Here is a 57,671-nt window from a genome sequence, read left to right as displayed (position 1 = left end):
TCCATTAAACCTACACTGGCGCCTTCTTTTGCAAATGCAAGGGCAAGATTGGCTGCAACAGTACTTTTACCCACGCCACCTTTACCACTTACCACCGCAATAATGTTTTTAACGCCCGGCAAAAGTTGCTGCGCATCTTTACGGTTGGTTGTTGTATTAGATGTAAAGTCTACCTGCACATTCGCCTCTTTGCTTACAAGAATCTTTACAGCATTGATACAAGCCGTTTTCATCATGTCTTTTACAGGGCATGCAGGTGTGGTAAGTACTATGGTAAATGATACATTGTTGCCATCTATTTTTATGTCTTTTATCATGTTCAGCGTCACCAGATCTTTACCAAGATCGGGCTCCTGAACGTTACTCAGCGCTTTCAGAATGTCCTGTTCAGTCATCGCACATAATTTTGTTAAAAAGGAATATTTTGCAGCAAAATTAGTTGGCAAAGGGGTTATTTTGTTTTGAATGAGGGAAAGCCTTTAAAAACTTTTTCTTTTAATCAATTGCTGCATGAAGCGACTTCTACAATATTTTACTATTGCCTTTTCTATTCTTTCAACTTTCAATGCTGCCGCGCAGGACCGCAATGCACAGGATTCTGTAATACAGTTGTATGGCGTGGTTATGACGGCCGATAGCCTGCGGGCAATTGAATCTGCCAGTGTTATTGTAGAGAATAAAGGTCGCGGTACGCTAACCAATTACCAGGGCGTATTTTCAATTGTTGTGCTCAAAGGCGATAATATCCGTTTTTCCTGCGTGGGCTTCAAGGATAAGATCATCAGCATCCCCGATAACCTGGAAGGCAATCAGTACAGCGTAATACAGCTAATGGTGAGTGATACAGCCTATTTGCCTGCTACCATATTAAAACCGAGACCCACCAGGGCACAGTTTGAACGCGACTTTGTAAATGTGGAAGTACCTGCCGACCAGATTGAGATAGCAAGAAAAAATACCGATGATGCCACCCGAAGGGCACTTATAGCTGCCTTACCTGCAGATGGCCGCGAGGCAGTAAATGCCAACATACGCAGGCAATCGCAAAGGTTGTATTACCAGGGTCAGCAGCAACCTATTAACCTCCTAAACCCGTTTGCATGGGCTGAGTTCATAGAAGCCTGGAAACGGGGTGATTTTAAAAAGAAAGATTAAGCCTGCCTTTTATTTACCTGTAACAGGATTTAAATGAATTGTTGCGCCGGCAACAGGTCAATATGGCATCGCCTGTTGTGTCACTCACTTGTGCGTTCCACTTTTATAGCAACTGTAGTACGCGGTGCAAATCCCCCATAATTAATCGTAAGGCGTAAGCCATTGATGTAGCAGACCACTTATTCAGCGTTGCTGCTGGTGCCGGCCGTTTGGGCATTATAGTAAGGTGTTTTTACATCATGGTAAAACAGGAAGGTCCAGTTTTCCTCCCGCCCGGTTTGCCACCACTGCTGGCGTAATTCCATACACTTTTTACCGTCGTAGTCGTATTTGGCTATAAATTTATTTTTCATCTGTTGCAGTTGCGGTGCATCATCACCACCAAAAAAGATAGTTTCATTTTTTTCTTTTATCCAGTACACCTGGTGGTAAGGGCTGTGGCCCCCGGTAATGTGGTAAGAGATATATTCATCAATGGTTCCATCTCCGTCCAGGAACACTACATTTTGCCCGTATTGCAGCATCGAAATTTCCTCAGCCATGTAAGATGGAAAACCGGTCTCCATTGCAAACTCCATCTCTTTCTTTTGTACGTAATATGTGGCTTTGGGAAAAGAGAGTTGATAGTTACCAAGCTTGTCTTTCACACTCACGCCACCGGCATGGTCTTTATGCAGGTGTGTCATCAATACTTTGGTAATACTTTCCGGGGCTATGTTGGCGGCTTTAAGATTTGCATACAACTGCAACGTGCCATTCCTGGAAAAGCCAAGCCCCGTGTCCAGCAGCAGTACATCTTTCGATGTAACAACAACAAATGGCTGTACTTCTACCAGCAGGCTTCCAACTGGTCTTTGCTGCAGTTCGTCGTTATCCAGGTCGAATGGTACAAAGATTTTTGTTTTATCTATGGTGAAGACACCTTCTGACAGCGGGATTATTTGCATCTTCAAAAGTATATTGCTTATGTTATTGCTGTAATAAAAAAGGCTGCTAATTTTTAGCAGCCTTTATATCTAAGTATTTTTTTATTTAAAACGCTTCTTAAAATTCTGGTTCCTGTTATTTCCGTTTCCGCCACCTCCGCGGCTATCACGGTTATCCCGGCCACCCGGACTTCTGCCACCACCGCCGCGGTTATCCCTGTCTCTGTCGCGATCTCTTCCACCCATGTTTCTGCCGCCATTATTGTTGCGCCCATTGCTCATGTAGCTTTGCTGCCTTCCACCACGATCTCTGTCGTTGCTGCGTGCACTGCCTCTTCCATAATCATCGCGCTCAAAATTCTGGTTGCGGTGTTTTATGTAAGGTGTATTGCTGAATTCCAGCTCGCCACCTGTTATAGCATTCAATTCCGAACGGATATTGTCATCATGCACCAGTTCTTTATGCCAGTTGCTGTAAGAGAGTTTCATGTAGTATGCAATGGCATGCGCAAAACCAGCTTTCTTTTCAGCATTGTCTTCCTTCAGCGCCTTATCAATTACCAGCTCAAGGTTTTTTCCCAGGTGGGAATATTTTGGATAACGTTTTGGATAAGGCAATGGAGCCGGCTTGGCCTTATACGTTGCTTTTTCTGGAATTGGGTATGGGCTGTCAACTTTCAGTTTAAAGTCGCTCATAAAAAAGAGATGATCCCATAGCTTATGCCTGAAATCTTCTACATTTTTCAGGTGTGGGTTTAAGAATCCCATCAGTTCGATCACTACCTGTGCCTGTTGCTGGCGTTTTTTGGGGTCTTCAATAGTTAATACGTAATCAACCATATTCTGAATATGCCTGCCGTATTCACGCATCACCATGTGGCTTCTCGACGTGTTATATTCCATAAATGTCTTTTGCAAGTTTGAATGAAAACAAATGTAATTAATGGTTTCTCTTGTGTAGAAGTGTTGTATGACTGCGGCCGTTGGTAATGTATCGTAACCGTTTTCGTCATTCCCTGCCTAAGCCGGTTAAGTGGCTTGCATATCACCCGGCAGGACTTCAGGGTCTCCAAGCGTAACATGCCAAAGGTAATGGCAATATTTGTAATTATGATTAAACAAAGCTTTAAAACTCATATTTCTCCGCAAATAAATTCACCGATCTGCGATCAAAAAGTCACAGGTTATAAGAAAACAAAAAACCTGCCCTTTTCAAAGGCAGGTTTTTTCGCAGCATTTAAGCCATTATTTAGGCGTACTGAAATTTTTGAGTAACTCGTCTTTACTTACCACTTTTACTTTTGAACTATCTTTCAATTGCTTGCTTACCACATCGTATGGTGCTGTTACCACTTCATCTCCGGCATTTATACCATTTACAATCTGTATGTAGTTTATATCCTGTATATCTGTCTTCACAGGTTTCTTTCTCACTATGCCGTCTTTTTGTACAATAAATACTACCTCTTCCACATCATCGTCGGCAGCTGCTGATTCAGTTTTGTCTTCGTCTTTCTTCTCTTCCACTTTTTTACCCTCGTTTTTATCCCTGGTCGTTACAGCATTTAACGGAATGGTAAGTACGTTCCTGTTGGTCTTTGTCTGAATATCTGCACTGGCGCTCATGTTAGGCCGGAAAGGGAAAGGCTGTCCTTTTACAATAAGGTCTTTATAGCTATCCTGCATGAGCCTTATATGAACCTGGTAATTTGTAACCTGTGTAGAGCTCGATAAAGAAGAAGCTGTACCAGACAAACCGGTAGACGGGTTTGCAATTTTATATACAATTCCTTTGAACTTACGATTGTTGAAGGCATCTATTTCTACCAGGGCTGTATCGCCGAGTTTTACTTTAGGAATATCGTTTTCACCTACATCAACCTGCACTTCAATGCTTGCGAGGTCTGCAATACGCATCATTTCGGTACCAACGTTAAAGCTGTTGCCCGCAACGCGTTCGCCTTTTTTTACACTCAGCAGGCTTATAACGCCATCCATTGGTGCAACGATTGTTGTTCTGCTAACATCTTTCTGTGCCCTGGTAAGGCTTGCAGATGCGCTTTGTACATTGGCCTGGTTTGCCTTTATACCCGCTTTTGCGGCTTCGAAGTTTGCTTTTGCAGAAAGCCATGCCTGTTGTGCCTGCTCAAATTCAGAAGCGGAGATTACTTTCTGGTCCAGCAATGTTTTTTGTCTTTTGTATGCAGCTTCCGTCTGGTCAAGTGTGGCCTGTAATGCACCAAGCTGGGCACTGGAGTTGGCCACCTGCGCCTGTGATTGAGACACCACGGCTGCAGCCTGGTCTCTTTGAGAAGCATATATGTCTCCATATATTTTGGCAAGTACCTGCCCTTTCTTTACGGTATCTCCCTCAATTACATTCAACTCTACAATTTCTCCTGCAATGTCCGGGCTAACCTTTACTTCCACCTCCGGAAATACTTTGCCACTGGCAGTTACGATTTCTGTAATGTTCCTGATCGTTGCTTTTTCTGCAGTTACTTTAGTGCCTTCATCATTACCACCCAGTACGCCTGCCTTGCTTAAACCGATCAGTGCAACGACAAGTATTACGAGAATAATAATGATCCATTTTAGTTTCTTGCTCATATGGAAATGTACTTGTTTTGGTATTATAATTTTATTCCCTGGCCTTTATAGAATTCCAGCACTTTCATTTTAAAAACATAATCGTACTGGTTAGCCACCTGCTGCAGTTTGGCACGTTGCAGGTTGTTCTGGTTTGTTAAAAGGTCTATCGTAGAAAGTAAACCAACTTCATAGCGTTTGCTGGCAAAATCGTATGCCTTTTGCGCGGCTGCCACACTCTTCAAACCGGCATTGTATTTTTGTAATGATGCCATTGCATTTGCATAAGCATTATAAATATTTGACTGCAGTGTCTGGTTGCTCTGGTCACGCTGAAGTTCAAGGTTTTTCAGATCCAGTTTAGAACGCTGGTAAGCCAGCCTGTAGTTACCATTATTAAAGATGGGTACAGTAATACCAAGACCCACGCTCTGGTTAAAGTTATTATCAAGTTGTTTTAAAAATTTTGTTTTGGTATACAAGGGGCTGTAATTTGGTACTACAACACCGTAGTCCACGCCTCCAACATTTACCTTGCCTATGGTATCATTGCGTAAGTTATAACCGGCAATACCAAAATTCTGGTTATTGTACGTAGTACCCAAAGAGTAAAATCCGCTAAAGGAAGGGTACATCAGCGCCCTGTTTGATTTAATCGTTTTCTCTGCACTTTTTATTCGCAGTTCATTTACTTTCTGCTGTGGCTGCGTGGTTAGTGCCAGCTGGTAAACATAGTCAGGCTGTAATTCTGCAAGTGGTTCCAGCGGAATTGTTTCAACTGCAGGCGTAGCAACATCAAATGGCGCCGCCATATCAATATTTAAAAGCGCTTTCAGGTAAAGTACATTTTGTTCAAATGTTGTTCGTGATGTAATCAGGTTAGCGCTGTCTGTTGCAAGCTGAGATTCCAGCTCCGCAAGGTTCAGCTCAGGCAATGAACCTGCATCCACTTTTTTCTTCGTTACGTCGTACTGTGCTTTTGTTTGCGCTATCTGTACCTGGTTGATTTTTATCTGCTCATTGGCGGCTAAAACATTGAGATAGTAAGATGCCACATTTAAAGCCACATCATTAGCGGCACGCTCTATGTCTTTCAGCGCTGCCTGCGCATTAAAGTTGGCAGCGTCCTGCGCGTATTTTAACCTGCCAAAATTAAACAACTGTATTCCGCCCTGTACCTGGTATTGGTTAAAGAAGAAATTGGTAGTGGTAAACTGGTTGGTTGTAGGGTCAATGGAGCGACCAAACTGCTCACCCACATTGGCACTGAAAGATGCTGTGGGCCAGCGGTTGAGTTTAGATTGTTCAAGCTGTAAAGCAGCTATTCTTGCCTGCACATCGGCTTGTTTTACGGAGATGTTGTTGGTCATGGCGTAGTCTACCAGCCGCCTGAGGTCCCATTTCTCCTGTGCAAATAATGATACGGGAACTGCCGCAAGCAGTAACCCAATTACTCTTTTTAGCATATAACAAATGTAAATGAAAGCTTTTTTTTATGCTGTTTACTTTTCGATGAGCGGAAACTTTGGCTGTTTATTGGGTTGCTGATTATTCCATTGTTTCAATCGCAGCAAAGCCTTTTTCAAGATCTGCAATAATATAGGCTGCATTTTCCAACCCGCAATACAGGCGCAGCATCCTGTGTTCGGGCGCAGCAGCCATAAACTGCTCCCGTTTTATTCCTGCACAGCGTGGAATAATCAAAGACTCATGGCCTCCCCAGCTTACTGCCATCAAAATATGCTTCAATGCATTACAGAAAGCCTCTATTGTTTCGATCTTTTTGGCTGTTATGATAAACGTAAGCAGGCCACAGGCTCCCTGCATCTGGCTTTTAGCCAATGCATATTGTGGAAAGTTCTCATCGAAAGGAAAGATCACTTTTTCAATACGGGGGTGCGCCTGCAACCAGCCCAATACCTTGCCCGTTGTTTCAGTAACTTTTTCCAGTCTTAGTGGTAATGTTCTCAACCCACGTATAAGCAGCCAGGCATTGAAGGGTTGTATGCCGCTTCCAATATTCAGGTATTCACTGTTAAATATTTTTGTAAGCATTTGTTTACTGCCGCATAAAACGCCTGCAACCACGTCGCTGTGGCCGCCAATATATTTGGTTGCAGATTGCAATACAAGATCTATCCCGAATGCTATTGGTCTCTGATACAATGGCGTACAATAACTGTTATCGCAAATGGTAACAATATTGTGTTGCTTTGCCAGCGTAGCCACTGCCTGCAGATCCTGCAACTCATAAGTCCAGCTATTGGGCGATTCGAGATAATACACGGTAGTATTTTCTTTAGTAGCTGCTACAAAGTTTGCAATGTCTGTTCCATCGATGTATGTTACTGAAACATTGAAACGCACCAGGATCTCATCGAACATTTTTTTTGCCCACGTATACGGGTTGCGCACACTTACAATATGATCTCCGCTTTTTACATTGGCCAGCACAGCGGCAAATATGGCGGCTGCGCCGCTGTTAAAAACAAGACAGTCTTCTGCGCCATCCAGTGCAGCAAGTTTTTTTCTTAATATGTCCACAGTTGGGTTCAGGCCGCGGCTATACAACCATGTGCCGTATTCGTCTTCAAAACTTTTTCTAAGCGCGTCTACCGTACTAAACGCAAAATTGCTTGTTTGTACAATTGGCGGTGTTACCGCACGAAAGTAATCGTTGCGCTCTTCTGCGTATTCATTAATGATGTACGATATATCCATTGGCTCCATAAAAAGCATTGTTAGCCGTAAATGTAGTTATTGGGTTTGAATAATTTATATGCCGGCATTTGTACTTTGTGGCATCACCTGTTGTGTCACTCACTTGTACGTTCCGCAAATTGGGCAACTGTGGCGATGCTGCCTGTCAGCCACACCGGTCTTACGGTACGCCGTCTGACTGCTTAAAAGTAAAGCCATCAATCTCAACGCAGGCTACAAAACAGTAAGTGTTGGAGTGCGAAGGCAGCCAATGCCGCATAAAGAACAGGAAGCACAAGAGTGCGACGCAACCAAAGCATTATAGATAAACTACAGCCGGGTACATACATGTATTGTTGCAAAAAAATGCCCCACATTTTTGTGGGGCATTGCGATATATGTATAGTTGTTGTTTTAGATCTTTTTGATACGTCCACTGCCGGAAATATGCGAATTCAACGAAGGTGAACCGGAATAATAAATTGCGCCGCTGCCACTGATATGCGCCTCCAGATTTTTTGCTGCATTCAGTTTCATGTTGCCACTGCCACTTATGCGTGCTGTTGCCGACTGGCAGGGTGCATTCAGGCAATCAATACTTCCGCTGCCGCTTTGATGGATTTCCAGCTGGCCTTCGATGTTTCCTTTTAGTTGCATAGATCCGCTGCCGCTCATGCTAATGTCAGAAGCTTTGAAAGAGGCAAAGGATAAAGACAATTTTCCCGAGCCAGACATGTTGAAGCTGGTATTGCCATTGCTTTCAAAGTTTCCGCTGCCGCTCACCGTGCCGCTGCCTGCCTGTGCAATACCATCAATGGTTGTCATGCTTACCTGTATTGTAAGTTTGAGTGTCGGATTGATATTGTTCAGGTCTTTGACCTTGATCTTAAGTGTGCCATCTTTTACAGTTGTCTCTATGTAGGGCAGCAGGTTTTCATCTCCGTCAATAGTGAGGTTGGTGCTGTTGCCATAGCGTATTGTTACATTCATCGGTCCGCCTACAGACAGCCTCGTAAAATTGCCTGCCGGTCTTGTTTCGGTATTATGAATGCCATTGCCTTTAATGGTTTTGCCAATTGCAAAACTGTTAAGCGATATAGCCAGCAAAGCAAAAACAATTAACCTTTTCATCTTTCAAAATTTTTATTGGTGTTGGAATGTTTGTTATACGCACCATGCGTGGCTTATGTTACAGCAGTCTACAGAAATTTTTATCGCGTAAAAAAGCACTAAAGCGAACAGTTTTTGTATCGGAAGCGAACACGTTTTGCATAGGCCGGCTTTACGTGATAAAACTGCTTATAACGCTCATCCCTGTTATTTAACCGTTCATCAGCGTATTAGTGCCTTTTGCTGTGCGCTTAACAATTTTTAACGGCTTTCGTCATGCCGTTTGCCAAAGTATAAGCAAACGATCAAATCATGAAAAAGATACAATTTCTAATACCGGTCCTTATTATAGCAGCAGCATTTTTGATAAGCTTTACCGCAAAAAACATGCACCTGAAAGCGGCACCTGTTGAAAAGAATATTGCGTTCGCCTTTTACAAGGAAAGCGATTATGCTGCTGACGTTTACAGGAATACGCTTGCCAGTGTACATATCAAGATTGAAAAAGTGAGCAAGGGCAGGCGCTCGGTTGTGTTCCAAAAAACTTTTGATGCTATTACCGTGAAAGATTATCCTTCTTTGCAGGAAGCTGTTGCGCAAACCGTGAAGATATCTAACGTGTTCGACGCTCGGGAGCACATCGAGGTTTCGTATATATTAACGTACAACTCTGCAGGCAGCGAACTCCAGATGCAGAGCGGTTTTGTGGTAAAAGGCAGTGGCACAGAAAAACTTTATATAGGCATTTAAAACAACAACTCAACATATAAGATTTGAATGTGTAGCGGGCGAAAGGGGAGACATTGTCTTCCCTTTCTTGTTGAATAATGGTCAATAATCCGTTTGTATGTTTTTATCAAAGGGCACTTTGAGCATCGAGCCTATGTTGTTGTTTCGGCCTTCCAATACATCCAGGCCATAACGGATATCTTTCATTGGGGTGTTGTTGTAAGTACCGAAAAGCCTGTCCCAGAAAGAAAAGATATTGCTGTAGTTACTGTCTGTCTGAGGGCGCATGTAATGATGATGTATGCGATGCATATTGGGCGTTACAAATACCACGCGCAGCATATTATCGAGCCACATTGGCATATGAATATTCGCATGGTTAAATTGCGAGAGTACAACACTTACACTCTGGTACATCATTACCAGCCATATGGGTGCACCACTTAGCCATACGGCCGCAATAGTAAACACTGCGCGGAAAACGCTTTCACCGGGATGGTGACGGTTAGCGGTGGTTGTATCTACATAAATGTCTGCATGATGCACCATGTGAAACTTCCACAGCCATTTTATTTTATGTTCAAGCAGGTGTATAATGTATGCACCAATTAAATCGAGCAGCAGCAGGCCAAGGATCATTTCCAGCCATACAGGAAGGCTGATCCATTGTAATATGCCGAAGTTATTTTGTACCACCCAATCGCTGGAAAGTACAATGAGTATTGCGAAAACAAAGTTTACAGCAATGGTTGTTGCAGTAAAGAAAAAATTAACGCCTGCATGTTTCCATTTGTTGTAGCCAAACCTGAACAACGGGATACCGCTTTCCAGTAGCCAGAAGAGTGTAATACCACCCGCAAGTATCAGTGCCCTGTGTAGTGATGAAATATTTTGAAAGTAAGTAATGAGCGCATTCATGCAACACGAAACGTTTGATGGAAGTTAGAAAATTTATGCTGAGTAAATGATAATTATTTATCAGTTTGTGCTACGTCATTCGCTTATCTTTCCTTAATTATCAAAAGCTGCTCATATGAAAAGACAAGTCTTTCTCTCATCATGCATTTGTTTACTGGCATTGGCAGGTGTTGCGCAAACTTACCGGCCTGACTGGCAAAGCCTTGATACCAGGCCCGTTCCCGAATGGTACAGGAACAGCAAGTTCGGCATATTTATACATTGGGGTGTATATGCAGTGCCTGGTTTTACAACGAAAGGAAACTATTCTGAGTGGTACCAGCACCAGATGGAAAGTGGTGATACCGCTGTTATAAAATATCATCAAACAAATTATGGTAATAACAGCTATTACACTTTTGCAGATCATTTTACGGCAGATCTTTTTAATCCCGATGAGTGGGCAAAATTATTTGAAGCATCAGGTGCAAAATATATTGTCCTTACATCCAAACACCACGATGGCTATGCACTCTGGCCGAGCAAAGAAGCTACAAGAGATTGGGGTTTTCCCTGGAATGCTGCAGAAACAGCACCCCACAGAGATCTGCTGGGCGATCTTTTCGCGGCAGTCAGGAAGACCTCTGTTCATCCCGGTATGTATTTTTCATTATACGAGTGGTATAACCCTTTATGGAAGAAAGACCATGCGGAATATGCTACGAAACACATGTGGCCGCAAATGCTCGATCTTATCAACAACTACAAACCAGATGTATTCTGGACCGATGGCGAGTGGGATGAATCAGACACCCTGTGGCAATCCACCAAATTCCTTGCGTGGTTATACAATGAAAGCCCGGTAAAAAATTCAGTGGTTACATTCGATCGCTGGGGTCGTGGTATACGGTTTAAACATGGCCAGGTATTTACGCCAGAGTACCAGCCCGAGCTGGATTTTGAAAATCATTATTTCGAAGAGAACCGAGGCATGGGCTTTTCTTATGGCTACAACCGTAATGAAGATGCATGGGATTATAATTCCACGCAGTCACTGGTATTACAACTGGTAGATAAAGTAAGCCGCGGCGGTAACTTCCTGCTCGATGTTGGCCCGGATGAGCATGGAAAAATACCACCCATTATGCAGGAGCGTTTGTTGCAGATTGGCGAGTGGATGAAAGACAACAATGAATGCATCTACAACACCGTGCGCTGGAAAAATACCTGCCAGTGGAGTGCAGGCAAAACAGATTATAAACCCATACGCAAAGAAGGAGATTTTCGTGCCAGCGGAGATTACATGTTAAAACTTACCGTCAATCCCGATCCCGGTTACGCGGTAAAAGAATTATTCTTCACTTATAATCCAACCAGCAATAATCTTTATGCAGTATTTCCAAAATATCCTGCAGATCACAAACTGGTATTAAAGAATTTCAACCTGCCAAAGGCAACAGCAATAAGCTTCCTCGCCACTAAAGAAAAGCTGGGCTGGAAACAGGTTGGCAGCAATGTAGAGGTAAGCCTGCCGCCTTATGATCCCAATAAAATAAAAGCGCCGTACGCATATGCAATAAAAATAGAAGGTTTTGGAAAATAATGTGGTGTTACCGGCTGTATTGCTACTATACAGCTTTTGTTGTGTCACTCACTTGTACGGCAGTACATATTTCAGCATGCACCGGCCTCGCTGCACAAATGCAAAAACGTTGTGTATCTACTGTAAAAAATAATGTATTCAAACCAATATAGTAACTGCATGAAGCAATGGTTACCGGTATTTTTCGTAATGTCAGCAATTACATCCCTGGCACAGCAGCCAGATTTTGCCATATGGAGCAATACCATTAGTAAAACACCGCCAGATTGGTTAGTAAAGCCTGTTTCAGCAAGAGCAGCTGTTTATAAATCTGCAGATGGAAAAGATGTTGTTTTATACAATGGCCTGGTAAAAAGAACATTTCGTATTACACCAAATGTTGCTTGTACAGGCTACGAAAACATGAGCAACGGCCAGCAACTGCTGCGTGCAGTAAACCCCGAGGCAAAGGTTACAATAAACAATGTATTGTATAATGTTGGCGGCTTATACGGCCAGCAGGAAAAAGCATACCTGTTACCCGGCTGGGTAAATCATTTTACGGGTGCTACCGGCAATTTTCATGTGAATGAAATAACGGCTAATATAATAAAACCGCGGTTAAACTGGCAATGTAAAACATGGGCATACAACAAAAAACAACCAACAGGTGTAGAGCTTGTCTTTCATTACGCCAATAACCTGCCGGTTGTTAAAGATGTCCGTATTGCCGTGCATTACGAGTTGTATGATGGTATACCGCTGATCGTAAAATGGGTAGAGATCACCAACAGCGGCAACGCGTGTACAATAGGTAAAGTTGTGAATGAAACACTGGCCCTTGTGGAAGAAGAAAGCGCTGTCGTTGGCACACCTGAGCAAATGAAAAAGCAACACGGTATTTACGTGGAAACCAATTATGCATTCAACAATGCCATGCGTTACGATATCAGTGATCAGACTACGCACTGGCAAACAGACAGCACGTATACTTCACAGGTAAATTATAATTATCAGACACCCTGTGTACTCGAAGTGTATCCTGAAAAAGTAACAGGCGTTGTATTGGGCAAAGGAGAATCGTTTAAGTCGGTTCGTACGCATGAATTGCTGATGGATAGTTACGACCGTGAAAGACGCGGACTGATGATCCGTAAAATGTATACCACCGTTGCGCCGTGGACAACGCAAAATCCCATATTCATGCACCTCGTAAGCAGGAACGATGATGAAGTGCTCAATGCAGTCAACCAGTGTGCTGCAACAGGCTACGAAGCATTGATACTAAGTTTCGGCTCTCACTGTAATATGGAAGATACAGCCGCTGACAATATTGCCAAATGGAAAAAGCTGGCAGATTATGCGCACAGCAAACAAATACTGATCGGCAGTTACTCACTTTTCAGCTCCCGCAGAATAAGTGATGAAGATGATGTAATTGATCCTGTAAGCGGTAAGCCCGATGCCGCCGCTTTTTTCGGCCATGCGCCGTGTATGGGCAGTAAATGGGGGCTTGCCTACCTCGGGAAGCTTAAATATTTTATGGCAGGAACCGGGTTCAACATTTTTGAAAATGACGGGCCATACCCGGGCGATGTTTGTGCATCTACCACACACCCCGGGCACAAAAGCCTTGATGACAGCCAGTGGAAGCAAATGGAATTGCAGAAAGACCTTTACCATTGGTGCAATGAAAATGGTATCTATGTAAATGCACCCGACTGGTATTTTATGGATGGCACAAACAAAATTGCCATAGGTTACCGCGAGGTAAATTTTTCGCTGCCAAGAGAAAACCAAAAACTGCTCAACAGGCAAAACATCTACGATGGCACATGGGAAAAAACACCCTCTATGGGCTGGGGCTTTGTGCCATTGACCAAATACCAGGGTGGAGGCGCAGAAGCAGTGCTGGAGCCATTGTCAGAACACCTGGAAGATTATGAACAACTGATGGTGCAATACTATGGTGCAGGCGTGCAGGCATGTTATCGCGGGCCGAGGTTATATGACACAGAGCAAACCAGGCAAGCGGTGGTTAAAACAATTAACTGGTATAAAAAATACAGGGATATTCTTAATGCGGATATTATTCATCTTAGGCGTGCAGATGGCCGCGACTGGGATGGCATTATGCATGTAAACCCACAGCTTGCCATAAAAGGCTTTGTAATGTTGTACAACCCGTTAAAGCAAACCATTACAAGAAATATTCAATTGCCGTTATATTACACAGGGTTGTCATATGTTGCCATTGTACAACAGGAAGACAAAAGCCCCGCCAGCTACAAGCTGAGCAGGAACCATACTATAGACCTCACTGTTACGCTTAAGCCGGAAAGTTATACCTGGCTTACCATTCAATAGTTGTTGCGGTATAATAATTGATAATATGTTTTTCTTAAAATCATTAACATTCAGGTTATAAGAAAAAGAATGTTTCTGCGTTAATACCACATCAACTATATTGCGAACATGTTGAAGAAAACACTATTGGCGGCTGGCATTGTACTATCAGCAGTAGCTGCTAAAGCTCAACTTTATGAAAGTAATGTACACCAGGGCGAGTTTGGCGCTTCTATAGGGCTTGCGCATTATTTTGGAGATCTCAACACCACTGCTTCTCTCAGCCGGCCCAAATTTTCTGCCGGAATATTTTTCGTTAAGCAGTTCAATAATTATGTAGGGCTTAAAGTAGCTGCAGATTATGCGCGGCTCGGTTATTCTGATGTATACAGCAAAAATGAATTCCAGCGCAGGCGCAACCTTAGCTTTAATACCAACCTCTGGGAAGCATCTCTCAGCGGGTATTTCAACTTTTTTAAATTTATGCCGGGTGTGGAAGGTTTTAATTATACACCTTATGTATCACTTGGCGTGGGCGTTTTTACCTACGATCCGTATGCATACCTCGGCGGCCAAAAATATTTCCTGAGGCCACTTGGTACAGAAGGCCAGGGTAGGGATACATCATTTAACCGTTCGCCCTACAGTACCACTGCCATGTCTTTCCCGCTTACAGTGGGCTTTAAATATGCATTCAGCGAAAACTTCAACGTATTTGCAGAAGTAGGGTATCGTTTTACCAACACCGATTACCTCGATGATGTAAGCACTACCTATGCTGATCCTAATTCATTTGCCACATTGCCTGATGGCAGCCCTTCCGTAGAATATCTTTTGCAGGACAGGAGCTATGAAACCGGCGACCGCATTGGTATGAAAGGCCGCCAGCGTGGCAACAGCCTGCAGAAAGATGCTTATGTTATGTTGCACTTTGGTGTTTCTATCAATTTGTCTTCTTACAGGTGCCCGCCCAATAAATAAATAATGGTACCGGCAGCAGTGCAGTTGGCATCGCCTGTTGTGTCACTCACTTGTGCGTTCAGCTCTTTATGCAGCAGCCCCGGTTCTTACTTTCCCTGTCTGTAACAAGGCCGCAAATACATGCCCACATATGTATTGCAGTACAAGAGTGCGACGCAACGGCAGCTCAATAGCAGCAATGCAGACCGGCTCATACAAATGCTTTTCTTTTAAAAAAAAATTTACTGTTTGTTGAATTGTTTAGCAGCCTTTGCAACATTCAGCCGCTATATCTTTTTCTAAGTGGGCAGATATACCTAATTTCATCGCTATTAACGATTGCATTGTCACTAATGAAAACGCTTTGTTTGCAAAGTGTATTCACTTATTTGACAAACTGTATTGGTATGACTGCAGAACAACAGCGCCTTAATGTAAATGCCACAAAGAAAGTTCCACTCGAGCAATGGGGCCCGTATGTTTCGGAGCGGCAATGGGGAACCGTGCGTGAAGACTACAGTGAAAACAGCGATGCGTGGAATTATTTTCCTTTTACGCATGCACACGCACGTGCATACCGTTGGGGAGAAGATGGCATTGCCGGTATTTCAGATTTTTTTCAAAACCTGTGCTTTAGCGTAGCGTTGTGGAATGGCAAAGATAAAATTCTGAAAGAGCGGTTATTTGGCCTGGGCAATTACCAGGGCAACCATGGAGAAGATGTAAAAGAACTGTATTACTATCTCGACAATATTCCTTCTCACTATTACATGCAAATGCTGTATAAATATCCGCAGCAGGCATTTCCATACGATAAACTGATAGAAGAAAACCGCAAACGTGGTAAGCTTGAAACCGAATATGAGTTGCTCGATACCGGCATTTTCGATAACAACAAATACTTCGATGTTTATATAACTTATGCCAAGCATGGCAAAAAAGATATTGCTATAAAAATTGAAGTTGTTAATCGCGGAAACACGGCCGCACCATTGTGGATAGTGCCAACACTATGGTTTTATAACCGCTGGCAATACGGTGGTGTAGACAAGCTGCCCGTTATTCGCGAAGTAAATGATTGCACTGTAAAAGCAACTCATGAGCGGCTTGGTAATTACTACCTGTACTTTCAAAAAGCAAACGACAAGCTCTATACAGATAACGAAACAAATTACGAGAAGCTTTTTGGCAAACCCAATCCCACACCTTTCACCAAAGATGCCATAAACGATGCTATAATAGAGCAGAAGAACGTAGAGGCATTGCGCAAAAGAAAAAGCGGTACAAAGTTTTCGCCTGTTTACAGCGGAACGATAAAACCCGGTGGCAGTAAAGTAATTTACCTGCGTTTGAGCGATACATTGACAGATAACGTTTTTCATAAAGGATTTGAGCAGATCTTCAAACAGCGCAAAGAAGAAGCCGATGAGTTTTACAATGAAATTTTACCGGTAAACCTTTCGCATGACCTGCGCAATATTCAGCGCCAGGCGCTGGCGGGGCTTATGTGGAGCAAACAATATTATCACTACGATATTGAGCGCTGGATATCTACCAGCGATGGTATTGCGCCCCTGAGCGAACAGCGCAAGCGCGGCAGAAACCACGACTGGCTGCACCTCAAAAACCAGGACGTAATACTTATGCCCGATAAGTGGGAATATCCGTGGTATGCCGCGTGGGACCTAGCATTTCACTGCATTGCCATGGCGGTGGCAGATCCTGTGTATGCAAAACACCAGTTGATACTGGTCATGCGGGAATGGTATATGAAGCCAGACGGCCAATTGCCTGCCTACGAATGGAACTTCAGCGATGTAAACCCGCCGGTACATGCATGGGCAGCACTACAGGTTTATTATATAGAAAAGGAGCAAAGAGGCAAAGGGGATATTCCTTTCCTCAAACGCATCTTCCAGAAACTGCTCATCAATTTTACCTGGTGGATCAACCGTAAAGACCCTAACGGTAACAACATCTTTGAAGGAGGCTTCCTCGGTCTTGATAACATTGGCGTGTTTAACCGCAGCATACAGTTACACAGCCAGATGGAACTGGAGCAGGCAGACGGTACAAGCTGGATGGGCATGTACGCCCTTAACCTGATGGACATGGCTATTGAAATTGCCATGCACGATATTTCTTTTGAAGATACTGCCACCAAGTTTTTCGAACATTTTGTATTGATTGCAGAAGCATTGAACGAACTTGGCTTATGGAACAATGAAGACAAATTCTTTTACGATGTGTTGGGTGCACCGGGTGCGCAACCTATACAGTTACGCATACAAAGTATTGTTGGTTTAACAACGTTGTTTGCAGTTTCTATCATTAACAGGAACGTGCTCGGCAAGCTCGAAGATTTTACCAAGCGCATTACCTGGTTCGAAAATTACCGGTTAAAGAATAACAAGTTCTGGCCAAACGAAGAACGTGCAGAAGAAGGAAAACTGTTATTATCGCTGGTGCCTAAAGAAAGACTGATTGCCTTATTGCAAAGACTGCTGAACGAAACCGAATTTCTTTCCAATGGCGGCATCCGTGCATTGTCAAAATACCACGAGCAGCATCCTTATTCTGTAGATATAGATGGTACGGTGTACTCCATACAGTACGATCCCGGAGATTCCACGTCAGATTTTTTTGGTGGTAACAGCAACTGGCGCGGCCCCGTGTGGATTCCCATTAACTATATCATCATTCAGAGCATCAAAAAATACGGCGCTTTTTATGATGGTACGCTCACCATAGAATATCCAACCAATTCCGGCCATTTTATGGAGTTGAAAGAAGTGGCAGTAGAGCTTACCAAACGTGTCATCAGTTTGTTCGAGCTCGATGAAAAGAATGAGCGCCGCCTGCATGGCAACGAGAACTGGTTTTACAGCAAACCGGAAAATAAAGACCTTATTTTATTCTATGAATATTTTCATGGAGATACGGGCCGCGGGCTGGGTGCGTCGCATCAAACCGGGTGGACTGCATTGCTCGCCGAGCTCATCAACGAGATCGCTTATTCACTGCCAAAAGAACCAGCCCAAACGCAACCACAAAAGACAACTGAATAAGTCTATCATATCAGCCGCATCAAATGCCGTTCGAAAATACGAACGGCATTTTCGTTTGTATTTCATCGTAGCGTTTAAAGTGCAGTACTAACTTTATTGTGTAATCAGGTTTGGTATTTCATGGCATCACCTGTTGTGTCACTCACTTGTACTGTATATCATTGGGCAGCACATTACTGCATATCCAAAGCTGCCGTAGGCTAAATCCTGCCATCACGTTCAAAGCCAGCAAACGTTCAATTTCCTTAACAAATATTTTCTTTTCTGTATGCAAAGACTTTGCATAACTTTCTATACAATTTATACAACAACCTTTCAAACAAATCCTCCGCACATATGCAAGCGCATCAATGCCCGCTGTCTTACAAACTAAGCAGCGCTTCATTATTATTGCTGTTAATCATTTTATTTTCCTGCAACGATAAGAAGATACTTACAGAACCCGATCCTGCATTCAGCCAGTATATTGAAGCTTATACATCAGGTGTCGTTTCTAAAAAGAATACCGTGCGTATTCAGCTTGCTTCAGATGCCGGTGTAACACACACATTGAATGATGAAGTAAAAGAAGCATTGTTTTCATTTACACCTGCAGTGGAAGGCAAAGCTTATTGGGTAGATGCGCGTACCATAGAATTTAAACCCGCAAAAGACCTGGCAGCGGCTCAATTATATACCGTTTCATTTAAGCTGGGTAAAGTACTCAATGTGCCTGGTAAATTCGAAACGTTCACATTCAGCCTGCAAACCATAAAGCCCTTTTTCGAGGTACAGGATAATGGATTACGCGGCAATGATAAAACCCACATGACCCTCACGGGAACCGTACTTACTGCAGACGTGGAAGAGTCTGCCAAAGTAGAAAAAGTTTTAACCGCAACATTGAATGACAAGAACCTGGCACTTACGTGGCAGCACAACGAAGCCGCCAAAACACATGCTTTTACCATAACAGGTATCACACGCACCGGCACTGGGCAAAACCTTTCCCTGCAATGGAAAGGCGATGTTTTCGGTTTAAAAGAGCTGAGCGGTAAAAAAGATATAGCCATACCAGCTGTTGGAGATTTTAAAGTGCTCGATGTAAAAGCCATACAGGAAGAAGAACAGTATGCACTGGTACAGTTCAGCGACCCCCTTGCAATTGGACAAATGCTTGAAGGCCTCATTAGCATAAGTAACAATGAAAGCATAAGTTATACTATACTTGGCAGCGAGGTTAAAGTATATACTTCAGACAAGCCCGACGGCAATTACACTGTAAATATTCACGAGGGTGTAGAAAACCAGTGGGGCAATAAACTGGGTAAAGCCTTTTCTGCAAATCTATTTTTTGAGAACAGGTTGCCATCCGTAAAGATACAGGGAAGGGGCAGCATATTGCCCGGCAGTACGGGCAGGCTTGTACTGCCATTCGAGTCCACCAACCTTAAAGCTGTAGACGTATCTGTTATCAGGATTTATGAAAACAACGTTGCGCAGTTTTTACAGGACAATAAACTGGGTGGTGAGTACAATTTGCGCAAAGTGGGAACACCCCTCGTGCAAGCAACAGTAAGGCTTGACAACGATCAAAGTCTCAACCTGCACCGGAAAAACAAATTTTCGCTCGATCTGGATAAATACATAAAAACAGAGCCTGGCGCTATTTATCGAGTGTACATTGGTTTCAGACCGGAATATTCTTTATACACCTGTACAGCCATGGAGAAAGATGAGGAAGAAGATGATTACAATTTTTACTATGCCGGCAATGAAGACAATGCAGTTGACGACAACGCAGACTTCTGGAACCGTTACGACAATTATTATCCTTACGGGTATAACTGGCAGCAAAGGGATAATCCATGTCACCAGTCTTATTACAACCGCGAACGTTTTGCAAGCCGTAACATCCTCGCAACAAACATCGGCTTAACTGCAAAAAGGGGCACCAACAACAGCTTGTTTGTTGCGGTTAATAATATCATTACCACTGAGGCAATGAAAAGTGTGGAGTTGCAGGTGCTGGACTACCAGCAACAGGTTATTGCAAAAGGATCGACCGATGCAGAAGGTCTTGCTACGCTGGAAGTAAAACGCAGGCCATATCTTCTGATCGCGAAAAGCGGTAACGAAAAAAGTTACCTTAAGCTGGACGACGGAAGTTCACTGCCACTAGGTCGTTTTGATGTTTCCGGCGATGAGGTCAAAAACGGGCTTAAGGCATTCATCTTTGGTGAACGGGGCGTATGGCGGCCGGGGGACAGCCTGTTCCTGAGTTGTATTGTAGATGACAAGGACAACCACCTGCCTGCTGATCACCCGATTGAGATGGAACTTGTTTCTCCCAAAGGTCAGTTATACAAAAGACTGGTACAAACCAATGCAGGCGACGGGTTCAATGTATTCAGAACAGCTACCGATGCTGATGCACCTACAGGAAACTGGACCTGTCGTGTAAAGCTGGGCGGGGCAACTTTCGAGAAGCGTTTGAAAATAGAAACGGTAATGCCTAACCGCCTGAAGATAGATATGAACTTCGGCAATGCAGAAGCCCTGGGTAAAAATGTAACTGCGGCAGGAACACTTACAGCAAAATGGTTATTTGGTGCAACAGCACAAAACCTCAAAGCAAGAGTAGATGCACAGTTATATAAGAAAACAACCAGCTTCCCGAAATACAAAGATTATGTGTTTGATGATCCCACCTCATCTTTTACACCGCAATCCAAAACCATCTTCGACGGAACCCTCAATGCAGAAGGAGTAGCTACAGTTAACCCATCCTTCCAGGTTGGCGAAGATGCGCCGGGACAACTGCTGGCAAACCTGATGATAAAAGTGTTTGAACCGGGCGGCAATTTTAGTATTGATAATATCTCAATGCCGTTTAATCCTTACACATCGTATACTGGTGTGCATGTGCCGGAAGGTGATAAGACATGGGGGTTCCTGCAAAGTGGCAAAACGCACCGGTTCGAAGTGGTTGATGTTGATACAAAAGGCACACCTACAAGTGGAGCTACCCGGCTGGAGATACAGTTGTATAAAATACGCTGGAGCTGGTGGTGGGACAATAGTGGTGATGACCTTAGCAACTTTACTCAAAACGATTACAACAAACTTATCAAGAAAGACACGCTGAACATAACAAACGGTAAGGGCAGTTACGATATGCGGTTCAGTGACGGCGACTGGGGGCGCTATCTCGTACTGATCAGCGATACACGCAGTGGTCATACAACCGGCAGCACCTTTTATGTAGATGATTACGGCTGGCAAACACGGGGAGATAATAATGACCCTTCGGCTGCCGCCATGCTGTCTTTTACATCAGATAAAAGCAGTTACAATGTAGGCGAAGATGTAAACCTTACCATACCCGGCAGTAAAAACGGGAAGGCTTTTATAAGTATTGAAAGTGGTAGTAAAGTGCTGAAAACTTACCAGGTAAAAACCGTGGAGGGCCAAACCAGATTTACGTTTAAGGCAGACAAGTCAATGGCGCCAAATGTGTACGTAAATGTTAGCCTGATACAACCTCATGCACAAACCGTAAATGACCTGCCTGTCAGGATGTATGGTGTAATACCTGTAATGATCGAAGACAAAAACACCGTGCTTAAACCACAGATAAAAATGCCCGACGCCATAAGGCCTGAAACAAAAACAACTATCACCGTTTCTGAAGCATCGGGCAGAGAGATGACTTATGTAGTTGCCATTGTGGATGAAGGTTTACTGGATCTTACAAGATTTAAAACGCCCGACCCGCATGCAGCATTTTATGCAAGGGAAGCACTGGGTGTAAAAAGCTGGGATGTTTACGATGACGTTATTGGCGCATGGGGTGCAGAGCTTCAGCGCATACTTACCATAGGCGGAGATGGAGAAGCAGAACTCGCCAGCAAAACAAGAAGGGCCAACAGGTTTAAACCTGTAGTACAGTTTATGGGCCCCTTTAAACTAAGTGGCGGTAGTAAAACGCATGAGTTTATATTACCCCCATACATGGGCAGTGTAAAGGCTATGGTTATTGCCGCAGGCAATAACGCTTACGGTATGGCAGAGAAACCGGTGACAGTTAAAAAGGCTTTGATGTTGCTCGCTACCATGCCCCGTGTGCTCGGGCCAAATGAAGAACTAAAAATACCTGTCACTGTTTTTGCTACAGATAAAAACATTCGCAATGTAAGCCTTACGCTGCAAAGCAACCCGTTTATACAGGCAGGTGGCGCACAAAGTATAAGCTTTAATGGTACGGGTGAACAACTTGTATACTTTACGGCTAAGGTTAAACCTAATACAGGTATTGGCAAAGTAAAGATTGTTGCAACAAGCGGTAAAGAACAATCTGCAACAGAGATCGAAATCGACATCAGGAATGCCAATCCTCCTGTTACCCAGGTTACAGAAGCAACCTTGCAACCCGGTCAGTCATGGAGCGCTGCGGTTGCAATGATCGGCGATGCGGCCAACAGTAAGGCAACGTTGGAAGTGTCTGGTATTCCCGCGATAGATCTTGCCAAACGTTTAAATTATTTAATTCAATACCCGCACGGCTGCATAGAGCAAAAAACATCATCCGTTTTTCCACAACTGGTCTTAAACCAACTTACAGATTTATCAGATGCTGATAAAGCAAGAATTGATGGAAACATCCGTGCTGCCATCAGCAAGCTGGGTAATTTTCAGCAAAGCGACGGTGGTTTTAGCTATTGGCCGGGCGGCGAAACAAGCGATGAATGGGGCACCTGTTACGCCGGTCACTTTTTACTCGAGGCTTTTGCCCGCGGCTACGGGGTGTCGGCAGCTATGTTGCAGTCATGGAAGTTGTACCAGCGCAATAAAGCTGTTGCATGGAACGTAACCTCGGCACCCTGGTATGGAACAGACCTTGTGCAGGCGTACAGGTTGTACCTACTGGCCGTGGCAAAAGCCCCTGAGCTGGGCGCTATGAACCGGCTGAAAGAATTTAAATTTTTAACGCCAGAAGCCAAGTGGAGACTGGCTGCTGCTTACCAGCTTATCGGTCAGTCTAAAGTTGCCCTGCAACTCATCAGCGGTATATCTGCCAACTTTCCCAAGCGTGAATATACAGGCATTACATTTGGCAGTGACCTGCGGGACCAGGCAATGGTACTCGAAACCCTCACGCTGATGAACCGCAAAGCCGAAGGTGCGCAACTCGTTAGAACGGTTGCCGCCAGGCTGTCGCAGGATAGCTGGTACAGTACACAAACAACCGCCTATGCGCTTATTGCTATTGCAAAATTCAGTGGCAGCAATAAAGACGGTAAGAAAATTGTGGTTACAGGCAATGCAGGTACACAAAAGCTCAACATAAATACGGCAAGCGTGCTTTCCCAATCAAATATTGCCTGGCAAAACAGCAAAGGTGCCGTACAACTTACCAATAAAGGCAGTAATACAATCTATGTACGCATTATCAATGAAGGCAGACCGCTAAGCAACGATACAATGCCTGTTATCAATAACGCTAACGTACTTGTGCTGTCAGTAAATTATATAAGTACCACAGGCCAGCCTGTAGATGTTACAAGGATTAAGCAGGGTACCGATTTTGTGGCAAAAGTAACCATCAAAAATCCTGGTACGCGTGGCGCCTACACACAAATGGCATTAACCCAGGTGTTCCCCGGCGGCTGGGAAATACTCAATACAAGACTGTATAACAGCGAAGGTGCATTTCAATCATCACCGAGCGATTATATGGATATACGTGATGACCGTGTGTACCATTATTTCAACCTGGGGCAAAGTGAAACGCTTACGTATTATGTGCAGTTAAATGCTGCTTACCCGGGCAGGTATTTTTGGCCCGGCGTATATGCAGAAGCCATGTACGACCATACCATAAGTGCGGGTGTAAGGGGTAAGTGGGTAGAAGTGCAGGAGTAATTTTTTATGAACCCGGCAGCGGTACTTCGTGGCATCGCCTGTTGCGTCGCACTCTTCAGCAGCCGGAACATTATTGATCACTGTGCGGGTACGCGCAATCATTCCCGGCAACTTTTTCAACAGTTATTGTACCATCAATAAGGTTGTGCGTCGGTAGCTTTTTGTAAAGCTGTAACTGTACGGAGCCAAATGCTCCATATGGTTGTTGCAGTACAAGAGTGCGACGCAACAGCAGCTCAATGCATATTCAACTGCCGGGCCCATCATGATGTTACAACACAACTACTGCCAGTACCGGAAAATGATCAGAAGAAAACCTGCCGTTCCACGATTCGGAGATCGTGGCGTGTTTTAAAATCTTTACGCCATTCTTTACAAAAATGTGGTCTATAGGCTCATCGTCTGTTTCTTTTGGCTGAAAACCGGTAAACGTTCCTGTTGGGCCATGATGTGGCGATTGACTGATACTTTTAGCATCCGTGAGGTGATCAGCATCTGATGTATTGGTAATGATCCTGATGGGCTCATCAGCGGGTTTGGCGTTAAAATCGCCGGTAAAAATTACGGGCATGTTGCCTGCGATTGTCGTTACTTTCTGCAGGATCATTTTTGCACTTTCCGCACGGGCAGTTTTACCCATATGGTCGAAATGTGTATTGAAGGCAAAAAATATTTTACCCGTCGTTTTGTCTTTGAACCTGCACCAGGTAACCATACGTGTAATGGCTGCATCCCAGCCTTTGGAGCCCGGTATCTCCGGTGTTTGAGAAAGCCAGAACATGTTGCCGTCCAGCCACTGAAGCCTGGCAGTATCGTAAAAAATAGCACTGTATTCTCCCCTGGTTTTGCCATCGTCTCTTCCGCCACCAAAAGATTTAAAGCCGGGTAAGCGCTGTTGCATGTCTGTCATCTGGTCGTGTAACGCTTCCTGTACGCCCAGCAGGTGTACATCGTAAAATAATACCTGCGAGGCCGCATGATCTTTACGGTATGTCCATGCGTTTAAACTGTCTGAGGAAGTGTTTAACCTGAGGTTAAAAGTCATTACGGTAAGTGATTGGCTGTGTGCGCTTAAAACGTTCATAAAGAAGGAGAATAGTAGTATGTTTTTCATACGGTGAATGTAGCAAATACAGGCAATATTTAAGCGTGCTTACAATTGTTAGGTTTTATAACATTTTATTATAACTGTTATTAAAAAAGGCTTAGTAATATTGTACAAATCATATAACCATGAGAAAAATATACCTTTTAATGATTGCCAGCTCATTTTCGGTAATGTCATTTGCTCAGCCGGATACAGATTTAAACACAGGTAATGACACATCTTCCAAACAGCTTACAGTAGTGCAGCAGGACAGGATTGCAAAACTGGAAAAGCAGGTGGAAGAACTAAAGGCCTCTCACGAAGAATTGCATAAACAACTTGCCGAGTTGAAATCGCGGGTCCCCGTGGTAAAGAAAAAGAAGCTTGTGGCTTCCCGTGTTGGCAGCAAGCAGGGTGTATGGGTTGAAGAGTAATAATGGTATTACGCTGTTTTGATACTAAAAGAGGCGAATGAAATTTTCATTCGCCTCTTGTTTTTTGCGTTGGTTTATTATTTCACCACAACAAGCCTGATGTTTTCTATGCCTTGTGTGGTTTGCAGTTTGATCATATAAACACCCGCCGGAAGATCAGCGGTATTAATGGTCTTATTGTATAAGCCCTGTTGATAGTCTCCACTGATCACTGTCTTTACAGCTTTGCCACCGGCATTGTAAATGGTAGCCTGTACGCGACCAGCCTGTGTTATACCAAACTGCAGCGTTGCAGTTGTGTTGGCAGGGTTGGGATAAACTTTGTTGCCTGCTTTACCAGGTGCGGAAGGCGCTGCAACAATGGCTTCGAAATCAACACCGCTTTCCAGCAGGGTTGGTGTTGCCAGGGTAGAAACATTCAGTATTACATTTTTGGGGTTAGATGCAATACCATTTGCAACAACCGTAAGCGCATAAGGGCCTGCAGGCATGCCTGCGGGTAAAGTAAAGAAAGCAGTATCTGCCGCATTGCCACGCATTACACCTGTGCTGTTCCAGTTATAGGTTCTTGCATAAAATGTATTGGTTGCATTGGTAAAGCGCACAACCGGGAAATTGGTAGCCATCTGGAAGTCGTCTCCATAACAGGCACCTTCAGAAATACCGTTGAACAGGGTACCGGTAATTCTTACAGCATTGCCCACCTTCTTTAATTTTTTTATTGTCGGCTTGCCTGCTGCAATGGCTGCGCCGGAAGGGGTGTACACGTAAAATGTAGATGAGCCCTGCAGGCAGTACAGAATTTTACCGTCAGGCAATACCAAAAGGTTAGAAGTATAACATGGCGTGTTTGTAGTTAAGCCACCCTGTGGTGCATTGATGCGCGTATAGGTATTTGCCAGGTAATCAAATTCGTAGTAAGAGGTAGGTGAAGGAAAATGGTTAAATGCTGTTGGTACGGGGGAGCAGTTAAGCAATACCTTCCCGTTCGGCATCATTGCGGCGGCAGCATCGGGCTGCCCCTGCCCGTTTGGAAGGTCAGGCCCCGCTGCCCATGTGCCGGGTGTGGCATTGCCGGACGGCGTATAATAAGCGGTATGCCCCAGTGAGCCAATAAAAAATGCCCTGCCGTCGGGCAGTAATAAGCCTGCACCTGTTTCCAGCCCGTACGGGTCGTACAGGGCAACAGGTACGTTGCCATCTGCCACCCACTGGTTCAGTGCAGGTATATATCTTTCAGAAGCGGTAGAATTTCTGTCGACCATTAAAATACTGCCGTCAGGCAGTTTTACCCAGGTAGATTCATTGTGAAAACCAATACAGCTTGGCCCATTGATAAAAGTGTTGTTCGCCGGATTGTAGATATCTACTTCTCTCAGGAAAGGGTTGCCCTGCACAATGGCCTGCAGTACCCTGCCATCTTCAAGTATCTCAGAATTTGCATCACTTACAAAATCTACCGGGGATTGTGTGGCCGTCCACTGGTTGGTTAACGGATTGTATGTTTCTGCGCTGGAGCCACCGCTGCCATACTCGCCACCAGCAACGTATACGCGGCCATCCTTTAATATCTGGGAGGAAAAATATAAACGTGAGCCAATCATCGGGGCAATGGCAGACCATGTGCCATTGATATAGCTGCCTTGTGCATCGGGCGTTAAGCGGTACCATAATGTGCCATACCCGTCAACTCCCCCGGCAAATGTTTTACAGATAACAGTGCCATCAGAAAGCAGCATACAAACGCCGCCACTCGTGGCAGGACAAATATTGGTAACCGGGGTCCATGTACCTTGTCCAAAACTTTGAAAAGCTGTTAGTACGATAACAAAAGAAAATAACAGAGACTTTTTGCTGTTACTGCATTGCAGCATAAGCATGCGTAGAAATTGTTTCATGTTGAAGCATTTAATGTTGGTTTACAATAAGTGGCAGAAGGGGTAAAGTGTTGGCTGCAGCGTTCCAGGGGCAATCAGTAAGAAAGGTAAGGATAAATATTACACGTAAAGGATTAAAAATGTGGTCATGTATTTGTTTACGGGCATTGGAACATTGTGCAGCTTCCGTTGTGTCACTCACTTGTACTCTATCACTTTATTCAGCTCCGATACTGCGTATACCATGCCGTTCAAAATCACCAGGTAAAGCACGCTGTATTTTTTTACCCGCACTTATTATACAAAGCAGTAATAAATTTGCCCAAACAAATTTCTGCTTTATGAAACTTCCCATATACCAGGTAGATGCATTTACAACTGAAATGTTTGGTGGAAACCCGGCCGCAGTATGTCCACTGCAGCAATGGCTGCCCGATGATCTTATGCAGCAGCTTGGTGCAGAAAACAATCTCGCCGAAACAACTTTCATTGTTAAAGAAGGAGATCAGTATCGCATTCGCTGGTTTACACCTGCTGTAGAGGTTAAACTATGCGGGCATGCAACGCTTGCCACCGCGCATATCTTTTATACAGAGCTTGGTTATGATAAAGATGAAATAGTGTTCAACTCACTAAGCGGGCTTCTAAAAGTAAAGCGTAAAGGCGAAGGCGTTTACACCCTGGATTTTCCGGCAGATAAGCTGCACGCGGTTACAGATATTCCGGATGTAATTTTTGAAGGGTTGAATATTGGCCCCGTGCCTGTTTTTAAATCCTCTATGGATTATTTACTCGTACTGCACACCCGGCAGGAAGTAGAGGCGTTGACACCTGATTTCAAAACACTGTCAACGCTCGATGCACGTGGCGTAATTGTTACTGCAAAGGCAGACGGTGATGAAGCAGATTTTGTATCCCGTTGTTTCTTCCCGCCAAGTGGTATTGATGAAGACCCCGTTACCGGTTCTGCACATACCAGTATGGTGCCTTACTGGGCAGCACAATTAAATAAAACAGCGTTAAAGGCCATACAGGTTTCCGGGCGCAGGGGCTATCTCGATTGCGAATTAAAAGGCGACCGCGTACTCATGAGCGGGAGTGCTGTTACCTATATGAAAGGCGAGTATTACCTGCCTGGATAAAAGGCTGACACAGTGGTTGTTTTCCGCCGGCCCGCATGCAAGCGTTCATTTTTTATTTTGTATGGTGTAAAAAACTTTTCTTCGCAATTATGCAAGGTCACCAGTTAATCATTTATACAGATGGCTCATCGAGGGGTAATCCGGGTCCAGGTGGTTATGGAGCTATACTCATGTGGGGCGAAAGCAGGAAAGAACTTTCAGCAGGTTACCGCCTTACTACCAATAACCGCATGGAGCTGCTTGCCGTTATAAAAGCACTTGAAGCGCTGACCAAAAAAAATATTGCACTAACAATTTATACAGACAGCCAGTACGTGGTAAACAGTGTTGAAAAAAAGTGGTTAGACGGCTGGATAAAAAATGATTTTAAAGGAGGCAAAAAAAACAAGGATCTGTGGCTGCGTTTTTACAAACTCTCGAAAGATTTTACCATACAGTTCAAATGGGTGAAGGGCCATGCAGATAACGCGTTTAACAACCGCTGCGATGTGCTGGCCACACAGGCTGCAGATGGGAAAGATCTTTTGATAGATGAAGTTTACGAACGAGAAACAGGCAGCATCATAAAATAAAAAAAATCCCGAAAGAAACCTTCCGGGATTTTTTTTATCATATAACCAATACTATTTAGCTGTCTGCAACGTAAATTTTCCGCTGAGCAGCCAATGATAAGCTGCAATAAAAACAGGCAGGAAAATAATGGTTGATAAAATGCTGTTCCTGTAAAAAGGAAGACCGGCACGGTAACAGGCCATTAAACCACCAAAGTCATTCGAATAGCCAAGCATGGCCGATTGTGTAGCCCATACAATATAGTTCGAAACCACAAAGAAGATACCCGGGGCTACAACCGCAGAAGCAATGATGCCAGCCGCACCACCCTTGCGAAAGGCCATTCCAAGAAAAGTTATAGCCGCTATCAGCACATAGTTGATCCACTGGTTATCGTAAAAACCGGGAAACTTAAAACCACCAAATGTATAGAGCAACTGTATCAGCACGTCACTTATAAAAAGGCTTAGCAAAGGAAGCAATATTGCCAGCCGCGCATCTTTGATAGAAAAGCCGGCAAATAACGCAACTGCAATTGTTGCAGAAAAACCAGACAGGTTTAAATTCGGGGCGCACAAAACTTTTACAATTGTTGTAACCGCAATAAGTATAAAGAAAAACAGTAACGTTCTTTTGTTGATTTTCATGATAACTTTTTTACAAAGGGCAAAAATAAGGGTTAATTACTAAGGCACAAATGCTTTATAAGCTGTTACGCCTGCTGGTGTGGATATCGTGTAGCTTTCATTGGTTAGAATGGCCACTGTTTCTCCTTTTGCAACGTGCAGGCTTTTAGAAGTGCCCTGTATATCCATTTCACCTTCAATCACAACAATGATCTCTAAAGAACCGGCAGTGCTGCGGTGGGTTTCGTTTTGTTCCAATGCTATTTTGCTGATGCCAAAATCCGCCACCGGGCAAGGGTAAATGATCTCACCGTTTTCTTTCTTTTCACCCTTCATTACATTGGGTACAATGCCTTCAAATACTGTATGCTTTAGTAGTTCGGGTACATCTACATGCTTTGGAGTAAGACCACCGCGCAGTACATTATCGCTGTTGGCCATCAGTTCTACATTTTGCCCTTCGAGGTAGGCGTGTGGTACACCTGCACCCTGGAACACAGCCTCACCAGCATTCGTATGCACAATGTTGAAGAAGTAGATCGAGAAAACACCACGGTCTACATTGCCCCATTCTTCCACCGGTTTTTCCCCGTAAAGTTTCGCAACCCACCAGCCCGGCTCTGCTTTTGTAAGATCGCCTTTTTGTTTCTGCTCAATCGTTCGTTGTATAAGCGGTGTAAGCATGGCATTTACATCCTGCTGCTCCATATACATGCAATGTTCAGAAAGTGCTTTAAAATCCCCTTCACCAAATATGTTGATAAGCGGCTGAAACTCCGGCACATTTTTCAATACCTGCTGCAGTTTGTCCGGTGTTTGAAAACCATGTAATAACCAAAACTCGCTCAGCGCAACCATTACTTCCGGTTTGTGATTGCGGTCTTTATAGTTTCTGAAAGAAGAATCAAGTTTTACACCGGCTGCCTCTTCCGCCTCAAAACCGGCTTTAGCGGCTTCTTTCGTTGGGTGCACCTGTATAGATAACATATCTTTTACATCAAGAATTTTAAAGAGATATGGCAACTCACCAAACGCCCGGTGCACATGACTGCCGATAAACTCCTCATGATGATCCTGTACAAGCTGGTTAAGCGATAGCTCGCCATTGGGCGTACAAACAACAGATGGGGCAGACGGGTGAGCACCCATCCAGTATTCTGCATAAGGTTTGTGTTCGCTGTTGTCTATACCAAGCCATGTCGGTATGTATTCATAACCACCCCATGCATAGTGTTGAATCCTGCCTTTTAGTTTAAATATTTTATCCCGGAACATATTTGTATTTTGATGTGCTGCAAATTAAACGGTATTGTTGTAAAAAAAGCACAAACATCGTTCCATGAGTTATACAAAACTTACAGGCAACAAAGGCGAAGATCTTGCTGCTGCATGGATACTGGAGAAAGGTTACGAAATACTGCACCGCAACTGGCGTTTTAAGCAGTGGGAGGTTGATATTATTGCTGCAAAAGAAAACAGGTTGCATTTCTTCGAGATCAAAACACGTACGTCTGCATTATATGGCCACCCTGAAGAAAGCATTGGCAAAACAAAAATGAAAAGCTTGTTGCGCGCCGCCCAGGAATACCTGTATTTGAATCCTCAATGGAAATTTGTACAGTTCGATGTTTTATCCATCACCATGCTAAAAGCAAGACCTGTAGAGTACTTCCTGATTGAAGATGTATATTTCGATTAACGTAAACGCGATGATGGTTGAATAAATATGGGTACAGGCAGTAGTTTTTCATGGCATCGCCGGTTGTGTCACTCACTTGTACGTTCCGTTTTTATGGCAACTGAAGCGATCACTAAAAGTTTCCCGTTGAGTTTAAGTAATTTAATATAGGGGTAATAAGCACGTTATAAAATCTGCTGGTGGAAAACTTAACCACAGAGTAAAAAGAGTTGTTGCACAGAGTAATTTTTAGTTGCTGATTATACCTCCACTCTTTCCATCATTTTTGTAACCATTAAATAAGTTGCAGGGCAATATATAATATTCTGCTGATGCACATGAATGTACTCCACCATCTTCTTTTTCTTCAGGTGCGGAAAGCCGGCACAGCTTTCAGGTCTTACCGCGTAGATAGAGCACATATTGTCTTTGAGGTTGAGAAACTGGCAGGGTTGTTTATTGTTCACCCAGTCTTTGTCTTTCTTTTCAAAATGCAGCCACTTGCTTTTAAATGCATCGGGCGTCATCTCCAGGTGTGCCGATATGCGTTTAATGTCTTTTTCTGTAAATGTTGGCGTCATTGTTTTGCAACAATTGGCGCAGCTAAGGCAATCAATCTCCTGCCATACTTCTGCATCCAGTTGTTCTGCCAGTTTATCTAAACGCCGCGGCGGATTTTTTTCAACCTTACCAAGAAATTTTTTATAGGCAGTTTTACGATGGCGTGCTTTTTGTTTAAACGAACGGAGATTGACCTTTTCCATATTAAGCGTTGATGTTGGCGAAAATAACTGTTTAATACATACAGCTTTTATTTTGGCTTACCGAGTTATAAACATAACTACATGCGCTGGCAGAAGGTCTCTTTTAACTATAGCTGCATATAAGTTTCTATAGCGTGGAGTACAGCAACAGGCAGCCCGGGCCGCAACGCTGCAGTCGCCATAAAAAACGGAACGTACACGTGTGCGACGCAACAGGCGATGCCATGGAAAGCTACTGCCGGGCTCATCATTTTCTTATTTATATTGCAACATTCAGCATATATCAACAGTAAAATCTGCAAGCATGTGGGATGCCTATAAAAAAGGATTTAAAGCTTACCTGCAACTGGAAAAATCTTTAAGCGATAATTCTGTAGAAGCTTATATGCGTGATGTAGATAAGCTTACAGCATACCTGCTGGCAAACAGTATAATGAAAGCACCGCAGGAAGTAGAACTTAACGACCTGCAGCAGTTTATAAAATGGGTGGCAGAGCTGGGCATGACGGCCACCAGCCAGGCAAGAATTATTTCCGGTATAAGGGGTTTTTATAAATATTGCCTGCTGGAAGATATTGCTAAAGTTGACCCTTCTGCACTGCTGGAAGCGCCAAAGCTAAAGCGTGTATTGCCCGATGTACTGAGCTTTGAAGAAATCGAAAACATTATTTCGCAGATCGACCTTAGCCGTGCAGATGGTGGCCGCAACAAGGCCATCCTCGAAACCATGTACAGTTGCGGCCTCCGGGTTAGTGAAATTGTAGGCCTGCAAATCAGTTGCCTGTACCTGGATGTTGGTTTTATACGGGTAATTGGCAAGGGAGACAAAGAACGCCTGGTACCTATCGGCAGCGATGCTGTTAAATTCATTAAAATCTATAAAGATGAAATACGGGTGCACCAGCCTGTACAAAATGGCGCTTCTGACATTCTCTTTCTCAATAAGCATGGCAAAGGGCTTAGCCGTGTAATGATCTTTTACATTATAAAAGACCTGGCCAGGAAGGCCGGTATCAATAAAAATATTTCACCACACACATTCCGTCATTCATTTGCCACGCATTTGGTAGAGGGCGGTGCCGACCTGCGTGCGGTACAGGAAATGCTGGGGCATGAAAGTATTACCACCACTGAAATTTACACCCACCTCGACCGCGATTTCCTGCGCTCTACCCTGCACCAGTTTCACCCGGCATTCAAGAAATAAACATATGTGGATAACTTGGGGATAATGTAACGTATGCTCCTGTCGTTATTGCCGCAAACCAAACATTCCAATTACTATGAAGAATTTTGCACTGGGTGCATTCATGCTTTGCTGTGTAACAGCCAGAGCGCAGTTGAAGATTCCACTTAAGACCGCCAACGACATCAGCCCCGTTTTGGAAAAAGTGATCTGTGATTATCCCAACGATTTTGCCAACATCAGAGGCGCTTTGCTGGAAGAGCAACCATCGGTTATCAATTACGCCTGTGTATTAAGCATCAGGGGTATGCCACCGGGCATTGTATCGCAATACGGGTACGAAGCCGAGCATGCCTTTAGCTGGAAGAACACATTGCTCGAAACCGGTAATTTCAGTGAAGCCAAAGCGAAGTTTAAACAGTTTTACAACCACATTAAAAAAACCGTAGCGGCCATAGAAAAGCTGGAAATAAAACTGGATGCCGACTACGTGGAGCCGGATGAGTTTAAATCATTCAACATGATAAGGTTTAAGCTGGAAACCATGCAGGATCTTGTAAAAGACGTAACCGTGGAATTGAACATGCAATATGAAATGGACCAGTGGAAGATAACCATGAGTGTGTTTCATATAGAAGATGCAGGCAACAGCATTACCAGTACCAATAACTGACGGGGATCAATAAGGATGAAACATACGGCGGGCGCAGCCCGCCGTATTCATTTTTAAAAAAGAACCCTCCACCAGTGGGAGGATTCTAAAAGGTAGGGCTGTGATAATCGATCAGTCTTTTGCCGTTGCCTTTATACCTTTCAGCAGTGCTGCGTCTTCAGCCAGTTGCAAAAACGCTTTCCGGTAACCTTCTGTGTCTTTGCCGGTAGCAGCAATGCCAAGGCTGTGCACGAGGGCAAAATTGCTCCTGCCTTTATATTTGGAATCACGTAATACCATGCCAAATGAAGCTACCGCGGCGGCAAAACGAAAGTTGTCTGAAGTAGCATTGATGGCCTGTGGCCGGCCGGTAAGCGGAAACTGCAGCAGCCTGCTTACATCGCCATCCGGCGCTTTGTACCGCAGTTTTACATTTAGTATTTCATTGGTGTATACATTGGTAAGTTTTTGTTTTTTTACTTTCTGGTAGCGCAATGCATCCACAGAATCCATCGGTTCATCCGGTGCATGCACAGGTACAATTTCGTACAGCGCTGTTACCGTGTGGCCACTGCCCAGCTCGCCTGCATCTTTCTGATCATTGTTGAAATCTTCTTTGGCAAGCATCCTGTTTTCGTAGCCGATAAGGCGGTACGCTTTTACTTTATCAGGGTTAAACTCCAGTTGCAGTTTTACATCTTTGGCAATGGTGAACAGGGTGCCGCCAAATTCTTTGATAAGCACTTTCTTTGCTTCACTTATACCATCAATGTATGCGTGGTTGCCATTGCCTTTGTCGGCAAGCTTCTGCATTTTGGCATCCTGGTAGTTACCCATGCCATAGCCCAGTACGGTAAGAAAAATATTACTTTTCCTTTCCTGTTCTATCATTTGCTCCAGTGCATCATCGCTGCTGGCGCCTACATTAAAATCGCCATCCGTACAAAGTATTACCCTGTTGTTGCCATCTTTTATAAAGTTTTCCTTTGCTGTTTTATACGCCAGTTGTATACCTGCACCACCGGCGGTGGAGCCGCCCGACTGCAGCCTGTCGATGGCATTTTTTATAGCGCTTTTATTGTCGCCACTGGTTGATGGTAATACAAGCCCGGCATTGCCTGCATACACCACCAGCGCAACTCGATCCTGTTCACGCATCTGGTCAACAAGCAACTTAAGTGATGATTGCACCAGCGGTAATTTATTGGGCTCACCCATGCTGCCACTTACATCTACCAGGAATACCAGGTTAGAGGCCGGCAGGCTTTCTACCGGTATTTTTTTGCCCTGCAAACCTACCAGCACCAGTTCATGGTTGGTATTCCACGGGCACACCGCATATTCCATGTTTACACCAAATGGATCATCCCCTTTGGGTTGCGGATAATCGTAAGAAAAATAATTGATGAGTTCTTCTATCCGTACGGCACCGGCAGGTGGTAATTGACCGTTGCTGATAAACCTTCTTACGTTACTGTAAGCTGCTGCGTCCACATCAATGGAAAAGGTAGATAGCGGGTTGTCGTTTACTTTCATAAAAGGGTTATCAGTAATATGGTCATACCCCTCGGTGTTGAAATCTGTGTTGCCCGGCCAGTATTCTTTGTCTGCATCATCATCCACATCGTAATTATTCAGGGTTTTCGCACCACGTACTTTAATAGATACGTTTGCGCCTGGCGATGCCGGAACATAAACACCTGCAGCTTTTCCCTGCAACAATTCTCCGCCAACGATTGTAACACTACCGGTTAAATCTTTTTTCGGCGCAGGGTAATAACCGGTCACCACTATCTCGTCCAAATGCTGTGTTGACGGGCTGAGTTTGATAACCATATTGTTCTTACCCGATACTTTTATCTCTTTGGCCTGGTAGCCCACACTGGTTATTACGAGTATAGCGTTTTCATCCTGTATACTTATACTGAAAATGCCTTTGTTGTCTGAGGCAGTCGCAACCTGCGTTCCCTTTATCGATATTGTGGCGCCGGCAAGCGGGTTGCCGGCTTCGTCTGTTACGGTGCCCTGTACCATGCGCGACGGTTTAAAGGCAATACAAATCATGCTGAGCATTATGCCCAGGAATAAGATCCTTTTCATATGTGCTTATTTAATGTTTAAAAAAAATGATGTAACCGGCAGCAGAACAAGTATGAGGCACCGGTTGTGTCACTCACTTGTACTGTATATCTATATGCAGCACTCCGAAGCGATCTTCGTAGCGCTTACGGCTTGACTTTATTGTACAATGATTTTATCTGTGTATTGTTTCTTTTTGTTTTTATCAATCAGCCGGATGTAATACAATCCCGCTGCAACGTCAGGTGTTTGTATTTCTGTTACAGTATTTTTATCAGCAGTTATTATATCTCTTGTAACAATAGGTTTACCGTTATTGTCAAGCATTTGTACAACATATTCACCGGTATTTTTTATTGCAAGTTTAAACGCGGTATTGCTTTTAACCGGGTTTGCGTAAATAGTGAAGGCTGTATTGCGAAAAGCCTTTCTGATGACTGTATCAATTTTTTCTCTTGTGCTTATGCTCCTGCCGGCTACCACACCGCCCAGCGTTACAGCCAGTGATGTAACGCATACAGGGTTTAACGCGTAGCTTTTTTCCTCTAATGTAATCATAACGTTCGTGGCTTCCTGTTTAGGAAAATTGTATTCCCTGCTCTCATAACCAAGTGACGATACGTTTACATAAACTGTGTCTGCTACAGAAGGAGTGTGTAATTCAAAGTTTCCCAATGAATCTGTAATTGTATTAGCGATGGAGTTTTTCAGGCTTACTGTTGCAAAAGGAACAGGTATACCATTTTCGTTTTGAACACTTCCCCTGATGATTTTTCCTCCTTGAGTTGGTTCAGCAGATGATACCACAAATCCTGTTAAGGGTTCAATTTTTGTGGAGACAGTGTAAGGTTTTTTTATCAAAACTTTTCCCTTCGTCTGTCCATTTGCCTTGTTAATGAGCAATAGCAAAGGCATTACTGCTGCAACCCACCATACTTTCTTTTTGGGCTGAATGGTTTCATGCATGGGTCTTTCAAGCTGGCCATTGGCAAACCTTCCGCAGGTGTTGCCTGTAGCATTTTTAAAGTAATTAAGCACCTGCTGATCGCTCATCAGACTAAAGTCAATTACCTGTTTATTGCAGCTTGCACAAAATCTTCCTTTGCCTTCGGGTATCATTTTGTTCCAGTCTTCGTGGCAGGGTTCTGGTATATGAAAAAATGTTTGTGGCTTCATACAGTTGGTTTGTAAAACAGATGCACGCCTGAAATTGATTACATAACCTGCCGCAAAAAAATTTGTCTTATTTTGTGCATCGTGCTGTTCACCGTTGTACTAAACGCTGAAGAGTGCGACGCAACGGGTGCCTTATAGTAGTAATGCAGCCGGGTTCATACACTAACTTAACCAGTAATACCTGATTCCAGTAAAGCACATAGAGAAAGCGCCTGAAACTGATGAAGCATTGTTGCTTGCTTTTAAGGAAAGCGGCAGCCAGGATGTGCTTGCCAGGCTTTACCTGCGTTATACCGATCTTGTGTATGGTACCTGTTTAAAGTACCTGAAAGATGCTGAAGCATCGAAAGATGCAGTAATGAATATTTACCAGGAACTTTTACAAAAACTCCCCACGCATGAAGTGCAGAATTTTAAAGGGTGGCTTTATGTACTCACAAAAAATCATTGCCTGATGCAGTTGCGCAGTGCGAAAAAAATGGTTACGGTAGAATTTCAGCCGGCAGTTATGCAATCAGAAGACTTTATGCATCTGGACAGCGTACTGGAGCGGGAACAAGATTTTAAAAAGCTGGAAAATTGTATGGAGCATTTACCGGAAGAACAAAAAAAGACGATCAGGCTATTTTACCTGCAGGATAAATGCTACAATGAAATTGTGGAAGAAACTGGTATGGAATGGAACAAGGTGCGCAGCCTTATTCAAAACGGAAGAAGAAACCTAAAAATATGTATGGAAAAGCATGACTGATCCAGGCGCCCATATTAATTATTCCGCGCAGGATATTGAAAGATACCTGGCCGGTGGCATGAGTGCGAAAGAAATGCACGACATGGAAAAGGCTGCTTTGCAGGATCCTTTTCTTGCCGATGCCATTGAGGGTTACAGCGATGCTGCGATGCAGCATTCTTATAAGCATTTGAATGAGATCAATGCACTTTTACAGGCACCAAAAGAAGCAGCACCCGTAATTGCCATGCCGGCAAAAAGTTTTAACTGGTGGCGGATAGCTGCCATGATCGTTGTGCTTGCCGGCGTAGGTATATTTAGCTGGTACCTGGTTGGTTTGAATAATGCGCCGGCAGGCAAACAGCAGGTTGCGGCAGTGAGGCAGGAAGACTCGCTACCCGTTTCAACACCGCCGCAAACCCTGGCAAAAAAAGCCGACACACAGGCAGGTATTGCAATGGCTGATAACACGGCTGTCGGGCAATCTGCAAGCAGCAGAATGAAACAACCCGGGCTTGCAACAAAACCGGTTCCGCCGGCGGCAAACAAAGCCATGGAAACAACGGTGGAATCAGCAGATGATCAGCCTTTTGTGGCAGCCGCAACAATGGCAGATTCTGTTTCTACTTTCCCGGGAGTAGCGCCGGGCCTGGATATTGCGAAAAACGATACAAAATCAGCAAGGGTGTCGGCGCCTTTACAGGGGCGTGGCGCCGGTTTAATGAACAGTAATCCTGCACTTAACAATTTTTCGGGGTACGTACTTGATAAATTCAACAAGCCCGTGCCGGGCGCTGTAATTGACACCAATAACAAACCGGTTGCATTTACAGATGCAACGGGATTTTTCCAGTTGCAAAGTGCCGACAGCGTGCTGAACGTGTCTGTAAATTCAGTTGGGTATAACCAGGCCAGTGCAGCCCTTTTGACAAAGCGGACAAACAATATTTCGATAGAGCCGGGCAATATGTCGCTCTCAGAAGTAGTGGTTACAGGTTATGGCGCAGGAAAAAAGGCGAAAAGAACATCCGTAAAGGCGGTAGCCGACAGTGCCTACCCCGCAGGTGGCTGGCAATCTTTCCAGGAATATGTGTACCGGCGCATGAATAAAACATTTGATTCAACCAACGGCAGTTTTGTTGATATGCATGGTATGGTAGAGATCGAGTTTTCTATTGATGAGCAAGGAGACTTATACAACCTTGCAATAACAAAATCACTGAATAAAGAAGCCGATGAAAAGATATTACAGGCATTAAAAGAAGGGCCGCGGTGGATAAGTTCCAAAAAGAACGGGCAAAAGAAAAACAAAGTGGTCATCCGGTTCTGATCTCCTGCACACTACTCGAACTGTAACAATCCAAATTTTTCCGGGTCATGATAACTGCCACGCGTTAGCTGCCAGCTTGAATAAACAGGCTCCCTGTCATAATCGATGCGATAAAAATTTGCACGCCATGTACTTCCTTTCGCAGGTGGCATATTATTGAGAGATGAAAGCAATGCATACGGGATGAAAAACTCCGCCGTCCATGTAAAGCGTTTATCAGCACCGGCGGTATTCAATTTTACTGCATGTACAGTGCGGCGGCCTCCGCGGTAGTAAAATGGCAACCAGCCATTGGCATTGCCATTTTTGTTGAAGATGATCAAAGGCAATTCGTAGTTGCGCGGCGATAGTTCATATTCAAAATACACTACCTGCGCTGTATCGGGCCAGAAGAATGCTTCTACCACATCTTCATTAAACAGGTCGCCAAAATCTTCTTTGATCGTTGCTGTTATAAGGCTGTCCTGGCACTCGTAAAGACAATAGATGCCTTTGTCTGAGTATAATATTTTGAAACGCGTCTGGTATTGTATATCTGCAATTGTTAACCGGTTTTCTGTAATATACCAGCCTGCATTTTTTAACTCATTGCTGTTGCGTTGGGTAATCATGTGCCAGGCAGTTGTGCCCCACGCATTGTCGCTGCCATCGCCTGTGACAGCAAAATCAGTGGTCTTCTGAACGGTTATGGCTTTTTCCTGCGCAAATGCTGCTGCGTTGTAAAAGAAAGCAATTGCTGAAAGTATGAACAGTCGCATAGGTTACTACAGTTTAAATGCCTGCCTGGCCAATAATTTCCATTCGTTTTTTTGCTTTTGCCATACGAGCAGAATACCGAGTTTCATCTCACCGCTTTCACCTTTGTTGTTGTAATGAAAAGTAAAAACATGTCTTACTATGCCAATCTTGTCATTTACAGATACGGTCTGGCCGGTAATGTTTCCGTCTGTAAAATCAAACGGGCCGTTTACAATAGCATCTATAAACTGCATCCTGTTTTCTACCTTACCGCCAGAGTGGCCATAACTCAGTTGATCTGCCGTCAGCTTTTCCAGTACGGCCCTGTCTGCGCGTATAATGGCCTGCACCAATGTATCTGTGGCAGCAGCCAATGCCTGTTCGTCTTTCGACTGGCCAAAAGCATGCAAGCAGCATATACCCACTGCAAACAGTAAGAGTAGTTTTTTCATATGATCAGTGTTTTAAAGTAGTAATAGTCTCTTCGTCTGTTCCGTCCTGTTCCTTTACCGGTTTATTGTGCCAGTAAGAAGCAAGAATAGAACCTGTAGAGTTCATCAGCGGCCCGAAGATAGCCGGCGCCAGCCCTACGGTTGCCATTTTACCCATGGCCTTTGCAAGACCAGATGCCATACCGGCATTCTGCATACCTACTTCAATGGCAATGGTACGACAATCACGTTCACTCATTTTAAACAGCCGGCCACTCCAGTAGCCCAGTGTGTAGCCGCATAAATTATGTATCAATACAACGAGTATCAGGGCAGGGCCTATACTCAGCAAATTGTCTCTGCCCGCTGCTGTAATGATCACGATGATAAAGGCAATACCAAACATAGATACCAGCGGCATCGCCTTATCCAGCCAGCCGAGTTTGCCGCTTAAGAAATGATTGAACAACAAACCTGCACCAATGGGTATAATCACCATCTGGAAGATCTCAAACATCATATCAAGTGTGTTGATCTCTATAAATGCGCCTGCCAGCAGCTTCATTAAAAAAGGCGTTACAAATGGCGCAAGCATGGTAGAGACCGCCGTAATGGTTACAGAAAGCGCAAGATTTGCCTTTGCCAAAAACGATATTACATTTGAGGCGGTGCCATTCGGTGAGCAGCCAACCAATACGATGCCCGCAGCTATTTCGGGCGGAAAGCTGGTAAGTTTTGCCAGTGTAAAACCAAGCAGCGGCATAATGATGAAATGACTTACCACACCTATCAAAACGCCCCTGGGCATCTTTACCACACCTGCAAAATCACGCACACTCATAGACGTGCCCATGCCAAACATGATCAGCATGATCAGTGGTTTGATAAGGCCAGACAAGGTAAAACCGTTCCAGCTTATAAAGAATTGCGGGTAGTACAATGCCATGGTAACCGCTGCAAAAATGGTAACGGTATAAGTAAAGCCTTTGAGCGCAGCAAAACCACGAAACCCGATTGCTACCAAAACAAAGAATGCGATCAGTAACGGTCCCGCATTTGCGCCGCTGCCATTTGCAAACATAACAATGGCAGCAATAACACAAACCAGCGCAGCAACGAATGATATTTTGTACAGGTTCATAATCGTTAGAAATAAAGCAGTGGGTTAATCAGTTTACCAGGTTCTTTTTTCCATGAATGCATCCAGTTGCGCTCTTGTAAGCTTAGACTCACCCGGATGTGCATCCAGCCATTTTAAGAAGGCGTTTTTTATTTCATCGGTCCATTGGTTATCTATCTGCCCCGGAGCATACCTGCCACTCTTTAGCATGTCGTGCCCAAACTTATCTTTTAAACCGATGAACTCTGCAGTGCTGATCACTTTTTCTGCAAGATGTGCAGGTATAAACAATACGCCTTCTCTTTCACTGATCACAAGATCGCCGGGCATTACAATGGCATGGCCTATACGTACCGGTGTATTCAATCCCATCAGCACAACGCTTTCAAGATACGAAGGATCGAAGTCTCTTACATACGCGTTAAAGCCTTTTATATCTGCCAGCCCTGCAAGATCTCTTGCCGCACCATCGAATATAACACCGGTGCCTGTTTTGGCGTAAATTGAATTTCCAAGGTTATCACCGATCAGTGTGCCCTGTGCAATCTTACCAAAGCAATCTGCTACGTACACATCACCTTTGGTAAGCGTTTCAATTGGCCATGCATTGGTATTGCCCTTCCTGCCCTGTGCCTTGCCACGTTCTTTGATCTTTGCTTCCACATCGGGCCGGCTGGGCATGTACTGCGCGGTAACCACGCGGCCCACAACCTTTACAGAATCGTTTACCATTTTCCAGTTGCCTTCAAACTGGTTTTTATAGCCCTCATTATTTAATACCTGCCAGGCTTCTTCTATACCGATCTTCCCGGCACGTTCCAGCAGGTCGTCTGGTATTTTTGGCCTGCCATCTGCAAAGCGTTCGCCCTTCCATTCGCCGGTAAGAAAAACGAGTTCTTCTTTTGGCATCGTTTGCGCCTGTGCCGCCGCAGCAAGCATACAGGCCGATAGTAACGCAGCAGAAAATTTTATTACCCTCATCATTGTATAATCTTTTTTTATGTACCCGGCTTTTGTAATGTATGGCATCGCCTGTTGTGTCACTCACTTGTACTGCAGTGCAGGAAGCAGCTTTAGCGCTGCGGTTTAAACTCCCTGCCTGCAACTTCCACGCGAAAAGTTTCCATGTTTCCTTTGTCCTGCAGTGTAACGTATGCGGTTTTGCCATCCGGTCCGCCAAATGCTATATTACTGCTGTTTTTGCCCAGCAAAGGAATTTCTTTCAGCAGTGCTCCGCCAGGAGATACTTTGGCAACAACGCCTTTGCCATAGCGGGTGATGTATAAATTTCCATCCGCATCGCAGCGCATACCATCCATACCAAAATCCGGGAAGCTGATCAATAGTTTTTTATTGCTGATGGTACCGCTATCAGATAAATCGTACACCCACACATTGCGTTGCACCGATTCGTTTACATACAGTTTTTGGTTGTCCGGGCTTACTTCTATGCCATTTGTTGTACCCATGCTGTCTGCCAGCAAAGTAATGCTGCCATCCGTATCTACACGCCATATGCGCCCGGTGCCTGTTTTCCAGTCGGGATCGCTTGCATACAAACGGTCTTTGTTGTCAATGGCAATGTCATTGGGCTGGCTCATGGTTGAATCATGCGCATAAATGCTTACCTGTTTTGTTGCAATAGCTACTTTTAAAATGTTGTGGTTGGTATAATCTGCCACCAGCATTTCGCCTTTGCTGTTAAAGCGTATACCATTGCCTACACTGCCATTGGGTAATGCAACGAATATGCCTGCTTTGCCGCCTGGCGTTATGATGGCGATGGTGCCTTCTTTTGCATAGTTTACCGCATATACGTTGCCTGCATTGTCAACAGCAGGGCCTTCTGCGCCACCGGTAAAACTGTTGTCTGGTGTAAACGCAACTGAATGATAGCGTTCTTTTGTTGCAGGCTCCTGTGCTGTATTGCAGGAAATGATTGCTGCAGACAAAACAAAGCTGGTAAGTGTTTTTTTGATCATACGTTGTAGCGTGTGGTGCAGCGGCGCAGCCGCTGCACCACACGGTTATATTTTATCAACTATTGATTGTTCTTTGTGCCTGTGTAAAACATGCGCTGTGGTGTACTGGAACTGCTGAATAATGTGTTGCTGTACAAGTGAGTGACACAACAGGCGATGCCACCTGCACTGCAGTTGGTTACCCACAAAAACTATTCAGCCCAGGGAACGAGTTTTGATTTATAATAATCGATGTTCAGCGCTTTGAAACGTGGTGCCTGTAAGCCAAGGCGCACTTTATATTCATTCCACCCGCGGCCCTGTACGGGGGACCACCCGATTTCGGCATAGCCGGGCAGGCGCGGAAAAACGAGGTACTCAATATCGTCCATATTGGTAACGGTCTCTGTCCACAATGCTGCTTCAATGCCGAGAATGTTATCACGTTTTATACTGTCTGCATAGTTGGCGGGATCCCAGCTGTAGGCGCTGTCGATCTCTATGTATGCGGCCCAATGCAAGCCAATGCGGCTGGTAGAATCGTACTGCATATCGAGGTACGCTTTTTTTGCAGGTGATACAATTACTTTTGCTCCTTTTGCCACGGCCATTTTCGAGTTTTCGGCATCTGCCCAAAACTGTACGGTTGTGTTTGGCTGAATGGTTGACCATGCAATCTCATCCCACCCGATTACTTTTTTACCATGTGCAATTACCATCTCCTGTACACGGCTCATGAAGGGAATGTAATCTTCTTTTTTTGTTGCATGGCTTTCATCGCCGCCAATATGAATCCACGGGCCGGGGGTTATGGCTGCGAGTTCGCGAATTACATCATCTATAAATTTATAGGTAATCGGTTTTTTTGTGCGCAGTGAGCTGAAGCCTACTTCTGTGCCGGTATAGAGGTTAATGGCGGTATCTTCTTTTTTGTTAAACTCTGTATTGGCCTGCAGGTTGGCTGCCATAGAATCTGCACTATGCAGTTCTTTGTAAGAGGCCAGTGCTGCGTTGGTATGGCCGGGCATATCAATTTCAGGAACGATGTTTACAAATCTTTCCTGTGCGTATTTTACGATGTCTTTGTATTGTTCCTGTGTATAAAAGCCACCTTTGCCGCCACCTACTTCTGTGCTGCCGCCAATTTTTGTAAGCTCCGGCCATGATTTTATTTCTATGCGCCAGCCCTGGTCGTCTGATAAATGCAGGTGCAGGTTATTCATTTTGTACATGGCAATAAGATCGATGTAACGCTTTACATCTTCCACGCTGAAGAAGTGCCTGGCTACATCGAGCATGCTGCTGCGGTATGCGTATTCAGGATAATCGCGTATGGTGCCTGTAGCTATTTGCCAGTCTGCATTTTGCGTGGTGTTCATTTCTATAGCAGCAGGCAATAATTGCCTGATCGTTTGCAAACCGTAAAACCAGCCCGCGGCAGTAGTGGCTGCGATGTTAATGGCCTCTTTTGTAATGGTGAGTTCATAACCTTCTTTACCAAGCGTGGTATCTGCTGAAGTGGTTAAATGAATGCCTTCTTTTGCATCGGGGCCTTTCATCGCATTAATTTCAAGCTCAAAACCTGTAGCAGGCTTTATTTGTGCGACGAACCACCGGGCTACTGCGTTTGCTGTGTCATTCTCTCCATGAATGAAAATGCCTGTTGCTTTTGAAAGCGTAAAAAATTCATTGGAAGGTTTGACCAAAACAGGTTTGGGAATAATGTCTTTAAACGATACTGCCTGTTGCTTTTCTGCATTGTTACATGCAACCAGTGCAACAATAGCTAACAATGCAACAACTGATCTGTTGATTAAACTCATATGGCTTGTTTGTATAAAATTTTTAAAACCGGAATATACCACAGTTTATGTTTTTATTTTTTAGGTTTTGGATAAACAGGGTCCGCAATGCCATTAAGGTCGTATACAATTTTACCAGCCCTGATGGTCATCTCGCATTCAAATTTTTGTTTGCCTTTTACCTTGTAGCCTGTTTTGTCGAAAAAGCCAAAGTCGCCCTGGCGCAGGTTAAGTATGGCAATATCTGCAATACCGCCTACAGAAAGGTTACCCAGTTCTTCGCGTTTGATCACCTTTGCAGGCTCCCACGTACTTGCTTTGATAACATCAATCAATGGCATACCCATCAGTAGAAACTTAGACATTACATCCAACTGGTTTTTCATAGAGGCATTCATACTGCCGGTATGCAGATCGGTACTGATGGTATTGGGGAAAAAGCCTTGTTTTAGTGCCGGTATGGCCTGTGAAAAATTGAAGCTGGCACCACCATAGCCCACATCGAAGACGATGCCTTTTTTCTGTGCATCCCAGATAAAGGGTTTTACTTTATTGGTAGCGGTGTCTACAACCGGCTCTCTTACATCACCATCGAGTAGCGTGTATGTATGTGTATAGATATCGCCCGGTCGCAAATGTTTCATATACAGTTCCTCAATAGAAAGGGGAGGCGTGTTACCGCCAAAATCGATCATTACGGGCATATCTGCCAGTTTGCCGGCTTCTACAGCGCGGTCAACAGGCGTCCACTCAGGGCCGTTGAAATGCGCCACTTTGAAACCCACTACATCCTGTTTGTTTTGTTTGGCCACCAGCGCACTGGCTTTTGGATCCATATCTTCTATCGTTTGTTCATAAGCGCCACCCCGCATGCCTTCACCAACAATATTTAGCAGTGCAAGTACCCTTGTCTGCGAATTGTCGATAATGTTTTTCTTGAAGGTAGGGAAGGACTTCCAGCCGGCGCCACCTGCATCTACCACGGTGGTTACACCTACCCGAAAGGTAAAGCCATCGGGTACCACGGCAACAAGGCCGTTGCTTAAATAATGATCGGGTTCTGTGCCAAAGAAAACGTGTGCATGCATATCAATAAGACCGGGTGTAACGTACAGGCCTTTTGCGTCTACCACCTGTGCAGCCTGTTTGCCATCAATTGATGGTGCCACCTGTGCGATCTTGCCATCTTTCACTGCTACGTCCATCACTGCATCTACTTTGTTTTTGGGGTCAATAACGTGGCCGCCTTTAATAACGATGTCATAGGTTTGTGCAACAACATTGTTTGCTGTTAAAGCCACCAATGCCAGCATCAACCATTGTAGTCTTCTCATGTTCTAAAAATTTATAACTGGTGATAATTTAAAATTTATACACTTGCTAATATCAGTTCTTCCCTGATCCTGTTTGCAACAATTTTATCCTGTCCGGGTTTAAGCATAAAGACGGTGACACGAATCGTATTATCTTTTTCCCAGGAAACTGTTTCGATCGAAGGTTTGCCATTGCGAAGTTTTAAACCCATCTCTTCTTTGGTCAGTTTGATTTTGTTATCGTTCCACGATATTTCAAGAGAAGGCACGTGATTGGCAACAGGCGGTACTACGATGCCGGTAGTTACGCCACTAATATTTTTAACAGCATTGTCAATAACTGCGAGCTGGTCTTCCCACATTTTCCATTCTTTCGCATGGTCTCTTTTTACATAGTTGTCTAAGGCCACATACATGGCAATAATCTCTTCTTTATTCACTTTCATGCCGCGGCCAATATTGCCGCCACCCGGCGGACCGTTTAACCTTGCTGCAGCTACCAGTTCTTTTTTGCCCATCAATATACCGGTGCTTTGCGGACCACACATGGCTTTGCCACCGGAGATGCATACAAGATCAAATCCCATATCGTTATACTTCCAGAGGTTTTCAACGGGTGGCACATCAGCAGCTATATCGATCATTACAGGAATGTTGTGCTGCCTGCCAACCTGCAAAAAAGTAGTATGATCGATTTTACCCGATGCTGCCTCTTTGTTTAAAAACCACAGCATGGCAGTTTTATCATTAATGGCTTTTTCCAGTTCTTCTTTTGTTTCCACGAGTATCGTTTTAGCGCCGGTATTGGTAACGGCATGATCGTAACCGACACTGTGGCTTTTCTGGATGATGACTTCGCTTTTTAGACCATTGGCTTCCGGGTATGGCAGGGTGGCGATCTTCTTTGCATCTGCACCGGTTAAAACGCCTGCTGTACCCAATACTATGGCAGACCAGCAGCCGGCTGTAACCATTGCGGCTTCTGCATGGCAGATTGCGGCGATCTTTGCACCAACTTTATCCTGCACTTCATCCAGCATAACAAACTCGGAAGCGCTTTGCTGAAAAGCTTCCATTACCTCCGCGGGCATGAGCGATGCCGTCATGGCGGTATAAGTGCCGGCGGCATTGATAAATGTACGCAAACCTAGTTCTGCCAATACATCACGTTTTGGTGCGGGTGCCGCTTTTGTTTCTGTTGAGAGTAATGTGCCTGCAACACCACCGGCCAGCGGCAACAACGACATATTTTTTAGCAGCGTTCTCCTTTTCATATGTTAGGTGTTAATATAAATGCTGTAATTTTTTGCCCATTTTTCCATGACCGGTTGCTTACCCTTTGCACCAAAGCCAGTTACTGAATACTAAACCCGGCTGTGCTTTGCCGAAGCATGCACTGCAGTACAAGTGAGTGACACAACCGAAGCATTATAGTAGCAATGCAGCTCACTTCATAACCTGCCGACTTTTGTTTCTTACCTGCATTACGTTTTTTGCCGTAACAGAATCTGCCAGGTTATTAAAATGTTGCCTCAGGTAAGTAAGCACGGACGCGATCTCCTCATCTTTTAAGAAAGCATGCGCCGGCATAATACTGCTAAACGCTTTACCGTTGACGTTGATGGGCGCATCGAGACCGTTTAATACCACATTGATCAATCTTGTTTTATCGCCGGCAACCCAATCAGAATTTTTTACAGGAGGAAAACGTGTACCATCACCTTCACCATTGTACTGGTGGCAGGAAACGCAGTATTGCCTGTAGACCTGCTGGCCCGGCCTTGCCTTGTCTTTATACAGGTTGTCTTTTACCTCATCGGGCGTGCGTATATTGGCGTTGGCTTTGCGTTTTTCCATAGCTGCAAACTGCGCTGCGCCAAAGGCAGCTTTATTGCCCGTGTACATGATGCGCCAGATCTTTCCTTTTTTTGAATCAGTAACGTACAATGACCCATCGGGCCCTTCTGCGAGGCCCATAGGGCGGTATTTTGCATCGCCAGTATTGATGATGGTATCAGTACCCGCAAAGCCATCTGCAAACACCTCCCAGTCGCCGTTTGGCTGACCGTTTTTGAAAGGGACAAATGCCACAATATAACCAGCCTGCGGGTAAGGTGAACGGTTGGTGCTGCCATGGAATGCTATGAATGCACCATGTTTATAATGCTCGGGAAACTGGTTGCCTTTATAAAAAAGCAGGTCATTGGGTGCCCAGTGACCGGGAAAACCGATGAGTGGATCTTTTACAGTGTTGTCACGGGCGGGCAATTTACCATCACCGCCATACTCGGGTGCCAGAACATTTTTGTGTTGTAACTGGTCATAGTAACTGTATGGCCAGCCATAGTTATCGCCCTGCTCTATGCGTATAAATTCTTCTGCGGGTAATACAGCACTCTGCCATAGTGTAAACCTGCCGGGCCATAACATGTGCAAGTCATCACGGCCATGTACGGCTGCGTATAATTTATTATCGTCACTGTTGAAATCCATTGCTACCACACTTCGTATGCCCGTGGCGAATTTTTTGCCGTCTTTCTTTGTAAGATTTGTTTTGTTTGCCTCGAACTGCCAGATGCCTGCATATTCCTCCAGTTCAGGACATGGATCAAGACCCGCAAAGCCCGGGGTGCCGCCGGGTGTTCTTACAAGATCCTGGCAGGCGTTGGAAGGTGCGCCAAAAGGAATATAAATGTGGCCGCTGTTATCAAATGCAACGGGTTTTGTTATGTGCCAGTGAGAGCCGCGAACGTCTTCTTCTGTAAAAACGGTGTCCATCTTTCCTTCGGGTACCAGTTTGCCCGGTGTAAGCAACATGCGGTATACAACAAGTTCTGATGCAAAATAAAGGTAGCCATTGTGTATGCGCATACAGTTAGACAAACTGCCTTCGTTGTCATAATCTCCAAAGTAAGCAGTTGAGTCTGCTTTGCCATCGCCATCGTTATCTCTTAAAGCAAGGTTTCCTTCACCACGCCCGGAGTTGCGCATCTTCACGTAAATATCGCCGTTATCACTCACTGCTATGTGTCGTGCCGGGCCTGTACTATCGGCAACCACTACAGCACCAAAGCCACCTGGTAAAAAGATGCCACCGTTACCGGGATCAGGAGACGGCAATGCCTTACCGCTATTGCAGCCCATGATGCATGGTAGCGAAAGTGCAATAATAACGCTATAGACTACAGTTTTATACATTCAGTACCTGCCTGTTTTTATTTTTCGTATGGCTGCGCTGCAAGACCATTGAGGTCCCACACAATTTTACCCGCACGAATGGTTAATGCGGCTTCCAGTTTTTGGTCGCCATCCAGCCTTTTGCCGGCAGCGTCTACAAAACCAAAGAGCCCTTTTTGTAATTGTAACACTGCTATGTCGGCTACGCTGCCTTCGCTGAAATTACCCAGTTCTTCGTGATGCAGAGCCCTGGCAGCATTCCATGTGGCACGTGTAATTACATCCTGCAAAGGCATGCCCATATTTAAATATTTTGATGCCAGGTTGAGCATACTCTTCATGCCTGCATTCATGCTGAACCTGTGCAAGTCTGTACCAAACGTATTGGGTACAAGCCCTTGCCTGAATGCAGGCATTGCCTGGCTGAACCAGAAGCCTGCACCGCCATGACCCACGTCAAACAAGACCCCACGTTGCTGTGCCTGCAAAACAAAATTCCGTACATTGTTATTGCTGTCAACAACAGCCATACGCTCGGTTATTGCTTCATAAGCATGGGTAATAATATCTCCCGGCCGCATCCGTTCCAACTGATCCTGCAAGCTGTATTGTGGTAAATGACATTCTACCAATACCGGTGTGTGCATGCTGGTTGCCACATCAACAGCAGTAGTAAAAGGCAGCCAGCTGGCACCGTCGTAATGGCCAATTCTTGTGCCTACGATAATGCTGTTATATTGTTGCATGAGCGCTGTTGTGGCTGCAGCATTTAAGCCTGCAGTATCTTTTACTGCCTGGCCTGTAATTAATCCCTGCGCAAAAACGTTGATGAATGCAAGTATGCGTGTTTGCGACTGATCTATCACCTGTGTTTTAAATAACGGAAAGTTTTGCCAGCCTGCTGTGCCGGCATCTACCACGGTTGTTACGCCGGAGCGAAAACTGAAATCATCAGGCGACACGCTGTAGATACCGTCTGCAAACTGACCTGCTTTGCTGCCCACAAATACATGCGTATGCATATCTATCAACCCCGGCACTACATACAGCCCGGCAACATCCACTGTCTTTTTTGCAGATGATACAGCAATATGTTTTTCCACCTTTGCAATACTGCCATTACTGATGGCAATGTCCATTGTTGCATCCAGTTTGTTTTTAGGGTCTATCACGTGGCCGTTTGTAAGTAACAGGTCGTATTGCTGTGCATGCACACCAACACAGTACATCAGCAATAATATTGCAGTGCATAACTGATGTTGTGTGTATTTGTGTGCAGCCCACATCGTATTATTTTTTTAGTTCGTTTTCCCATGGCGCGGCAGCAATGCCATTAAGATCCCACATTATTTTTCCCGCCCGTAATGTTAATGCTGCTTCCAGCTTTTGTTGGCCTTTCAAAACAGTATTGCGTATGTCAAGAAACCCGAAATCGCCTGTGCGTAGTGCAAATACAGCAATGTCTGCTTCTGCGCCAATATCAAGATTGCCTAACTCTTTACGGTGAATAACCTGTGCAGGGTTCCACGTGCTGCGTAGTATAACATCCTGCAAAGGCAAACCCATCGCCAGGAATTTTGACATCACATTGCTCATATCTTTCATGCCACCATTCATGCTTTGTGTATGCAGGTCTGTGCTGATGACGTTTGGTAAAAAGCCCTGCTGTATAGCCGGTACAGCCTGCCGCCAGGAAAATGCACCACCACCATGGCCCACATCAAAAACAATTCCTCTTTGTTGTGCTTTCAACACAAACGGTTTCACCTTGCCTGCTTCATCTACCACGGTCTCTCTTACTTTAGGACCATAGGAATATGTATGTGTGAAAATATCTCCCGGCCTGAGGTGCTGCATAAATAATGCTTCAATAGAATTGGGCGGGTCATGTTCACCAAAATCTACCATTACCGGTACTTTAGCCAGTGTGCCGGCCTGCACTGCTTTATCCACCTGGGTAAAATCGCCCCAGTAATGCGCCGACTTAATACCAACAAGAATGTCAGGGTACAGTTTGCTGATCATGTAAGCCACCTGCTGCGGGTTCATATCGCTGGTATCCTGTTCTTCGTACCGCCCAAACATTCCCGTGCCCACAATATTGAGCAGCGCCAGTACACGTGTCTGCGATTTATCGATAGTTTGTTTTTTAAACTGCCTGAAGTTGCGCCAGCCCGATGAGCCTGCATCCACAACGGTAGTAACACCTGCCCTGAAAGTAAATGCATCGGGCGCAACACTTGTTGTTCCGTTTGCAATGTAGCTCTCCACATCTGCGCCATAAAACGCATGCACATGCATATCAATAATACCGGGCGTAACGTATAGTCCGCTTACATCAATCACCTGTTTGGCGGTTGTTGTATCAATACCTGCTGCAACTTTCGCAATTCTGCCGGCAGCAACAGCTACATCCATGTTTCCGTCGATCTTGTTTTTGGGGTCTATTACATGGCCATTCTTCAGCAGCAGGTCGTATTGCTGCGCAAATATGCCTGGCATGTTCATCATCATGCATATACACGCTATCACCAACTTATTTCGCTTCATACACGGTATTTTTTTGTGGGCCGGTCAGCATTACTACTATGAAACTCCTGTTGCGTCGCACACTTGTACAGCAACAAATCACTCAGCATGTTGCCACCTTCGTATGGTGTATGCAACACGCTTATGTAGCCAGTGGTGGGCCACCTGGTACAGCAATATGGCCCGGCTGAATTTTATAGCTGGTTCTTTTAGCCGTAAACGTTGCGGTGCGGTATTCGCCCATATATACCGAGCCGGAAATTGTATCTCCGTTAATGGCGCCCGTAAAAATGAAGGTCACCCAATCTGCCGGGTGGCGATCTGTACTTTTCATTTTCAAAGCGGTATCGCTTTCAATTTCGCCGGTTAATTCACGCACACTAAAATCTCCTTTGTGCCACCCTTTGATCCATTTGCCTTCCTGCTGTATAAACAATACATGTTTGCTGGTACTGCTAAAAAACTGAACCGTAGTGTCCCAACTGCCATTAAGATCAACAGTGGGCATTACCGTGGTGGTAACTTTCGGGCTGCGCTTCGCAGTAAGTACTTCGTATAAACGATTTGCAACGATCAACTCATTGCCGGACTGCATTTGGCCCGTGGTAATATTTACAGAAGCTTTGTTGTCTTTGTCTTCACCGCCAACAGCAATACGTGGTTTACTCCTGCCCACCAGTTCTGCCATCTCTCCACCGGTTATATTAAACTTGTTCGCATCCCAGTACACGTTTAAAACGGGAGAGCGGTTGGATAATTCTTTAGGCTCAAACACCTCTGTTGTTATACCCGGGATAGTATTGAGTTTTTTCGCAATCACATCAAGATAGCCGAGCCATGTTTTCCATTCAGCAGCATGGTCGCGTTTTGTCCACGCTTCTACAGCGGCCAGCATGCCCATCATTTCTTCACGGCCAACCTTGTTGTCTCTGCCGGGCCCGTGGTGCGGCGAGCTTGCCTGCCATGCCGACATCAATATATCTTTTTTGCCGAGTATTAAACCGGCGCATTGCGGGCCGCATATCGCTTTACCACCACTGTACGCAACAATGTCTGCGCCCTTCTGTAAATGCACATTTGGTATGGTTAATATTTCTGCTGCAGCATCTATCAGTATAGGGACGTTTTTAGGTTTGGATAGCCTGGAAACATTTTCCAGCGTAAAAGGATTATTTGGCTGTGCCTCATCAAAAGCCATTAAATAAATCATGGCGGTGCGCTCATTTAAAGCATTGGCCAGTTCTTCCAGTGTCTCTACCTGTACAATCGTAACGCCAATATTACGTATGGCATGGTCGTACACATTGCGTGATGATGATGGAATGATCACTTCTGTTTTATCGAAACCCGCAAGGTTTGGAATACGTATGAGCTTTTCAGGATTACCGCCTGTAACACAGGCTGCAGTAACATGCTTTAAGCCTGCCGCACAACCGGAAGATACCAGCGCCCATTCTGCACCTGTTATTTCGGCAAGTCTTTTATGTATGCCGTCTGCCAGTTCATCGTACTGGATAAAATTCTTTGATGCTGCTTCCATAGCGGCACGCACTTCGGGTCTTTCTATGGAACCACCGATGATGGTAAATGTACCGCGGCAGTTGATGATAGGTTCTACACCTATAGAGCGAAAAATATTCTGCTCATCCCAAAAGCCTTCTATAGCAGACTGCATTACAGCAGGCGCACCTGATACCGATTTAAAGGCGGAAGCTGCACCTGCAAAGGGTAACAGCGAAAGGCCTTTTAAAATGTTCCTGCGTTTCATGTTTGTAAGTTTAAATGTTAGGTTATACTTCGCATCGATCTTCGCGTTTGCTCCACAGAGCTTCTACAGTACAAGAGTGCGACGCAACGATGCTTAACCGGAGCGTTACAGCCGGGTTCCACCTTATTCTTTTATTTCTATGATCATTTCAATTTCTACCGGTATGTTGGAAGGCAGCGAGCCAACACCGATTGCCGACCGTGCATGTTTGCCGTTTTCGCCAAATACTTCCACCATCAGATCTGAAAAGCCATTGATCACTTTCGGATGCTGGTCGAATGTGGGCACTGCATTCACCATGCCCAATACTTTTACAATGCGTTTTACCTTATTCAAATCACCCAGTTCTGCTTTTATGGTAGAGAGCAATGAAATACCTGTAACACGTGCTGCATCTTTGGCCTGCTCCAGTGTAAGATCTGCACCTACTTTGCCGGTAATTAAACCACCTTCAGGTTTATCAGGCCCATGACCGGAGAGATACAACATATTGCCCACCCGCACTGCTTTTACATAATTGGCAACAGGCTTCGATGGCGTAATAAGTGTAATGCCCAATTCTTTTAATCGTTGCTCTGGATCTGTTTGCTGCGCCCTTGTTGCGGCACATGATGCAAGTAATAAAACAGCGCATATAAAAGACATCCATTTTTTCATGGTGATCGTTTTAGTTTTATTTAGCTTCTTCTTTTGCATAACGCTGTGCCTGCACTTCTGTGCTCAGTACTTCAGATGCATCGTTGCCAAAGCTTTTTCTTACATAAGTAAGCAGCATGGCTATGTCTGCATCTGACAAATAATTATGCGCAGGCATTACATTGTTGTATGTTTTGCCTTTGATGGTAACCGGTTCCTGCAGCCCGTGGAGTATAACGTTTATGAGCCTGTTTTTGTCGCCCAAAACATACTCAGAACGATCCAGTGGCGGAAACCTGCTGCCATCACCTTTGCCATCGGCAAGGTGGCAGGCAACGCAATAGGTTTTATAGATTTTTTCACCGCCTGAAACCATTTCTTTCTGCAGATTGTCTTTTACAGGGTCAGGGTCTTTGATGTGTGCGCTGGTTGCTTTACGTGTGGCCATTGCAGTAAGGTCTGCCGCGCCGAATTTATTTTTGTCGCCTTTATACATGATGCGCCAGATGGTTCCTTTTTTTGAATCACTGATGTACAGCGAACCATCGGGTCCCTGCGCCAGGCCCATGGGTCGGTGCAGGGCATCAGACGTGTTTACAATGGTATCCATACCGGAAAAACCGTCTGCAAAAACTTCCCAGTCTCCGGACGGTTGCCCGTTCTTAAATGGCACGAAGGCTACAAAGTAACCGCCCTGCGAGTAAGGACCGCGAATGGTAGAACCATGAAATGCAATGAAAGCGCCGTTCTTATAATGATCGGGAAACTGGTTGCCGGTATAAAACAAAATATCGTTTGGTGCAAAGTGCCCCGGGAAGCCGATCAGCGGCTGCTCAAATTTTTTTCCGTCGGCTTCTATCTTTCCATCGCCGCCATATTCCGGGTTCAGTAGTTTTTTCTTTTGTTCAAAATCGTAATAATAGTACGGCCATCCTGCATTGGTGCCTTCTTTCACACGCAAAAATTCTTCTGACGGCTGCAATGCGCTGGTCCATTTATCGTACTTCTCCGGCCATGTTCTGTGCAGGTCATCACGGCCATGCTGTACGACGTAGATTGTTTTATCTGCCGGGTTCCAGGTTATGGCTACTGCACTGCGAATACCGGTTGCATAACGCTTTCCGTCTTTGATGGTCTGGTTGGGTTTGTTGGGGTCAAACATCCAAACACCTGCGTGTTCATCGAGTTGCGGGCACGGCATCTGGCCCGGAGATCCGGGCGTACGGTCGAGCAGCTGGCACACGTCTGACGGCGAACCATAAGGCACATACATATTGCCCTTGTCATCAAACGTAAGTGGCTTGGCGGTGTGGTTAAAGCCATGTACATCGTGTGCAAAATCATCGCGCAGTATCAACTGTACGGTAGTTGTATCAGGCACCATTTCACCGGGTTTTAGTTTAACACGGCAGATGTCGCTGGATGAACTGTAGTACAGGTAGCCATTGTTAATGCGCATGGCGGTACCATAATTAAAGGAGTCGATGTATACCGAGAATTTTTTTATAATGTCAGCTTTGCCATCATTGTTCTCATCGCGCAATACAACATTGCTGCCATCAGGGTAAGAGCGCCTGAGCTTTACGTAAATATCACCATTGTCATTTACCGCCATATGCCTGGCAGCACCAAGGCTGTCTGCAACAACAACAGCATCAAAGCCGTTCGGAAGCATCAGGCCGCCATTGTCTTTGTCACCTTCGGGCAAGCCGGGTTTACATTGTGTAAGTACAGGTGCAGCTACAAACAGCATGCAATAGCGTAGCAATTTTCTCATACAGGTTCCTGCTGTTAGTTAGGATTTTTTTAAAGAATAATAATGTACCCGGCAACAGTATATGCATCAGGCTACTGTTGCGTCGCACTCTTGTACTGCAGCAGCGCTATGCAGCATTGGCTGCCGCCGCAATAGTTTACAGGCATGCCTTACACGTAGCGCAAAAGGCAAGACGTTACAACTTTGCCCAAAGCGCATCATTGTATAAACTGACACCAGGTACACTTCCGCTTAAAGCCAGATGCAATGCTGGTATGCTGCGGGTAGTCAGCCAACGTACAACCAGTACAAATGCACCCTGCCGGAACATTATTATATAGAATATTTACCGAAATTTTTACATCAGGCAAGCGCCGCAGATAATTCGTCTTTCAGTCTTTGAGCAACAATCTTTTCTTCGCCGGCTCTCATAACCCACGTGGTTATGCTAATATGTTCGTCACCATTGTTTACGATCTCTATTGAGGGGCTTCCTGCACGCAGTTTTTCCTGCAGTTCTTTAGATGTAAGTTTAACTGACTCTTTCTGCCATGTTACGTGTAAGGTAGGTGTAACGTTGCCCAGCTTAGGCACCTTAACTTCTGTGATTACACCATTGATGTTTTGTATGGCAGAGCGAATGGTTGCAACCCGTGCTTCCCATTCTTTCCATTCTTTATCGTGGTCATAGGCCATGTAATGTTCAAGCGCCACATACATGCCAATGATCTCTTCTTTGTTTACTTTCATACCACGGCCAATGGTAGAACCGCGTGGCGGCATAGATACCCTTGCAGCGGCTATCAAATCTTTGCGACCCATCAGCAGGCCAGCACTCTGCGGGCCGCGCATTGCTTTACCGCCAGATATACAAACAAGGTCAAAGCCCATTTCATTAAACTTCCACAGGTTGCTTACAGGCGGTACATCTGCAGCAATATCTATCATGGTGGGTATGTTGTGTTTTTTGCCCAGTGCCACCCATTGCTCATGGGTTATCTGCCCCTGGTCTGATTGTACATTTAAAAACCATAACAACGCTGTTTTATCGTTGATGGCTTTTTCAACATCGTCGATTGTTTCAACATAAACGATTTTGCAACCGGTGTTTGTTAAAGCCTGCGAATAACCGATCATATGCCCTTTCTGGATGATCACTTC

At 44.7% G+C, this 57,671-nt stretch carries 45 protein-coding genes (2 of these 45 cut by a window edge); 15 read left to right on the top strand and 30 right to left on the bottom strand.

Annotated features, from left to right (window positions below; genetic code table 11):
- Positions 1–395, bottom strand: the beginning of a protein-coding gene (locus I5907_RS02790; RefSeq protein WP_196989206.1) for an Mrp/NBP35 family ATP-binding protein. 700 nt of this gene lie to the left of the window's left edge; only the first 395 of its 1,095 coding nucleotides appear in the window; the start codon lies at positions 393–395; its stop codon lies beyond the left edge, outside the window.
- Between the two features lie 115 nt (positions 396–510).
- Here I5907_RS02790 and I5907_RS02785 point away from each other — a divergent pair, with 115 nt between their 5' ends.
- Positions 511–1,155 carry a carboxypeptidase-like regulatory domain-containing protein gene (locus I5907_RS02785; RefSeq protein ID WP_196989205.1) on the top strand — a complete coding sequence of 215 codons (645 nt, stop codon included), beginning with the start codon at positions 511–513 and terminating at the stop codon, positions 1,153–1,155.
- A 179-nt stretch (positions 1,156–1,334) separates the two neighbouring features.
- On the opposite strand, the gene I5907_RS02780 is transcribed toward I5907_RS02785, so the two are convergent.
- From I5907_RS02780 to I5907_RS02755, 6 genes are all read right to left on the bottom strand, one after another.
- Positions 1,335–2,102: an MBL fold metallo-hydrolase gene (locus tag I5907_RS02780; RefSeq protein ID WP_196989204.1), complete on the bottom strand. Its 768-nt coding sequence runs from the start codon at positions 2,100–2,102 to the stop codon at positions 1,335–1,337.
- Positions 2,103–2,183: 81 nt separating this feature from the next.
- Complete coding sequence (locus I5907_RS02775) at positions 2,184–2,984, bottom strand: DUF4290 domain-containing protein (protein ID WP_196989203.1); 801 nt, start codon at positions 2,982–2,984, stop codon at positions 2,184–2,186.
- A gap of 342 nt (positions 2,985–3,326) precedes the next feature.
- The gene (locus tag I5907_RS02770; protein ID WP_196989202.1) at positions 3,327–4,691 is read right to left on the bottom strand and encodes an efflux RND transporter periplasmic adaptor subunit; all 1,365 of its coding nucleotides are present in this window, start codon (positions 4,689–4,691) and stop codon (positions 3,327–3,329) included.
- A 23-nt stretch (positions 4,692–4,714) separates the two neighbouring features.
- Positions 4,715–6,136 carry a TolC family protein gene (locus I5907_RS02765; RefSeq protein ID WP_196989201.1) on the bottom strand — a complete coding sequence of 474 codons (1,422 nt, stop codon included), beginning with the start codon at positions 6,134–6,136 and terminating at the stop codon, positions 4,715–4,717.
- A gap of 82 nt (positions 6,137–6,218) precedes the next feature.
- Positions 6,219–7,400, bottom strand: coding sequence for a trans-sulfuration enzyme family protein (locus tag I5907_RS02760; protein WP_231401946.1), 1,182 nt, complete (start codon positions 7,398–7,400; stop codon positions 6,219–6,221).
- A gap of 384 nt (positions 7,401–7,784) precedes the next feature.
- On the bottom strand, positions 7,785–8,501 hold the full coding sequence (locus tag I5907_RS02755) for a head GIN domain-containing protein (RefSeq protein ID WP_196989200.1): 717 nt from the start codon (positions 8,499–8,501) through the stop codon (positions 7,785–7,787).
- A 291-nt stretch (positions 8,502–8,792) separates the two neighbouring features.
- Between I5907_RS02755 and I5907_RS02750 the strand changes: the two genes are divergently transcribed.
- Positions 8,793–9,230, top strand: a complete 438-nt coding sequence (locus I5907_RS02750; RefSeq protein WP_196989199.1) for a hypothetical protein — start codon at positions 8,793–8,795, stop codon at positions 9,228–9,230.
- An 81-nt stretch (positions 9,231–9,311) separates the two neighbouring features.
- On the opposite strand, the gene I5907_RS02745 is transcribed toward I5907_RS02750, so the two are convergent.
- Complete coding sequence (locus I5907_RS02745; RefSeq protein WP_196989198.1) at positions 9,312–10,127, bottom strand: sterol desaturase family protein; 816 nt, start codon at positions 10,125–10,127, stop codon at positions 9,312–9,314.
- A gap of 115 nt (positions 10,128–10,242) precedes the next feature.
- Here I5907_RS02745 and I5907_RS02740 point away from each other — a divergent pair, with 115 nt between their 5' ends.
- From I5907_RS02740 to I5907_RS02720, 5 genes are all read left to right on the top strand, one after another.
- Entirely contained in the window at positions 10,243–11,709 is a 1,467-nt protein-coding gene (locus I5907_RS02740) for an alpha-L-fucosidase (protein ID WP_196989197.1), read from the top strand.
- Between the two features lie 159 nt (positions 11,710–11,868).
- Positions 11,869–14,055: an alpha-galactosidase gene (locus I5907_RS02735; RefSeq protein ID WP_196989196.1), complete on the top strand. Its 2,187-nt coding sequence runs from the start codon at positions 11,869–11,871 to the stop codon at positions 14,053–14,055.
- 108 nt (positions 14,056–14,163) lie between these two features.
- Positions 14,164–15,015, top strand: coding sequence for a DUF6089 family protein (locus I5907_RS02730; protein ID WP_231401945.1), 852 nt, complete (start codon positions 14,164–14,166; stop codon positions 15,013–15,015).
- A 386-nt stretch (positions 15,016–15,401) separates the two neighbouring features.
- Positions 15,402–18,062, top strand: coding sequence for an MGH1-like glycoside hydrolase domain-containing protein (locus I5907_RS02725; protein ID WP_196989195.1), 2,661 nt, complete (start codon positions 15,402–15,404; stop codon positions 18,060–18,062).
- A gap of 336 nt (positions 18,063–18,398) precedes the next feature.
- Positions 18,399–23,966 carry an alpha-2-macroglobulin family protein gene (locus I5907_RS02720; protein ID WP_196989194.1) on the top strand — a complete coding sequence of 1,856 codons (5,568 nt, stop codon included), beginning with the start codon at positions 18,399–18,401 and terminating at the stop codon, positions 23,964–23,966.
- A gap of 271 nt (positions 23,967–24,237) precedes the next feature.
- Here the strand turns inward: I5907_RS02720 and I5907_RS02715 are convergent, their stop codons facing one another.
- The gene (locus I5907_RS02715; RefSeq protein ID WP_196989193.1) at positions 24,238–25,080 is read right to left on the bottom strand and encodes an endonuclease/exonuclease/phosphatase family protein; all 843 of its coding nucleotides are present in this window, start codon (positions 25,078–25,080) and stop codon (positions 24,238–24,240) included.
- Positions 25,081–25,199: 119 nt separating this feature from the next.
- On the opposite strand from I5907_RS02715, the gene I5907_RS02710 reads away from it, so the two are divergent.
- Positions 25,200–25,487, top strand: a complete 288-nt coding sequence (locus I5907_RS02710; RefSeq protein WP_196989192.1) for a hypothetical protein — start codon at positions 25,200–25,202, stop codon at positions 25,485–25,487.
- 77 nt (positions 25,488–25,564) lie between these two features.
- On the opposite strand, the gene I5907_RS02705 is transcribed toward I5907_RS02710, so the two are convergent.
- Positions 25,565–27,385, bottom strand: coding sequence for a T9SS type A sorting domain-containing protein (locus I5907_RS02705; RefSeq protein WP_196989191.1), 1,821 nt, complete (start codon positions 27,383–27,385; stop codon positions 25,565–25,567).
- 320 nt (positions 27,386–27,705) lie between these two features.
- Here I5907_RS02705 and I5907_RS02700 point away from each other — a divergent pair, with 320 nt between their 5' ends.
- Together I5907_RS02700 and rnhA are read left to right on the top strand one after the other, a co-directional pair.
- The gene (locus I5907_RS02700; protein WP_196989190.1) at positions 27,706–28,506 is read left to right on the top strand and encodes a PhzF family phenazine biosynthesis protein; all 801 of its coding nucleotides are present in this window, start codon (positions 27,706–27,708) and stop codon (positions 28,504–28,506) included.
- An 89-nt stretch (positions 28,507–28,595) separates the two neighbouring features.
- The gene (rnhA, locus tag I5907_RS02695) at positions 28,596–29,078 is read left to right on the top strand and encodes a ribonuclease HI (RefSeq protein ID WP_196989189.1); all 483 of its coding nucleotides are present in this window, start codon (positions 28,596–28,598) and stop codon (positions 29,076–29,078) included.
- A 51-nt stretch (positions 29,079–29,129) separates the two neighbouring features.
- On the opposite strand, the gene I5907_RS02690 is transcribed toward rnhA, so the two are convergent.
- Together I5907_RS02690 and manA are read right to left on the bottom strand one after the other, a co-directional pair.
- Positions 29,130–29,705, bottom strand: coding sequence for a DUF6580 family putative transport protein (locus I5907_RS02690; protein ID WP_196989188.1), 576 nt, complete (start codon positions 29,703–29,705; stop codon positions 29,130–29,132).
- A 39-nt stretch (positions 29,706–29,744) separates the two neighbouring features.
- Positions 29,745–30,959, bottom strand: coding sequence for a mannose-6-phosphate isomerase, class I (gene manA / locus I5907_RS02685; protein WP_196989187.1), 1,215 nt, complete (start codon positions 30,957–30,959; stop codon positions 29,745–29,747).
- Positions 30,960–31,023: 64 nt separating this feature from the next.
- Between manA and I5907_RS02680 the strand changes: the two genes are divergently transcribed.
- A complete protein-coding gene (locus I5907_RS02680) occupies positions 31,024–31,383 on the top strand; it encodes a YraN family protein (RefSeq protein ID WP_196989186.1) in 360 nt (119 codons plus the stop codon).
- 239 nt (positions 31,384–31,622) lie between these two features.
- On the opposite strand, the gene I5907_RS02675 is transcribed toward I5907_RS02680, so the two are convergent.
- A complete protein-coding gene (locus I5907_RS02675) occupies positions 31,623–32,126 on the bottom strand; it encodes a YkgJ family cysteine cluster protein (protein WP_196989185.1) in 504 nt (167 codons plus the stop codon).
- Between the two features lie 304 nt (positions 32,127–32,430).
- Between I5907_RS02675 and xerD the strand changes: the two genes are divergently transcribed.
- Both xerD and I5907_RS02665 read left to right on the top strand, forming a co-directional pair.
- Entirely contained in the window at positions 32,431–33,333 is a 903-nt protein-coding gene (gene xerD, locus I5907_RS02670; RefSeq protein WP_196989184.1) for a site-specific tyrosine recombinase XerD, read from the top strand.
- Between the two features lie 76 nt (positions 33,334–33,409).
- Positions 33,410–33,985 (top strand): hypothetical protein, encoded by a 576-nt coding sequence (locus I5907_RS02665; protein WP_196989183.1) that lies wholly within the window; start codon positions 33,410–33,412, stop codon positions 33,983–33,985.
- Positions 33,986–34,096: 111 nt separating this feature from the next.
- Here I5907_RS02665 and I5907_RS02660 read toward each other — a convergent pair whose 3' ends face one another.
- Together I5907_RS02660 and I5907_RS02655 are read right to left on the bottom strand one after the other, a co-directional pair.
- On the bottom strand, positions 34,097–36,064 hold the full coding sequence (locus I5907_RS02660) for a vWA domain-containing protein (protein WP_196989182.1): 1,968 nt from the start codon (positions 36,062–36,064) through the stop codon (positions 34,097–34,099).
- Between the two features lie 138 nt (positions 36,065–36,202).
- On the bottom strand, positions 36,203–37,219 hold the full coding sequence (locus I5907_RS02655) for a carboxypeptidase-like regulatory domain-containing protein (RefSeq protein ID WP_196989181.1): 1,017 nt from the start codon (positions 37,217–37,219) through the stop codon (positions 36,203–36,205).
- Between the two features lie 229 nt (positions 37,220–37,448).
- On the opposite strand from I5907_RS02655, the gene I5907_RS02650 reads away from it, so the two are divergent.
- Positions 37,449–37,970 (top strand): RNA polymerase sigma factor, encoded by a 522-nt coding sequence (locus I5907_RS02650; RefSeq protein WP_231401944.1) that lies wholly within the window; start codon positions 37,449–37,451, stop codon positions 37,968–37,970.
- Positions 37,963–39,279: an energy transducer TonB gene (locus tag I5907_RS02645; protein ID WP_196989180.1), complete on the top strand. Its 1,317-nt coding sequence runs from the start codon at positions 37,963–37,965 to the stop codon at positions 39,277–39,279. Before I5907_RS02650 ends, I5907_RS02645 begins: the two co-directional genes overlap by 8 nt.
- Before the next feature lie 11 nt (positions 39,280–39,290).
- On the opposite strand, the gene I5907_RS02640 is transcribed toward I5907_RS02645, so the two are convergent.
- The 15 genes from I5907_RS02640 to I5907_RS02570 form a co-directional block, all read right to left on the bottom strand.
- Positions 39,291–40,037, bottom strand: a complete 747-nt coding sequence (locus I5907_RS02640; RefSeq protein WP_196989179.1) for a carbohydrate-binding family 9-like protein — start codon at positions 40,035–40,037, stop codon at positions 39,291–39,293.
- 6 nt (positions 40,038–40,043) lie between these two features.
- Positions 40,044–40,469 carry a nuclear transport factor 2 family protein gene (locus tag I5907_RS02635; protein ID WP_196989178.1) on the bottom strand — a complete coding sequence of 142 codons (426 nt, stop codon included), beginning with the start codon at positions 40,467–40,469 and terminating at the stop codon, positions 40,044–40,046.
- A gap of 4 nt (positions 40,470–40,473) precedes the next feature.
- On the bottom strand, positions 40,474–41,589 hold the full coding sequence (locus I5907_RS02630; RefSeq protein ID WP_196989177.1) for a bile acid:sodium symporter family protein: 1,116 nt from the start codon (positions 41,587–41,589) through the stop codon (positions 40,474–40,476).
- A 33-nt stretch (positions 41,590–41,622) separates the two neighbouring features.
- A complete protein-coding gene (locus I5907_RS02625; RefSeq protein ID WP_346266765.1) occupies positions 41,623–42,552 on the bottom strand; it encodes an RraA family protein in 930 nt (309 codons plus the stop codon).
- A gap of 89 nt (positions 42,553–42,641) precedes the next feature.
- Positions 42,642–43,550, bottom strand: a complete 909-nt coding sequence (locus I5907_RS02620) for an SMP-30/gluconolactonase/LRE family protein (protein ID WP_196989176.1) — start codon at positions 43,548–43,550, stop codon at positions 42,642–42,644.
- Between the two features lie 191 nt (positions 43,551–43,741).
- Positions 43,742–45,352, bottom strand: coding sequence for a beta-N-acetylhexosaminidase (locus I5907_RS02615; protein WP_196989175.1), 1,611 nt, complete (start codon positions 45,350–45,352; stop codon positions 43,742–43,744).
- Positions 45,353–45,405: 53 nt separating this feature from the next.
- Entirely contained in the window at positions 45,406–46,665 is a 1,260-nt protein-coding gene (locus tag I5907_RS02610) for an amidohydrolase/deacetylase family metallohydrolase (RefSeq protein ID WP_196989174.1), read from the bottom strand.
- 35 nt (positions 46,666–46,700) lie between these two features.
- The gene (locus I5907_RS02605; protein ID WP_196989173.1) at positions 46,701–47,918 is read right to left on the bottom strand and encodes an aminotransferase class V-fold PLP-dependent enzyme; all 1,218 of its coding nucleotides are present in this window, start codon (positions 47,916–47,918) and stop codon (positions 46,701–46,703) included.
- Between the two features lie 172 nt (positions 47,919–48,090).
- A complete protein-coding gene (locus tag I5907_RS02600) occupies positions 48,091–49,842 on the bottom strand; it encodes a PQQ-dependent sugar dehydrogenase (protein WP_196989172.1) in 1,752 nt (583 codons plus the stop codon).
- 17 nt (positions 49,843–49,859) lie between these two features.
- Positions 49,860–51,107 (bottom strand): amidohydrolase/deacetylase family metallohydrolase, encoded by a 1,248-nt coding sequence (locus tag I5907_RS02595; RefSeq protein WP_196989171.1) that lies wholly within the window; start codon positions 51,105–51,107, stop codon positions 49,860–49,862.
- Between the two features lie 4 nt (positions 51,108–51,111).
- Positions 51,112–52,371: an amidohydrolase/deacetylase family metallohydrolase gene (locus tag I5907_RS02590; RefSeq protein WP_196989170.1), complete on the bottom strand. Its 1,260-nt coding sequence runs from the start codon at positions 52,369–52,371 to the stop codon at positions 51,112–51,114.
- A 121-nt stretch (positions 52,372–52,492) separates the two neighbouring features.
- Positions 52,493–54,118 carry an aminotransferase class V-fold PLP-dependent enzyme gene (locus I5907_RS02585; RefSeq protein WP_196989169.1) on the bottom strand — a complete coding sequence of 542 codons (1,626 nt, stop codon included), beginning with the start codon at positions 54,116–54,118 and terminating at the stop codon, positions 52,493–52,495.
- 123 nt (positions 54,119–54,241) lie between these two features.
- Positions 54,242–54,775, bottom strand: a complete 534-nt coding sequence (locus tag I5907_RS02580) for a RidA family protein (protein ID WP_231401943.1) — start codon at positions 54,773–54,775, stop codon at positions 54,242–54,244.
- A gap of 16 nt (positions 54,776–54,791) precedes the next feature.
- Positions 54,792–56,531 carry a PQQ-dependent sugar dehydrogenase gene (locus tag I5907_RS02575; protein WP_196989168.1) on the bottom strand — a complete coding sequence of 580 codons (1,740 nt, stop codon included), beginning with the start codon at positions 56,529–56,531 and terminating at the stop codon, positions 54,792–54,794.
- Between the two features lie 342 nt (positions 56,532–56,873).
- Positions 56,874–57,671: the 3' portion of an aminotransferase class V-fold PLP-dependent enzyme gene (locus I5907_RS02570; protein WP_196989167.1), read on the bottom strand. Its footprint extends 423 nt past the window's final position; 798 of the gene's 1,221 nt are visible here — the last part of the coding sequence; the start codon falls outside the window, past its right edge; it ends in the stop codon at positions 56,874–56,876.

It is taken from the genome of Panacibacter microcysteis (assembly GCF_015831355.1).
In the GTDB taxonomy this organism is placed as follows: Bacteria; Bacteroidota; Bacteroidia; order Chitinophagales; family Chitinophagaceae; genus Panacibacter; species Panacibacter microcysteis.
This window is presented reverse-complemented; position numbering and strand designations above follow the sequence as displayed.

Coding starts and splice junctions, on each gene's coding strand:
- I5907_RS02785 (WP_196989205.1), top strand. CDS start 511: ATGAAGCGACTTCTACAATATTTTACTATTGCCTTTTCTATTCTTTCA.
- I5907_RS02635 (WP_196989178.1), bottom strand. CDS start 40,469: ATGAAAAAACTACTCTTACTGTTTGCAGTGGGTATATGCTGCTTGCAT.
- I5907_RS02740 (WP_196989197.1), top strand. CDS start 10,243: ATGAAAAGACAAGTCTTTCTCTCATCATGCATTTGTTTACTGGCATTG.
- I5907_RS02665 (WP_196989183.1), top strand. CDS start 33,410: ATGAAGAATTTTGCACTGGGTGCATTCATGCTTTGCTGTGTAACAGCC.
- I5907_RS02610 (WP_196989174.1), bottom strand. CDS start 46,665: ATGAGAAGACTACAATGGTTGATGCTGGCATTGGTGGCTTTAACAGCA.
- I5907_RS02620 (WP_196989176.1), bottom strand. CDS start 43,550: ATGATCAAAAAAACACTTACCAGCTTTGTTTTGTCTGCAGCAATCATT.
- I5907_RS02605 (WP_196989173.1), bottom strand. CDS start 47,918: ATGAAAAGGAGAACGCTGCTAAAAAATATGTCGTTGTTGCCGCTGGCC.
- xerD (WP_196989184.1), top strand. CDS start 32,431: ATGTGGGATGCCTATAAAAAAGGATTTAAAGCTTACCTGCAACTGGAA.
- I5907_RS02630 (WP_196989177.1), bottom strand. CDS start 41,589: ATGAACCTGTACAAAATATCATTCGTTGCTGCGCTGGTTTGTGTTATT.
- I5907_RS02730 (WP_231401945.1), top strand. CDS start 14,164: ATGTTGAAGAAAACACTATTGGCGGCTGGCATTGTACTATCAGCAGTA.
- I5907_RS02775 (WP_196989203.1), bottom strand. CDS start 2,984: ATGGAATATAACACGTCGAGAAGCCACATGGTGATGCGTGAATACGGC.
- I5907_RS02760 (WP_231401946.1), bottom strand. CDS start 7,400: ATGGAGCCAATGGATATATCGTACATCATTAATGAATACGCAGAAGAG.
- I5907_RS02700 (WP_196989190.1), top strand. CDS start 27,706: ATGAAACTTCCCATATACCAGGTAGATGCATTTACAACTGAAATGTTT.
- I5907_RS02590 (WP_196989170.1), bottom strand. CDS start 52,371: ATGAAGCGAAATAAGTTGGTGATAGCGTGTATATGCATGATGATGAAC.
- I5907_RS02595 (WP_196989171.1), bottom strand. CDS start 51,107: ATGTGGGCTGCACACAAATACACACAACATCAGTTATGCACTGCAATA.
- I5907_RS02715 (WP_196989193.1), bottom strand. CDS start 25,080: ATGAAAAACATACTACTATTCTCCTTCTTTATGAACGTTTTAAGCGCA.
- I5907_RS02735 (WP_196989196.1), top strand. CDS start 11,869: ATGAAGCAATGGTTACCGGTATTTTTCGTAATGTCAGCAATTACATCC.
- manA (WP_196989187.1), bottom strand. CDS start 30,959: ATGTTCCGGGATAAAATATTTAAACTAAAAGGCAGGATTCAACACTAT.
- I5907_RS02690 (WP_196989188.1), bottom strand. CDS start 29,705: ATGAAAATCAACAAAAGAACGTTACTGTTTTTCTTTATACTTATTGCG.
- I5907_RS02625 (WP_346266765.1), bottom strand. CDS start 42,552: ATGATGAGGGTAATAAAATTTTCTGCTGCGTTACTATCGGCCTGTATG.
- I5907_RS02615 (WP_196989175.1), bottom strand. CDS start 45,352: ATGAGTTTAATCAACAGATCAGTTGTTGCATTGTTAGCTATTGTTGCA.
- I5907_RS02705 (WP_196989191.1), bottom strand. CDS start 27,385: ATGAAACAATTTCTACGCATGCTTATGCTGCAATGCAGTAACAGCAAA.
- I5907_RS02755 (WP_196989200.1), bottom strand. CDS start 8,501: ATGAAAAGGTTAATTGTTTTTGCTTTGCTGGCTATATCGCTTAACAGT.
- I5907_RS02770 (WP_196989202.1), bottom strand. CDS start 4,691: ATGAGCAAGAAACTAAAATGGATCATTATTATTCTCGTAATACTTGTC.
- I5907_RS02710 (WP_196989192.1), top strand. CDS start 25,200: ATGAGAAAAATATACCTTTTAATGATTGCCAGCTCATTTTCGGTAATG.
- I5907_RS02720 (WP_196989194.1), top strand. CDS start 18,399: ATGCAAGCGCATCAATGCCCGCTGTCTTACAAACTAAGCAGCGCTTCA.
- I5907_RS02645 (WP_196989180.1), top strand. CDS start 37,963: ATGACTGATCCAGGCGCCCATATTAATTATTCCGCGCAGGATATTGAA.
- I5907_RS02780 (WP_196989204.1), bottom strand. CDS start 2,102: ATGCAAATAATCCCGCTGTCAGAAGGTGTCTTCACCATAGATAAAACA.
- I5907_RS02765 (WP_196989201.1), bottom strand. CDS start 6,136: ATGCTAAAAAGAGTAATTGGGTTACTGCTTGCGGCAGTTCCCGTATCA.
- I5907_RS02585 (WP_196989169.1), bottom strand. CDS start 54,118: ATGAAACGCAGGAACATTTTAAAAGGCCTTTCGCTGTTACCCTTTGCA.
- I5907_RS02655 (WP_196989181.1), bottom strand. CDS start 37,219: ATGAAGCCACAAACATTTTTTCATATACCAGAACCCTGCCACGAAGAC.
- I5907_RS02600 (WP_196989172.1), bottom strand. CDS start 49,842: ATGTATAAAACTGTAGTCTATAGCGTTATTATTGCACTTTCGCTACCA.
- I5907_RS02745 (WP_196989198.1), bottom strand. CDS start 10,127: ATGAATGCGCTCATTACTTACTTTCAAAATATTTCATCACTACACAGG.
- I5907_RS02675 (WP_196989185.1), bottom strand. CDS start 32,126: ATGGAAAAGGTCAATCTCCGTTCGTTTAAACAAAAAGCACGCCATCGT.
- I5907_RS02725 (WP_196989195.1), top strand. CDS start 15,402: ATGACTGCAGAACAACAGCGCCTTAATGTAAATGCCACAAAGAAAGTT.
- I5907_RS02750 (WP_196989199.1), top strand. CDS start 8,793: ATGAAAAAGATACAATTTCTAATACCGGTCCTTATTATAGCAGCAGCA.
- I5907_RS02660 (WP_196989182.1), bottom strand. CDS start 36,064: ATGAAAAGGATCTTATTCCTGGGCATAATGCTCAGCATGATTTGTATT.
- rnhA (WP_196989189.1), top strand. CDS start 28,596: ATGCAAGGTCACCAGTTAATCATTTATACAGATGGCTCATCGAGGGGT.
- I5907_RS02575 (WP_196989168.1), bottom strand. CDS start 56,531: ATGAGAAAATTGCTACGCTATTGCATGCTGTTTGTAGCTGCACCTGTA.
- I5907_RS02580 (WP_231401943.1), bottom strand. CDS start 54,775: ATGAAAAAATGGATGTCTTTTATATGCGCTGTTTTATTACTTGCATCA.
- I5907_RS02640 (WP_196989179.1), bottom strand. CDS start 40,037: ATGCGACTGTTCATACTTTCAGCAATTGCTTTCTTTTACAACGCAGCA.
- I5907_RS02680 (WP_196989186.1), top strand. CDS start 31,024: ATGAGTTATACAAAACTTACAGGCAACAAAGGCGAAGATCTTGCTGCT.